The organism is Shewanella gelidii (genome assembly GCF_014647855.1).
GTDB classification, from domain to species: domain Bacteria; phylum Pseudomonadota; class Gammaproteobacteria; order Enterobacterales; family Shewanellaceae; genus Shewanella; species Shewanella gelidii.
In genome coordinates this window covers 1-57671 of sequence record NZ_BMPZ01000002.1, presented here as the reverse complement: position 1 = coordinate 57671, position 57671 = coordinate 1, and the positions used below count along the sequence as shown (strand labels likewise).

General features: G+C 44.7%; 58 protein-coding genes and 9 tRNA genes (1 of these 67 running past the window's edge). 35 read left to right on the top strand and 32 right to left on the bottom strand.

All coding sequences use genetic code 11. The features are described 5' to 3' along the window. The 5 genes from IEY18_RS03855 to IEY18_RS03835 form a co-directional block, all read right to left on the bottom strand. Positions 1-725 carry the start of a TonB-dependent receptor domain-containing protein gene (locus tag IEY18_RS03855; protein ID WP_188918021.1) on the bottom strand. 1318 nt of this gene lie to the left of the window's left edge, so only the first 725 of its 2043 coding nucleotides appear in the window; it begins with the start codon at positions 723-725; the stop codon falls past the left edge of the window. 190 nt (positions 726-915) lie between these two features. Beyond that, positions 916-1425 (bottom strand): S-ribosylhomocysteine lyase, encoded by a 510-nt coding sequence (gene luxS / locus IEY18_RS03850; RefSeq protein ID WP_188918019.1) that lies wholly within the window; start codon positions 1423-1425, stop codon positions 916-918. 69 nt (positions 1426-1494) lie between these two features. Then, positions 1495-1794, bottom strand: a complete 300-nt coding sequence (locus tag IEY18_RS03845) for a BolA family protein (RefSeq protein ID WP_188918018.1) — start codon at positions 1792-1794, stop codon at positions 1495-1497. Positions 1795-2059: 265 nt separating this feature from the next. After that, on the bottom strand, positions 2060-2563 hold the full coding sequence (locus IEY18_RS03840) for a glycine cleavage system transcriptional repressor (RefSeq protein WP_188918016.1): 504 nt from the start codon (positions 2561-2563) through the stop codon (positions 2060-2062). Positions 2564-2842: 279 nt separating this feature from the next. Further along, the gene (locus IEY18_RS03835) at positions 2843-3430 is read right to left on the bottom strand and encodes an alpha-ketoglutarate-dependent dioxygenase AlkB family protein (protein ID WP_229779725.1); all 588 of its coding nucleotides are present in this window, start codon (positions 3428-3430) and stop codon (positions 2843-2845) included. Between the two features lie 134 nt (positions 3431-3564). Between IEY18_RS03835 and IEY18_RS03830 the strand changes: the two genes are divergently transcribed. Further along, complete coding sequence (locus IEY18_RS03830; RefSeq protein ID WP_188918014.1) at positions 3565-4719, top strand: methyltransferase; 1155 nt, start codon at positions 3565-3567, stop codon at positions 4717-4719. Between the two features lie 37 nt (positions 4720-4756). On the opposite strand, the gene IEY18_RS03825 is transcribed toward IEY18_RS03830, so the two are convergent. After that, positions 4757-5833, bottom strand: a complete 1077-nt coding sequence (locus IEY18_RS03825; protein ID WP_188918012.1) for a DUF2804 domain-containing protein — start codon at positions 5831-5833, stop codon at positions 4757-4759. 248 nt (positions 5834-6081) lie between these two features. Between IEY18_RS03825 and IEY18_RS03820 the strand changes: the two genes are divergently transcribed. The 4 genes from IEY18_RS03820 (at position 6082) to IEY18_RS03805 (ending at position 9294) form a co-directional block, all read left to right on the top strand. Beyond that, positions 6082-6699, top strand: coding sequence for a YajG family lipoprotein (locus IEY18_RS03820; protein ID WP_188918011.1), 618 nt, complete (start codon positions 6082-6084; stop codon positions 6697-6699). 17 nt (positions 6700-6716) lie between these two features. After that, positions 6717-7304, top strand: coding sequence for a peptidylprolyl isomerase (locus tag IEY18_RS03815; RefSeq protein WP_188918008.1), 588 nt, complete (start codon positions 6717-6719; stop codon positions 7302-7304). A 77-nt stretch (positions 7305-7381) separates the two neighbouring features. Next, a complete protein-coding gene (locus IEY18_RS03810; protein WP_188919133.1) occupies positions 7382-7702 on the top strand; it encodes a hypothetical protein in 321 nt (106 codons plus the stop codon). 182 nt (positions 7703-7884) lie between these two features. Next, complete coding sequence (locus tag IEY18_RS03805; protein ID WP_373290710.1) at positions 7885-9294, top strand: AmpG family muropeptide MFS transporter; 1410 nt, start codon at positions 7885-7887, stop codon at positions 9292-9294. A gap of 74 nt (positions 9295-9368) precedes the next feature. Here the strand turns inward: IEY18_RS03805 and IEY18_RS03800 are convergent, their stop codons facing one another. Further along, positions 9369-9854 carry a YajQ family cyclic di-GMP-binding protein gene (locus tag IEY18_RS03800; protein ID WP_188918006.1) on the bottom strand — a complete coding sequence of 162 codons (486 nt, stop codon included), beginning with the start codon at positions 9852-9854 and terminating at the stop codon, positions 9369-9371. 166 nt (positions 9855-10020) lie between these two features. Between IEY18_RS03800 and IEY18_RS03795 the strand changes: the two genes are divergently transcribed. From IEY18_RS03795 to IEY18_RS03780, 4 genes are all read left to right on the top strand, one after another. Beyond that, positions 10021-10386, top strand: a complete 366-nt coding sequence (locus tag IEY18_RS03795) for a VanZ family protein (RefSeq protein ID WP_229779763.1) — start codon at positions 10021-10023, stop codon at positions 10384-10386. After that, positions 10383-11312, top strand: coding sequence for a ketopantoate reductase family protein (locus IEY18_RS03790; protein WP_188918004.1), 930 nt, complete (start codon positions 10383-10385; stop codon positions 11310-11312). Before IEY18_RS03795 ends, IEY18_RS03790 begins: the two co-directional genes overlap by 4 nt. Positions 11313-11776: 464 nt before the next feature. Then, positions 11777-13264 (top strand): sodium-dependent transporter, encoded by a 1488-nt coding sequence (locus IEY18_RS03785; protein ID WP_188918002.1) that lies wholly within the window; start codon positions 11777-11779, stop codon positions 13262-13264. Beyond that, on the top strand, positions 13261-13371 hold the full coding sequence (locus IEY18_RS03780) for a methionine/alanine import family NSS transporter small subunit (protein WP_188918000.1): 111 nt from the start codon (positions 13261-13263) through the stop codon (positions 13369-13371). The genes IEY18_RS03785 and IEY18_RS03780 overlap by 4 nt, the downstream gene beginning before the upstream one ends. Before the next feature lie 74 nt (positions 13372-13445). Here the strand turns inward: IEY18_RS03780 and IEY18_RS03775 are convergent, their stop codons facing one another. Next, complete coding sequence (locus IEY18_RS03775; protein ID WP_188917998.1) at positions 13446-13799, bottom strand: DUF3622 domain-containing protein; 354 nt, start codon at positions 13797-13799, stop codon at positions 13446-13448. A gap of 292 nt (positions 13800-14091) precedes the next feature. Between IEY18_RS03775 and IEY18_RS03770 the strand changes: the two genes are divergently transcribed. Continuing rightward, positions 14092-14535 carry a YHS domain-containing (seleno)protein gene (locus IEY18_RS03770; protein ID WP_188917996.1) on the top strand — a complete coding sequence of 148 codons (444 nt, stop codon included), beginning with the start codon at positions 14092-14094 and terminating at the stop codon, positions 14533-14535. A gap of 358 nt (positions 14536-14893) precedes the next feature. On the opposite strand, the gene IEY18_RS03765 is transcribed toward IEY18_RS03770, so the two are convergent. The 8 genes from IEY18_RS03765 to hemA all read right to left on the bottom strand — a co-directional run bounded on the left by IEY18_RS03765 (position 14894) and on the right by hemA (position 22934). Next, positions 14894-15733, bottom strand: a complete 840-nt coding sequence (locus tag IEY18_RS03765; RefSeq protein WP_229779762.1) for an EamA family transporter — start codon at positions 15731-15733, stop codon at positions 14894-14896. A gap of 139 nt (positions 15734-15872) precedes the next feature. Further along, the gene (gene kdsA / locus IEY18_RS03760) at positions 15873-16721 is read right to left on the bottom strand and encodes a 3-deoxy-8-phosphooctulonate synthase (protein ID WP_188917992.1); all 849 of its coding nucleotides are present in this window, start codon (positions 16719-16721) and stop codon (positions 15873-15875) included. A gap of 65 nt (positions 16722-16786) precedes the next feature. Further along, complete coding sequence (locus IEY18_RS03755) at positions 16787-18031, bottom strand: DUF819 family protein (protein WP_188917990.1); 1245 nt, start codon at positions 18029-18031, stop codon at positions 16787-16789. 137 nt (positions 18032-18168) lie between these two features. Next, on the bottom strand, positions 18169-18957 hold the full coding sequence (locus tag IEY18_RS03750) for a transglutaminase family protein (RefSeq protein WP_188917988.1): 789 nt from the start codon (positions 18955-18957) through the stop codon (positions 18169-18171). Continuing rightward, positions 18957-19352: a SirB2 family protein gene (locus tag IEY18_RS03745; protein ID WP_188917986.1), complete on the bottom strand. Its 396-nt coding sequence runs from the start codon at positions 19350-19352 to the stop codon at positions 18957-18959. The genes IEY18_RS03750 and IEY18_RS03745 overlap by 1 nt, the downstream gene beginning before the upstream one ends. 363 nt (positions 19353-19715) lie before the next feature. Then, positions 19716-20576 carry a peptide chain release factor N(5)-glutamine methyltransferase gene (gene prmC, locus IEY18_RS03740; protein WP_188919127.1) on the bottom strand — a complete coding sequence of 287 codons (861 nt, stop codon included), beginning with the start codon at positions 20574-20576 and terminating at the stop codon, positions 19716-19718. Between the two features lie 4 nt (positions 20577-20580). Beyond that, positions 20581-21669, bottom strand: a complete 1089-nt coding sequence (gene prfA, locus IEY18_RS03735) for a peptide chain release factor 1 (RefSeq protein WP_188917984.1) — start codon at positions 21667-21669, stop codon at positions 20581-20583. A gap of 14 nt (positions 21670-21683) precedes the next feature. Beyond that, positions 21684-22934, bottom strand: coding sequence for a glutamyl-tRNA reductase (hemA, locus tag IEY18_RS03730; protein WP_188917982.1), 1251 nt, complete (start codon positions 22932-22934; stop codon positions 21684-21686). A 347-nt stretch (positions 22935-23281) separates the two neighbouring features. Between hemA and lolB the strand changes: the two genes are divergently transcribed. The 4 genes from lolB to IEY18_RS03710 all read left to right on the top strand — a co-directional run bounded on the left by lolB (position 23282) and on the right by IEY18_RS03710 (position 27699). Further along, positions 23282-23779 carry a lipoprotein insertase outer membrane protein LolB gene (gene lolB, locus IEY18_RS03725; protein ID WP_229779724.1) on the top strand — a complete coding sequence of 166 codons (498 nt, stop codon included), beginning with the start codon at positions 23282-23284 and terminating at the stop codon, positions 23777-23779. Between the two features lie 52 nt (positions 23780-23831). Next, positions 23832-24713 carry a 4-(cytidine 5'-diphospho)-2-C-methyl-D-erythritol kinase gene (ispE, locus tag IEY18_RS03720; RefSeq protein ID WP_188917980.1) on the top strand — a complete coding sequence of 294 codons (882 nt, stop codon included), beginning with the start codon at positions 23832-23834 and terminating at the stop codon, positions 24711-24713. Between the two features lie 67 nt (positions 24714-24780). Then, positions 24781-25728 (top strand): ribose-phosphate pyrophosphokinase, encoded by a 948-nt coding sequence (locus tag IEY18_RS03715; protein ID WP_188917978.1) that lies wholly within the window; start codon positions 24781-24783, stop codon positions 25726-25728. A 174-nt stretch (positions 25729-25902) separates the two neighbouring features. Then, positions 25903-27699: a Na/Pi cotransporter family protein gene (locus tag IEY18_RS03710; protein ID WP_229779723.1), complete on the top strand. Its 1797-nt coding sequence runs from the start codon at positions 25903-25905 to the stop codon at positions 27697-27699. Positions 27700-27786: 87 nt separating this feature from the next. Here the strand turns inward: IEY18_RS03710 and IEY18_RS03705 are convergent. The 11 genes from IEY18_RS03705 to IEY18_RS03655 form a co-directional block, all read right to left on the bottom strand. Continuing rightward, a tRNA-Leu gene (locus IEY18_RS03705) sits at positions 27787-27871 on the bottom strand. Between the two features lie 83 nt (positions 27872-27954). Further along, positions 27955-28029 (bottom strand) — tRNA-Gln (locus IEY18_RS03700). A gap of 45 nt (positions 28030-28074) precedes the next feature. Next, positions 28075-28159: transfer RNA gene (locus IEY18_RS03695), tRNA-Leu, on the bottom strand. A 32-nt stretch (positions 28160-28191) separates the two neighbouring features. Then, positions 28192-28268: transfer RNA gene (locus tag IEY18_RS03690), tRNA-Met, on the bottom strand. Positions 28269-28273: 5 nt separating this feature from the next. Further along, positions 28274-28348 (bottom strand) — tRNA-Gln (locus tag IEY18_RS03685). A gap of 20 nt (positions 28349-28368) precedes the next feature. Continuing rightward, positions 28369-28443 (bottom strand) — tRNA-Gln (locus IEY18_RS03680). A 44-nt stretch (positions 28444-28487) separates the two neighbouring features. Next, positions 28488-28572, bottom strand: a tRNA-Leu gene (locus IEY18_RS03675). Between the two features lie 32 nt (positions 28573-28604). Further along, a tRNA-Met gene (locus IEY18_RS03670) sits at positions 28605-28681 on the bottom strand. A 172-nt stretch (positions 28682-28853) separates the two neighbouring features. After that, positions 28854-29945, bottom strand: a complete 1092-nt coding sequence (gene ychF / locus IEY18_RS03665) for a redox-regulated ATPase YchF (RefSeq protein ID WP_188917976.1) — start codon at positions 29943-29945, stop codon at positions 28854-28856. A gap of 104 nt (positions 29946-30049) precedes the next feature. Next, the gene (pth, locus tag IEY18_RS03660; protein ID WP_188917974.1) at positions 30050-30637 is read right to left on the bottom strand and encodes an aminoacyl-tRNA hydrolase; all 588 of its coding nucleotides are present in this window, start codon (positions 30635-30637) and stop codon (positions 30050-30052) included. Between the two features lie 134 nt (positions 30638-30771). Continuing rightward, entirely contained in the window at positions 30772-31959 is a 1188-nt protein-coding gene (locus tag IEY18_RS03655) for an FAD-dependent oxidoreductase (RefSeq protein ID WP_188917972.1), read from the bottom strand. A 250-nt stretch (positions 31960-32209) separates the two neighbouring features. Between IEY18_RS03655 and IEY18_RS03650 the strand changes: the two genes are divergently transcribed. The 6 genes from IEY18_RS03650 to lnt all read left to right on the top strand — a co-directional run bounded on the left by IEY18_RS03650 (position 32210) and on the right by lnt (position 38205). Then, the gene (locus tag IEY18_RS03650; protein WP_188917970.1) at positions 32210-32524 is read left to right on the top strand and encodes a hypothetical protein; all 315 of its coding nucleotides are present in this window, start codon (positions 32210-32212) and stop codon (positions 32522-32524) included. Between the two features lie 94 nt (positions 32525-32618). Further along, positions 32619-34043, top strand: coding sequence for a tRNA (N6-isopentenyl adenosine(37)-C2)-methylthiotransferase MiaB (miaB, locus tag IEY18_RS03645; protein WP_188917968.1), 1425 nt, complete (start codon positions 32619-32621; stop codon positions 34041-34043). Between the two features lie 164 nt (positions 34044-34207). Further along, positions 34208-35239, top strand: a complete 1032-nt coding sequence (locus tag IEY18_RS03640) for a PhoH family protein (protein ID WP_188917966.1) — start codon at positions 34208-34210, stop codon at positions 35237-35239. Beyond that, entirely contained in the window at positions 35226-35702 is a 477-nt protein-coding gene (gene ybeY / locus IEY18_RS03635; protein ID WP_188919121.1) for an rRNA maturation RNase YbeY, read from the top strand. Before IEY18_RS03640 ends, ybeY begins: the two co-directional genes overlap by 14 nt. A gap of 36 nt (positions 35703-35738) precedes the next feature. Next, positions 35739-36617, top strand: a complete 879-nt coding sequence (gene corC / locus IEY18_RS03630) for a CNNM family magnesium/cobalt transport protein CorC (RefSeq protein ID WP_188917964.1) — start codon at positions 35739-35741, stop codon at positions 36615-36617. A gap of 7 nt (positions 36618-36624) precedes the next feature. Continuing rightward, a complete protein-coding gene (gene lnt / locus IEY18_RS03625; RefSeq protein ID WP_188917962.1) occupies positions 36625-38205 on the top strand; it encodes an apolipoprotein N-acyltransferase in 1581 nt (526 codons plus the stop codon). Between the two features lie 137 nt (positions 38206-38342). Here lnt and IEY18_RS03620 read toward each other — a convergent pair whose 3' ends face one another. Beyond that, positions 38343-38843, bottom strand: a complete 501-nt coding sequence (locus IEY18_RS03620) for a zinc ribbon-containing protein (RefSeq protein WP_188917960.1) — start codon at positions 38841-38843, stop codon at positions 38343-38345. 123 nt (positions 38844-38966) lie between these two features. Between IEY18_RS03620 and leuS the strand changes: the two genes are divergently transcribed. The 14 genes from leuS to lipA all read left to right on the top strand — a co-directional run bounded on the left by leuS (position 38967) and on the right by lipA (position 52823). Further along, positions 38967-41546, top strand: coding sequence for a leucine--tRNA ligase (gene leuS, locus IEY18_RS03615; RefSeq protein ID WP_188917958.1), 2580 nt, complete (start codon positions 38967-38969; stop codon positions 41544-41546). Positions 41547-41579: 33 nt separating this feature from the next. Beyond that, a complete protein-coding gene (locus IEY18_RS03610) occupies positions 41580-42074 on the top strand; it encodes an LPS-assembly lipoprotein LptE (protein ID WP_188917957.1) in 495 nt (164 codons plus the stop codon). Next, on the top strand, positions 42074-43105 hold the full coding sequence (gene holA / locus IEY18_RS03605; protein ID WP_188917955.1) for a DNA polymerase III subunit delta: 1032 nt from the start codon (positions 42074-42076) through the stop codon (positions 43103-43105). Before IEY18_RS03610 ends, holA begins: the two co-directional genes overlap by 1 nt. A gap of 2 nt (positions 43106-43107) precedes the next feature. Next, entirely contained in the window at positions 43108-43731 is a 624-nt protein-coding gene (gene nadD, locus IEY18_RS03600) for a nicotinate-nucleotide adenylyltransferase (protein WP_188917953.1), read from the top strand. 106 nt (positions 43732-43837) lie between these two features. Then, entirely contained in the window at positions 43838-44161 is a 324-nt protein-coding gene (gene rsfS, locus IEY18_RS03595) for a ribosome silencing factor (RefSeq protein WP_188917951.1), read from the top strand. 4 nt (positions 44162-44165) lie between these two features. After that, the gene (gene rlmH, locus IEY18_RS03590; RefSeq protein WP_188917949.1) at positions 44166-44636 is read left to right on the top strand and encodes a 23S rRNA (pseudouridine(1915)-N(3))-methyltransferase RlmH; all 471 of its coding nucleotides are present in this window, start codon (positions 44166-44168) and stop codon (positions 44634-44636) included. A gap of 51 nt (positions 44637-44687) precedes the next feature. Continuing rightward, positions 44688-46541 (top strand): penicillin-binding protein 2, encoded by a 1854-nt coding sequence (gene mrdA / locus IEY18_RS03585; protein ID WP_188917947.1) that lies wholly within the window; start codon positions 44688-44690, stop codon positions 46539-46541. Further along, the gene (gene rodA, locus IEY18_RS03580; protein WP_188917945.1) at positions 46541-47647 is read left to right on the top strand and encodes a rod shape-determining protein RodA; all 1107 of its coding nucleotides are present in this window, start codon (positions 46541-46543) and stop codon (positions 47645-47647) included. Before mrdA ends, rodA begins: the two co-directional genes overlap by 1 nt. A 10-nt stretch (positions 47648-47657) precedes the next feature. Next, a complete protein-coding gene (mltB, locus tag IEY18_RS03575) occupies positions 47658-48659 on the top strand; it encodes a lytic murein transglycosylase B (protein WP_188917943.1) in 1002 nt (333 codons plus the stop codon). After that, positions 48649-49461, top strand: coding sequence for a septal ring lytic transglycosylase RlpA family protein (locus tag IEY18_RS03570; RefSeq protein ID WP_188917941.1), 813 nt, complete (start codon positions 48649-48651; stop codon positions 49459-49461). The genes mltB and IEY18_RS03570 overlap by 11 nt, the downstream gene beginning before the upstream one ends. A 96-nt stretch (positions 49462-49557) precedes the next feature. Further along, a complete protein-coding gene (locus tag IEY18_RS03565) occupies positions 49558-50730 on the top strand; it encodes a serine hydrolase (protein WP_188917939.1) in 1173 nt (390 codons plus the stop codon). A 121-nt stretch (positions 50731-50851) separates the two neighbouring features. Next, positions 50852-51118: a DUF493 family protein YbeD gene (ybeD, locus tag IEY18_RS03560; RefSeq protein WP_188917936.1), complete on the top strand. Its 267-nt coding sequence runs from the start codon at positions 50852-50854 to the stop codon at positions 51116-51118. An 87-nt stretch (positions 51119-51205) separates the two neighbouring features. After that, on the top strand, positions 51206-51865 hold the full coding sequence (gene lipB / locus IEY18_RS03555) for a lipoyl(octanoyl) transferase LipB (protein ID WP_188917933.1): 660 nt from the start codon (positions 51206-51208) through the stop codon (positions 51863-51865). After that, the gene (gene lipA / locus IEY18_RS03550; RefSeq protein ID WP_188917930.1) at positions 51858-52823 is read left to right on the top strand and encodes a lipoyl synthase; all 966 of its coding nucleotides are present in this window, start codon (positions 51858-51860) and stop codon (positions 52821-52823) included. Before lipB ends, lipA begins: the two co-directional genes overlap by 8 nt. Positions 52824-52865: 42 nt before the next feature. Here lipA and rimI read toward each other — a convergent pair whose 3' ends face one another. From rimI to IEY18_RS03535, 3 genes are all read right to left on the bottom strand, one after another. Beyond that, complete coding sequence (gene rimI, locus IEY18_RS03545; RefSeq protein WP_188917928.1) at positions 52866-53330, bottom strand: ribosomal protein S18-alanine N-acetyltransferase; 465 nt, start codon at positions 53328-53330, stop codon at positions 52866-52868. Then, complete coding sequence (locus tag IEY18_RS03540) at positions 53327-53779, bottom strand: DNA polymerase III subunit psi (protein WP_188917926.1); 453 nt, start codon at positions 53777-53779, stop codon at positions 53327-53329. Before IEY18_RS03540 ends, rimI begins: the two co-directional genes overlap by 4 nt. 137 nt (positions 53780-53916) lie before the next feature. Beyond that, entirely contained in the window at positions 53917-54852 is a 936-nt protein-coding gene (locus tag IEY18_RS03535; RefSeq protein ID WP_188917924.1) for a DUF4382 domain-containing protein, read from the bottom strand. A 394-nt stretch (positions 54853-55246) separates the two neighbouring features. On the opposite strand from IEY18_RS03535, the gene IEY18_RS03530 reads away from it, so the two are divergent. After that, entirely contained in the window at positions 55247-56722 is a 1476-nt protein-coding gene (locus IEY18_RS03530; protein ID WP_188917922.1) for a tetratricopeptide repeat protein, read from the top strand. A gap of 89 nt (positions 56723-56811) precedes the next feature. Here the strand turns inward: IEY18_RS03530 and IEY18_RS03525 are convergent. Further along, positions 56812-56888, bottom strand: a tRNA-Trp gene (locus tag IEY18_RS03525). Positions 56889-57671 lie beyond the last annotated feature (783 nt).

Below are 57671 nucleotides of genomic sequence, written 5' to 3'. Positions count from 1 at the left end.
CTGTAATTCAGTGTTGGTTCGAGTTCCCAATCTACAAAGGTAGTCCCGACAATGCTGTCAGACTGCTCCGTATTTTCATATTGGTATTTAAACTCTGTTTTTTGATAGTTTCGAGCACCAGGCAGACTTTCGGCATCCATTTTGAACATAATCTGGGTAGACTTCATGTCAAGTTCTGCATCATTACGGAACTCTTGGGTCAAATCTCGTTGTGCATGATCAACGGTAAATAGCATACCGTAATCTCGATTTTTTACGTTCACGGCTAAATCTAAATCACCGCCCGCTTGAGAGTTTCCTTCTAATGCCGCCGTGGTTTTAAGCTTGTCTTGACCAATCGATTGCGTTTTATATGCCAAAGCACCAGCTGCCCCTTGCCCGCCTAGGCGTACATCTGTCGTTGCTGAATAAGCAATGCTCTGCTGGCGCTTTACGGGTTGTGACCAAGTCCCAGGCGATGAATAAGGTGCTGGAGAGTAATAAATACGGTCTTGCAGCACGGCGATACCCGACGCCGCACCATGGCTAATAAAGGGAGTGACCGAACTTGCACCAGAAAAAACTGTCACTCCGGGAAGAAAAGCGATAGCCTCGCGGTTACTTTGATAATGAAATGCGTCTGCTACAGATGCTGCTAGTTCAGACTCTTCCGCCGCCATTGCTGGCTGGCAAACCATCAGTACTGCAGCCGCACTTGCCGATAGACGAAAACCACGTTTTAACATAAACCGCTCCCTGTCGTTCCATGGTTTAACCGCTGTTAATAAGGCATGGAAGTTTGTCAATTTTATAAACAGGCTTAACGAACCTTTTTACACGGCTCGCGAACCCCAAAGTAATCAGTTACCGCTTTGTAAAATAACTGTTTTTAAGCAAAAAAAAAAGCGGCTGATGCCGCTTTCTTAACAATTTGCTTTAGAGCTGATTCAGAATACTATCACTCAGGGTTAAATCTTCGTTTTGATTCACTTTAATCCCTGAATCTAAAATCGCTTGTGCAATCGATTTTGCATCATTAAGCGAGTGCATTTCATAGGTGCCACACTGGTACTCATTTAACTCTGGGATCTGAGACTGTGAACCGACGTTCAGTACATCTTTCATCGACGCTTCCCAAGCGGCAACAACACGCTCAGCAACAGGCTGCCCAATCAAACTCATATAAAAGCCCGTACGACACCCCATAGGCGACAAGTCAATAATTTCAACATCGTCGCTATTGAGATGATCACGCATGAAGCCCGCAAACAAATGCTCTAATGTGTGGATCCCTTCTTCACTCAATATGGCTTTGTTAGGTATACAAAAGCGTAAGTCGAAAACAGTGATCGTGTCGCCCTTTGGTGTCCCCATTGTTTTGGCGACCCGTACTGCAGGTGCTTCCATACGGGTATGATCAACGGTAAAACTATCTAGCAACGGCATTTAAAGCCTCCAATATACAAAATGGTCCTGACTTGGCATTTGAGGTGCAAAGTAGGTAATAACTATGTCTCAACTCGTGCACTTAGGTGAGTCAGGTACTTCGGCTAACTCAGCCCACTCTTCTGGCGTATAAGTATACATGGATAACGAGTGCAATCCGGCAGCAAATTCGTCACTCAAGGCTTCATTAATGGCACGATGACGGCCAATGAGGCGCTTGCCAACAAATGCCTCACTCACCACGACAACCTTAAAGTGAGTTTCAGCATCTTTTGGAACACGATGTTTATGGCTCTCATTAATGATTTCAAGGTGAGTCGGGCTAAGAGCGGCCCCTAGTTTATCTTTAATACTTTGGGCAATTAACATGGAAGTTCTCAATCAATGACGACCACGATTGAATATACAATGGCGTGGTGGAGTTAAATTGTGGAAGAAGGTTAATACCTGCGAAGACAAAGATCAAATTGCGGATAGACTTTGGCTAAAGTGAAATCACAAACCCAAGGATCAAAAAAGCCAGATTCCTCGAATACAGAATCTGGCCTTTTATTTAGTATGAACATGATGTGCCTTTTAATTCAACACCATCAAGCTCATTCAACCACAGCTAAACCGTGTCATGACATCAGGTTTAAGCGACATGCACTCGGACGTCGGACCCAATACCTTCAAGTAGTTCAACCACACTTTCGCTGCTAATATTTTCAGGCAGCGCGACTGAGAATTTCGATGAAAATACCGTTGAGCCGATACTGGCGACTTGATATCGATTCACTTCCATATTATCGACAACCAGTTCAAGGTTGGCAAAGACATCATCGATGTCGCGCGTCAAACCTGGGCGATCGTTGCAATCAAAAGTAAGCTCAATGGTTTTTACAGGCTCGGCATTGACTTCAGTCGCGTCATCATACCTGAAATCTAACTGGTCAAACTCAGCTTCAAGTGCTGCTTTGAGTTTTACTTCGTTTTCAGCATCGACAGAAACTTTCATCAACGCAGCAAAACGGTCATCTAGTTTAATTACGCGGTTTGAGACCCACTCACCACCTTCTGCTCGAGTTGTTTTTGCCAACGCTTTCAGTAAGCCGGGAGTGACATTTCCTAGGATGGTAGTAATAAAGATTTTTTTCATATGTTGTTCCTCTTTACAGCAGAAAAGATGAATCGGGCTGTGAAAACTAAAAGTTCGTATACATGATCTTAGCAGAATAACTGCGTTGCACTTTTTTCGAGCTTTAAATTAAAAAATCTATCGTTACGGTTTCATCATATCCCTAAAGATAAGTTAATTAAAGCCCTGATCGTGAAACTTATTCAATAAAATCAACTGCTTTAACATGAATTACTAAACTAAGATGGCACGAATTTTTATCTCAGTCGTAAGTTTGCTTTATTTTTCACCACCCTTGACTCAATCATGATGGTGAAAGTATGGAGTAAGCAACCGAAAAGTAAGGTTTATTCTCAAGTCATTCATGCGTGCACGCTTAGGCACACTATGCTGCCAGTCTTGCTGCATTGGCGCATGCATCATCAAAAGGTCCCCATGATTGAGGGTCAACTTATGCACTTGTTTAGCCACTTTATGCCGCATCAAAAAATCTCGACTTCCGCCAAGGCTAACCGAAGCAATCTGACTACCCTGAACAATCTCACGCTCGTTATCGCTATGCCAACCCATTGTGTCACACCCACCTTGATAGCAGTTGACTAAAACACCATTAAATTGAGTCGTAAATTGTTGCTGCAACAATACTCGCAGCTGTTTCAATAAAGGAGGCCAAGGCTGCGCTTTAATCATGAGAGATGAATACCGATAATCACAGCCGGGGTCCGCAAACCAAACCTGCTGTCGGGGAACCAGATGCCATCGGCCAAACACCTTTATTTTAGGGCGAACGAAAGGGTAGCCTTTGGTTTCTTCAAGCAACAACTGCCCTTGTGCCTCACTGATAAAATTTGGACGATAGGTTATTGGTGGCATCAATTCAATAGTCACACCCGCTCCTTCTGATGATTCGCGCCCAGCGAGATTGCTTGCTCAGCAACCACTGAAAACGTTGCGGTTCAGGTCGCGATTATTGTGTAAGTCTGTCATAATCCGCCCTCCAAAAGCCCCTTGCAGTGTGACATATGACGACTCATTTTTCAGTAGCTAACGCGCCAACCAATACGGTACTGACATTACAACGCTATCCCAGCAACCAAGAATCAAACCTACAAGCTTGGGATGCTGCCGATGAGCACCTATTGAAGCAACTCTCTGAGGAATCTCCCCCCCCTGTTCGCACAGCAATTTTAAATGACAGTTTTGGAACATTGACCTGTGGCCTTAAAAGCTTTGCTGCAAACTGGCCACTCTGGGTTGAGACCGATGCAAAAACCAGTCTGTTAGGTACGCAAAGTAATTTGCAAACGAACCAATTACCAAGCGAGCAGATCTCTTTTTTAAACAGTCAAGACCCCCTCCCAGATGGATTAGAGTTGGTTCTTTTAAAGCTTCCTAAAAATTTGAGCTACTTTAAATACCAATTGAATCGTTTATCTCAGATCCTTCCCCAAGGCACCCGCGTATTAATTGGGGCCAAAGCCAAGAGCATAAATAAGTCATTGTTGGCACTGATTGAAAAGAATTTGGGACCCGCAAACGCAAGCTTAACCTACAAAAAAACTCGGGTTATCACTTGTATTTTTGATGGAAAGAGACGAGAGCTTGACCCTGCGCTCACATGGTCGGTGCCAGAATACCAACTCACAATGCACAACCTTAGCAATGTGTTTGCAAGCAATAAGCTCGATATTGGAGCCCGAATCATGTTGCAACATATTCCTCAGGGCGACTACAACACCATTATCGATCTCGGTTGTGGCAATGGCATTTTAGGACTAAGAGCTGCTCAGCTAAACCCAGCAGCTCACATTCACTTTGTAGATGATTCAGAAATGGCGGTGCAATCAGCACAAACAAACTGGATTGAAAACTTCAATGCCGAAGCAAATGTCCGAGGTCACTTCCACTGGGACGATTGCTTAACCCATTTAGATCCTGATCTCAAAGCAGATCTTGTCCTCTGTAACCCGCCTTTTCATCAAGGCGAGGCCATCACCGACCATATTGCTTGGCAAATGTTCTTAGATGCTAAACGCCGATTGGCATCAGGCGGCGCTCTACAAGTTGTCGGCAATCGACACCTTGCCTATCACGTCAAGCTAAAACGGATTTTTCGCAATTGTGAGACCATTGCTTCAAACGGCAAATTTGTCATTTTACAAGCCATAAAAGACTAACGCAGCCTGGTAGCCGCGATAAGGCATATATCGGTGACTACCAACGGGAATAGTGATCTTCTGTTAAACCGAGCACTTGGCTAAGTGAGTAGTGACGATTTTGATTGTCAATGATATGCCCAGAGAAGTGCCCGAGGTATTGGCGGAAGTTATTCTGTAAGAACCACAAGTTCAGTTTATCGCACCGTCGATTCACAGGCCTAAAGTGGAGATCTATTTTTCCATCTGCGCTATGAAGGTGCCAAGGTCGCTCAATCTGACGCATTCCACCACAATTCCCATACCGCGAAAAGTCAAACTGCACCGGTCCGAGTAAATGGCGCTCACCGTTAATCCAGAATACATTCTCGGTTGCACCGGTTTCATTAACGCCGGCAGCCAAGTTTAACCCCATAATGCCTTCATCAATATGTGCGCTTATACTCGCCCATCGCCAACTTGTTTCTCTGCGTAAATAACCTGCGGTAAAGTCATAAGCAGCCAATGCCTGATTCAGCGGCTGGGGCTCAAACTGCACATCTAGCTGACCTACAACTTTCAAACCATTGTGCTTTTGGGTATAGCTCCAGCCGCTATAACCACAAGGTGTACATACAGCAATCGGTAAACTCAGTGCCGCAGGCACCAGCTTCACATCCGCTTTCACCTGCATGGTTTCTAAGTTGACATGCCATAGACCATCAATAATCTCGATCTTTAAAAATTCTCCTCGATTCCCCACAAAAGATACACCTTGCATGGGAGATGAGGTCATTTTCAAACCTTTGCTTAATGGCCGCAACCAAGTGCTTTGTGTCATTTCATCACGTCTGATGTCATAGAGATAACAAAAAGCACTGCCAACATAACGAATGTCTGCGAGCGCGAGGGCAATAACATAACGGGGCGTATGAATGACAACAAATTGAAACTGTTTAAAATCGAAATGTTTTGCAAACTTGGAGGCAGGTTTATCCATGGGGGTGCGATAGTCATAAAGCTCTTGACTCAATGACTCGACAATACCATCGAACAATCCATACTCTGGCATTCCTGACACACTTGAAACAAGCTGCTCTGGCGCGGGCTGGCTTCCATAAATAATCGACTCTTGAGGCTTTAATTGTTCTTGCATAACCTTCAAACACCCTGTCGTTTGGCATCAAGGCCACTCTAACTCGAAGTCTCACAAGTTTAAAGAACAATATGACAAACAGTCACATAACGCTTTTTATTGTCACAAACATCACATTCTGCCCTCCCGCTATACAAGCAAAGGGTTCCGCCAACGCTCCACATAAAAAAGTCATGCTGCCACTGCCACTAGAAAACAGTGTAAGTTCTGGTATTCTGTAGACCAGAATTCATCGACCAATCTTAACTATGAGACTTTTTCAGAAGCAATACCATAATCATTCCCAAGGTTTTTTCCAGAAACTTCGCGCGCTTCTTATTTGCTTCAGCCTAGGGTTGGTAATCGCAGGATGTAGTACCCACAAACCAAGTCAGATTGCGCTCAACCCGATGGTTCCTCAGGTCGAAGCTCAAACCCATCAATATACTGCGCTAGCCATCCAAACATTAGATACCCGTTCGGCAAACTATATTGTGCGCTTTAATAACAAAGACGATGCCGCTAAACTTGTCAGTCCAAGTGAACCGCCGAGAAAGCAATTGCATGCCGTTTTTGAAAGTGGCTTTACCAGGGCTGGCTATAAAATCACGCCAAATGCCAACCGCCACATCAAATTTGAATTGCAGCAATTATTGACCGATGTCGATGAGTCTCTCTTTTCCTTTGTCGCAAAGCACCAGATCGTTATTCGTGCCGTTGCTGATAACGATAACAAACAACTGATTAAAACTTTTAGCGCCAAGGGCAAGCTAGAAGGACCGCTAAAAGCAGATTTTGCTACGCTAGAGCTTGATATGAACAAATTGTTGCTGCAAATCACCAGTGACATTATTAACGACGATGAAATAAATCAGTTTTTTAAATAAACTCAAACGGAATTCATATGAAGCGGATCTTTACAGCCCTCATACTGCTCTTTACGCCACTCTTTGCCAATGCAGTGGATATACAAGCCGACACCCTTTATCCGAAGGTTGAGATGACCACCAGCATGGGCACCATTGTCATCGAACTTGATAGAACTCGTGCACCGATTACGGTTGACAACTTTCTAACCTACGTCGTCAAAGGGGATTACGACAATACAATTTTCCACCGCATCATCCCTGAGTTTGTCGTTCAAGGTGGCGGCCTCAGCCCAAACATCGAAGAACTCCCTGAACTCGCTCCAATTGTGAATGAATCGGGCAATGGCTTATCCAACAGTCTGGGCACAATTGCGATGGCAAGAGATACTGAACCGCATACTGCGACGCGTCAATTCTACTTCAATGTCGGAGAAAACAATCGCCTTGACCCGTCTTCTCGTCGTTGGGGTTACGCGGTATTTGGTGAAGTTATATCGGGTATGGAAGTTCTCGAAGCAATGGCTCTGGTAACGACAGGGGAAAACGCAAAGCTGGGCTGGCCAGACTTCCCTATCAAGCCGATTATTTTAAATCGTGCGCGCTTGCTCCCTCGAGAAAGATAAACCCAACCAATACAAAACTGGAACAATAGCTGAGCAATGCAGTAAGGACGACCGCAATGAACAATGGAGCCCAAGGATTGACAGCCGACGACTTTATTGAGGACAAAGCGCCGCAATTGGCGTTTTATTGTCGAGCGATGCTGTCTGGGCAGATAGATTTTCAAGAGATCCAGCACTACCTTTGGGATACGCTCGAAGAGTGGCAACAGCTCCACACGCCAGGCGAAGCTGATACAGATTTAGAACGCGTGTTTTGGTACACCCTCCATACATTAGATGAATGGCCAGCTTGGATGTTTAAAGCCAACCAACAACTTCGTGAACTTGTCAGCGATTGTAGTACTTACCTTTGTATCGGTGGTCAATTGCCTAAAAATTGTATCGGCATCCGCCCATAGGTCAGTTATCCACTGAAAAGCTTGAATCGCCTCTTTAAGCTGCGTACCCTGAAGCAGCATAGACAAAAGAAGTTTTAAACGGATTTTTTCTTAATTGTCATAAAGAAAAGCACAGCTTGCGCTGCAAACCTGTTTTCATCATTGACCTCTAAGCAAAGACAATTGCGACCTAGGATCTGAACTTGCTAGCAAAGACTATCGACGCCTTTTCTGTATACTGCCAAAAACGAGTCCTCATTTTATTGTTACTCGGTTTTTCCGCGGGCTTGCCACTCATGCTCGTTTTTTCAACACTGTCTTTTTGGCTACGAGAAGCAGGGATCGACCGCACTGCGATCGGCTATTTTAGCTGGATTGCACTGGCTTACGCATTCAAATGGGCTTGGTCCCCTTTAGTCGACCGATTATCCCTCCCAATTCTAAGTCAACTGTTCGGGCGGCGACGGGCCTGGATGTTATTTGCACAATCCCTCCTCGTTATCGCCATTTGCGGCATGGCCACCAGCGACCCACTGCAAGATCTCGATAAGCTTGCCCTGTTCGCGCTGATGGTCGCTTTTGCGTCGGCCACTCAAGATATCGTCATTGACGCATTTCGAATAGAATCGGCGCCACAACGTATGCAGGCGGCTTTGGCGGCGGCCTACCAAGTGGGTTATCGCAGTGCCATGATTGTCGCGACCGCAGGTGCACTCACCATCGCAGCCTGGGTTGAGCCGAGCAGCGAGCAGTATTCGCTAGCCTCATGGCAAACCGCCTATTGGGCCATGGCGGCACTGATGTTTATCGGTATTTTGACCACGTTAATGAGTCAAGAGCCAGAGGTCGACACCCAACAAGCCGCTGAAATAGAATCCAATTTGAAACAACAACTCGCCGCGCGTTATCCCAAGGCAATTGCTGCTACTTTGTCTTGGTTATATACCGCTGGCGCGCTTCCCTTCATCGATTTTTTCAAACGCTACGGGCGTAGCGCGATTGTCATTTTGCTGCTGATTTCCTGCTATCGAATTTCAGACATTGTGATGGGGATTATGGCGAATGTGTTCTACGTTGATATGGGGTTTAGTAAGGCAGAAATTGCATACATCAGCAAGATCTACGGTCTAATTATGACTCTAATTGGCGCAGCATTTGGTGGGGTTTTGTTAGCTCGATTTGGCACCATGAAAATCCTATTTCTCGGCGCCCTACTTGTTGCAGTGACCAACTTGCTATTTGCATGGCAAGCCGTAATTGGCTACGACGTTAGCTTACTCACAATAGTCATTTCCATTGATAATTTCAGTGCTGGTATCGCAACGGCCGCCTTCATTGCTTATCTGTCTAGCTTGACGAGTACTGGCTATAGCGCAACGCAATATGCGCTGTTGTCATCGATTATGTTGCTGTTCCCTAAATTTGTAGCCGGGTTCTCAGGAGCCTATGTCGACAGTTTCGGTTACGTTAATTTCTTTGTCGCTGCCAGTCTCATTGGGCTGCCCGTATTGCTTTTAGTCATTATCGTTGCCCGTTTGTCTCCGCCTGAAGCTGAAAATGACAACAACGTTGAAACCGAACCCCAAGTTACTTTCGAGTCACAACAAAAATAAGCATCAATGATTCTCAGAGCTTTCACTGCACACAAAAAAGAGCGCCATAGCGCTCTTTTTTTCGAATCCTAAAATCAATCTCTAAAGTTATTAAATTGAAATGGTTGCCCAAGTTCAGCTTCACGGGCAATTGCCATGACCGACTGTAAGTCGTCTCGCTTTTTCCCTGTGACCCTTACAGAATCCCCTTGAATAGCCGACTGCACTTTCAACTTACTGTCTTTGATTTTCTTAACCAGTTTTTTCGCCGTGAGTGAATCAATACCTTGCTTAAAGTTCACCTTCTTTGAGAAGGTCTTGCCACTATGAACCGCTTTCTCATCTACTTCCATCGCGGCAGGATCAACACTACGCTTACTCAATTGCATGCGCAAAACATCAACCATCTGATTCACTTGAAAGTCATCTTCAGCACTCAGTGTGACCTGATGATCTTTATATTCAACACCGAATTCTTTGCCTCGAAAATCGAAACGGCTATCAAGTTCGCGTTTGGTATTATCAACGGCATTGCGTAACTCAACTTCATCTACTTCTGAAACAATATCAAATGACGGCATGACGGATTCCTACATTAATTTATACTGAGCGCTAGTGTACTCATTTGAAATCAGGTTTTGCAATTAGGTCACAGATTTTTGTATTCAAACGCCGCTAAACTCAATATTGATGACATTGGTTAGCCATTTAATTATGATGGAGAAAACCACAAATTCACTTAAACGCGTGTTTACAAAACAAAACCTATTTAAACTAACGCTACTGATAGCACTGCTAATCATCAGTTATCTGGTATTTTCTCGTCCGAATTACTCCCAGAGCATCGCCCATATTGACAAAGTAGGTCACTTTGGCAGCTTTTTTGTTTTGTCATTTCTTAGCTATTTCGCCTTTAAACCCAAGTGGTATATCGTCGCTACAGCGTTAGGATGTTACGCCATTGCGATTGAACTCATTCAAGCTAAATTACCTTATCGTAGTGCGTCTACAGCTGATTTCATCGCCGATATGGCGGGCGTTGCGAGCTTTTATCTCTTACTTTGGTTGGCCAATAAATGGCGTAAACCAACGACAACATCAGTTTCCAAATGAGCCACATCGCGATGTATCATATTGGCATTTTAGGGGCAGGGGCAATTGGTCAGCTTTTACATCACCAACTGCAAAAGCATGCCTCGAACCATCAGTTGTATTTGATTGGGCGAACAAAAGGCCCCACACAGAACCTCACATTTGAATCACTTGCAGGCGAGCAACAATCAGAACCGGTAAACTGGGTCAACTGTCAGCAACTTGATGTAACGTCGCACAAGCAACTACAACAGCTAGATTTATTGATTGTCACCGTCAAGGCTTATCAAGTCACCGAGGCTCTGACCCCACTGCTCCAATATTTAAACCAAAGCTGTCATATCTTGCTACTACACAATGGGATGGGGCCTCACTTGCAGGTCGCCCCGATTATTGGAAGTCGAGGCCTCAGCTTAGGCACCACATCACAAGCGGCACTTAAACATAACCGCTTTGCCACAAAGCAAACTGGCGAAGGGCTCACACAAATTGGCCATTATCAAGGCTCAGAGCTTACTGCAGAACTCTGGCAACTCCTGTTAAATGCAATCCCAAATAGTCAAAAAGTAGACTCTGTATTGCTCGCTTTATGGCAAAAGTTAGCAATAAATGCCGCAATTAACCCTTTAACCGCGCTGAACAAATGCGCCAATGGCGAACTTGCACAACCACAATACAAAGCTCAAATTGAGCGGATTGTGGCTGAATTAGTTGAAGTGGCTGCAGCAGACGGTATTGTACTTGAGCAAACGGCATTGCTTGAGCGAGTTTATCGTGTAATCAAGCTGACCAAAGCCAACTTTTCTTCCATGCATCAAGATGTACACCATCAGCGTCAAACAGAAATAGCAGCCATTAACGGCTATATAGTGCTACGAGCACAGACGCATCAAATCGACACGCCCGTGAATACCAAATTGCTTGGCGAAATTCAGCAATTATCGTAAATGTTGCCGTGGTTTTTGCGTCATTTATTCTGACGCAAACGTTGGCTTGCACCCGACTCCATCCAAAGGGTTCAGCGAACAACAACACGGTATCGTTTCAACAACCCAAAGACATTGCTCGCAACAAAGTCACAACATTTGCCATCGCACGATGCACTACCTGGTGTCATAGGTGTCAACTTGGGTGAACAAATAGCGCAAGTCTGCTTGCCATTTCAAAATTAAGTTTCACCAAATTGCTTGGGAATACAGGCGTTTTGTGACTAATATAGTCAGAAGAGAATATATTGGTGCGCGCTTGCGATTTTTGAAAACCTCTTGCTTCATTACGTGCCGCGACACCAAAAATAAAATAACAAACTAGAAACAAAATAGCGCGATCATTAGCGCCGGTTAGACATTGCTGCGTAAGACGGCAGGCGAGACCTTCAATTTATAATAATAAAAATTTGGTGGAGAGTAGTATGCAACGAGAACAGTGGAATTCTCGCGTGGGCTTCATTTTGGCTGCCGTAGGCTCAGCGATTGGCTTAGGTAATATTTGGCGATTTCCATATATGGCGTATGAAAATGGCGGCGGTGCGTTTTTCATCCCCTATCTATTCGCCATGCTCTCAGCCGGTATCCCTTTCATGATCATGGAATTTAGTCTGGGTCACAAGCTTCGAGGCGCCGCACCAAAAGTGTTTGCCAAATTGGGCGGAAAGCTCGAATGGCTAGGGTGGTTTCAAGTCTTTATTGCTGCAGTGATCGGCGTTTACTACGTCGCGGTCATTGCTTGGGCCATGTCCTATCTATGCTTCTCCTTTGATCAAAGCTGGGGGGATGATCCCAATGCCTTCTTCTTCAATGAATATTTACAACTGGGCCAGAATTCTCCCACTCACCTCGGTAATTTTCAATCGCATATTATTTTCCCCATGGTTATCGCATGGACCATCACTTCCCTTGCGGTATTTACCGGCGTCAAAGCAGGAATTGAGCGCGCGAGCAAAGTGATGATGCCGCTATTGGCGCTGATGGTATTGGTGATCATCGGCCGTGTTATATTTTTACCCGGCGCAATGGAAGGCCTCAACTACATGTTTGAGCCAGATTTCAGCAAACTCCTCGATGCTAAAGTGTGGTCGGCAGCCTATGGGCAAATATTCTTTAGCCTCAGTGTCGGCTTTGCGATCATGCTCGCCTACTCCAGCTATTTACCTGATAAATCAGACATCAGCAATAACGCCTTTATGACCGTTTTAATCAATTGTGGCTTTTCAATTACCGCTGGCATACTCATATTTGGCATCCTAGGTTATATGGCGCAAGAACAAGCAAAGCCCATTACTGAAGTCGTCTCTTCCGGCGTTGGGTTGGCATTCGTGACGTTGCCCGCTGCCATCAACTTATTGCCCCTGCCATATATTATGGGGCCTTTGCTGTTCTTAGCACTCGTGGTCGCAGGCTTAAGCTCGCACATCTCTATTGTCGAAGCCGTCATCTCAGCCATTATTGATAAGCTGAATTGGCCTCGGAAAAAAGCTGCAAGCATCGTTTGTGGCGGTGGTTTCTTAATTTCAATGGCCTTTGCCACAAACGGCGGATTACTGTTACTCGATTTAGTGGATTACTTCATCAACAATATTGCTCTGCTGACAAGCTGCCTTATCGAGTTGCTCATCATCACCTGGTTGTTCAAAGTTGCAGATGTTCGCGAGCACGTGAATCAGTTTTCAGAAGTAAAAGTCGGCATGTGGTTTGAAATCTGCCTACGGTTTATTAGCCCGATCATGCTCGCGATTATTTTAGGAAACAACTTACTCACGACATTGAACGAAGGCTATGGCGGATACCCAGCATTCGACCAACTCGTGTTGGGCTGGTGCCTCGTTGCCACCATGTTAGGCGTCGCTTTTATTATCAACCTCGTGACTCTGGGTAAAGGCAAACAGGAGCCAAGACTATGACAACAAGTGCAATAATAATGATGTTATTTGGTTTAGGAATTACTTGGGGTGGCGCCGCAGTTTGCATCTCGATTGCGATGAATCAGCACCATAAAGATAAACAATAACCCACGATTTTCGTAGACAAAAAAACCGAGCCTTCACAGCTCGGTTTTTATTCATGTGCGCCATGCACATGGGGCTATTCGTCGTTTAGATCATCATCTAAATCCCAAGCATTTGCTGAATCATCTAGCTCTTCTTCATCTTCAGCATCTTCGCGAGCTTCTAATGCAAGGGCAGCAGCAAGCGCTTTGGCTTGCTCGGCTTCTAATCGAACTTCACGCTTCGCAGCTTTGCGTTGATTACGCTCTGCCAAACTATCAACAAAAGCTTTTAATTCTGCTTCGCCCCAAGCCGCGGCTTCTGCTTCGGTCTTAAAGCCAGCTTGTGATTTTGAAACCATAGATTTACGCGCTGACACTCTGCGCACAATATTTGCAGTCCAGACATCACCCTCTTGGGCAACAGCATAGGCATACTTTGGATTAGTCATTAACTCATTATCCTCAATTAAAAATTCTCAACATCACTTAAGGACAACTCGGTCAACTCCGAATACGCCAATTCACGCCTAGCACTTGCTTGGGCAGTGAGTGATTACTTGCTCTACAGTATTGATGGCATCGGTCCTAGTCAGCGATGCCAAAAATTAGGAGCGCAAGATTACCACTAGAACCCAATAAACTAAACCAATACTTTAAATGCCGTTTAAATTATGGCAATAAAACTTGTTAGGTGACGGTCTCTCTTGTTAACAGTTGGTCGAACAATTCAAGGAAACCATTATGCGCTCCCTATTCATTTCAATCTCACTTTTAATTCTACTGGCAGGTTGTACGAGCCTAGGTAATCAACCGATTTACAATGACAATGGCGTGGCAGTGAACGGTTACGATGTGGTTGCTTACTTCACTGAATCGAAAGCTGTCCAAGGGAACCCTGCCTTTACAGTGCGATACAACAATATCAATTGGCTCTTTAGTAATGAAAAGCATCAACAACTGTTTTCGAGCAACCCACAGCAATATGTACCTCAGTATGGCGGTTACTGTGCCTATGCAATGTCAGATGGTTTTGTTGTCGATACCGACCCCAATGCTTTTACTGTGTATCAGGATAAGCTGTACTTAAACTATTCCCTAAGCGTCCGTGACAACTGGCTAGACAATAGAAATAGATTTATTGCTGAAGCCGATATCCATTGGCAGAAAAAAATCCGTCAACCATAGCGAATCCACACCGATTAACGTCGTCGATAAGAAACTCAAGGGGCTGTCTACAAGTCGTCTAGTGAAGCAGAGGCTATTCACTCAGTGCTCAGTGCTCAGTGCTCAGTGCTACATATTGCCTGTAACAGACTATGGGGCAAGAAATGTGTAACACCATCGATTCGAAGAGGCGAGTCACTCCATATCAGTCCGCTTGCAATCTTGCTCTGCGCGGGAACTGGCGGAGACTCCAAAAAGATAGTGCGTAAGAAGTGTCGCAGAAGTGTTTACACTTCAGATAGGCACAAGTGATAGGTTGCATTACCATTGCTGTCTTCACCCATTTCATCGCGCTGATCATTACGGCCTTACTGAATACTTAGCCCCACATCACCATAATGGCGGCCACAGCAATTAATATTAGCCCTGCAATGTCTTTTCGAGTGAGCTTATCTCTAAGCCAAAAGTGAGCAATCAGTAGCGTAAACAGTACTTCTATTTGACCAAGGGTTTTCACATACGGCACAGTCTGCATCGACATTGCACTAAACCAACCAATAGAACCGATACAGGAAAACAAGCTTGTTGCGCCAACTAATTTTGGCCTTTGCCATAGCTGCACTAGGGTTTGCCGCTGCCGCCAACCCAAATAAACGAGCAGCAACAGGGTTTGCATGGTGATGACGATAAATAGCACCCATGCCGCACGGTGGGTATAAGGCAAATCTAAGCTGAGACTCGCTTCTCTAACCCATAGCGAAGTTAAAGCAAATGAGGCGCCACTCGCCAATCCGATCACTAGGGTTTTAAGTGATAGCTGGCGCCAACCTGCTTTACTACTCAATAGAAAGATAGCAACACCCCCCACCAAAACGCCACTCCAGCCGAGCAAAGACAGTTGCGTGCCAAAAAAGACCGTCCCGAGCATTGCAGCAATCAATGCTTCACTTTTGGCCAGCCCAGCGCCAATAGCAAAGTTACGTTGTTGAAATAACAAAACCATAAGGCCAGTGGCCAAAATCTGCATTAAAGCCGCGCCTCCGGCGTAGCTCACTACCACAATATTCCATGTTGGTAGCGGTGCATCCTGCCAATGATAGAGCCCGACTAAATAAAGCAGTGCAATCGGGCCAGCCCATAGGAACCGTGCGAGGGTGACACCGGCAGCATTCACATCTCTTGATAGCTTTCCTTGAAAAGCGTTGCGCCAAGACTGCATAAATGCGGCTAAAAAAGTAAATGCTATCCAGCTCAACTCTACCCCCAAAATCTAAGTTTAATAACGTTCATATGCGTCATAAAAAAAGCCCCGTAATCTGTTACGGGGCTTTCATCATAAGACCGATAAGCAACGAAAACTACTGACTTGTATCAATTGCTGGGAATGATTTGACTAAATCATCCACGGCTTTCATCTGTATTAAGTAGTTCTCTAGCTGTGCAAGTGGTAACGCGCAAGGACCATCGCACTTCGCTTCGTCTGGGTTCGGATGCGCTTCAATAAAGAGGCCGGCAATTCCTAATGCCATACCACTTCGAGCAAGTTCAGTGGCTTGCGCACGACGGCCGCCAGCTGAATCCGCACGGCCACCAGGGCGTTGCAGTGCGTGCGTGGCATCAAAGATCACTGGGTAACCGGTTTGCTTCATTTCATCCATGCCGAGCATGTCTACAACCAAGTTATTGTAACCAAAGCTACTTCCTCGCTCACACAACATGATTTCATCATTACCCGCTTCATTGAACTTGGTAATAATATGGCGCATCTCGTGGGGCGCTAAAAACTGTGGTTTTTTCACATTGATCACCGCACCAGTTTTTGCCATAGAAACGACCAAGTCAGTTTGACGTGCCAAAAATGCAGGTAATTGAATCACATCTACAACTTCTGCCACTGGGGCACACTGGTAAGGCTCATGTACATCAGTAATTAACGGTACATTGAATGTCGATTTAATTTCCTCAAAAATTTTTAAACCAGCTTCCATTCCAGGCCCACGGTAAGAGTTAACCGAGGAGCGATTCGCCTTGTCGAAAGACGCCTTAAAGACGTAGGGAACCCCTAGTTTTGTGGTGGTCTCAACGTAGGTTTCCGCAATTCGCATTGCCAAGTCACGAGACTCAAGTACATTCATACCACCAAATAGGACAAACGGCTTATCGTTTGCTACTGAAATATCGCCTAATTCAATCGTTTTGATACTCATGGTACCTTCTCTCTTTTCGGGCTAGAGCCGAGCCCTAGCAAAAATAAAATCTGTTTGTGGTGGATTTAAGCGACCACTTGCAAGATCTGACCGCACAACCAAGCCATATAAGTTCCTACAGCATAGCCAAATACTGCCAATAGCACACCAACGGGCGCGAGTGCTGGATGGAAAGCAGCGGCAACGACAGGTGCAGATGCGGCGCCGCCGACATTGGCTTGGCTACCGACCGCCATATAGAAAAGCGGTGCTCGGATCAGCTTTGCAACCAATAGCATTAAGCTTGCATGGACGATCATCCATACAATACCCACGATAAAGTAAACTGGTGTTTCTACGATTTTGGTGACATCCATATGCAAACCAATGGTGGCCACTAAGATATATAAAAATGCAGATGCGACCTTCGAAGCGCCTGCGGCTTCAAGGTGTTTAATCGGACTAAATGACAAAACCAGACCAATCGTCGTCACAGTAACCACAAGCCAAAAGAATTTGGAAGTCAGGCTATAATCCCGAGTTTCCGGGTAGTTTTCTGCGAAAAATGGGCCAAGGAAATCTGCGGCAAAATGGGCAAAGCCGGTAATACCAAATCCAACGGCTACAATTAACATAATGTCACGCAAGCTCGGAATACGAGCATGATCCGCATGGTATTGCTCAACGCGTTTCTTTAAGCGTTCAATCGCACTGGTATCGGCACCGGTTTTCGCATCAATTTGCTTCGCTTTAGATGCCATAAACAATAAAACGGCCATCCAAATATTGGCAACAATAACATCGACGGTGATCATCACCGAAAAGATATCACCACCCACTTCATAAATCTCTTTCATTGCCGCTTGGTTGGCGCCTCCACCAATCCAGCTGCCCGCAAGGGTTGTCATGCCGCGCCACACGGCATTAGGGCCATCGACACCAATAGATTCCGGCGCAATAAATGACAAGACAAACAGTGCAATCGGACCACCAATCACAATACCAAACGTTCCCGTTAGAAACATAATGATTGCTTTGGGACCCAAGCCGAGAATCGCTTTCAAATCAACACTGATAATCAACAGTACTAAACATGCAGGAAGCAAGTAACGCGATGCCACATAATAGAGCTTAGAGAGATCGCCATCGACAATGCCAAAAGAATTCAATAACGACGGTAAGAAATAACACAGCAGAAGTGCTGGAACGAAACGGTAAAACTTCTGCCAAAAAGGATGCGGACTACTATTGGTATAGAATACAAAGCCTAAAATAACCGCGAGCAAACCCAGTGCGGTGGCATCGTTTGTAACCAAGGCGGTATTTTCCATCTTGTCTTTCTCCTACCCTATTTTTTATTATTATTTTGATTGTCGTGATTAGAAACGAATAAAGACTTACGAATAATGACTGATTAGGGGGTTTAAGGCACCCCACTATAAATCAGCTGAATACCCGCATTTATTCGCTAGTGATAAGTCTCGCTATTTTCATCCAATTCACGCAATTGGATTTTCACAAGTTCCGTGACCGGATCGTGAGGACTATTATCGACAAAGTGTTTTAAATCATCCGCTGCAACTTTAATGCAACCGAGCTGCTGGGCAATGAAAGCGCGCTCGCGGTTTAAGTGTACGTCGTCTTCGTGCCACTGCAGCAGTAGATTACAACACTCCATCGCTTGTTCAAACTTATGACCAATAATGCATCCTGCTTTCATCTCGTGCAGCATTCGAGATTGGATCTGCTTAATCGAAGCCGGCTTGAAGTATTTCACTTTTAAGCGCGCCGCATTACCAAGCTCTCCTCGAATAAACACATGGATTTGGTGGCGCGTTAAAGGGTTACCATTTAACGGATCAATGTACTTCGCGACGCCTGAAATCCGGCTGCAAATCACGGTATGACCAGGGATCAGTAACACTTCCAATGGCAAATCCAATTGCTTGGCAAGCAACAACAGTAAAGTGGCGAGCGTTGTGCTATTGCCCTGACGGCTCACTAGACAGGTTGATAAATCTGCCGCTTCAACACTGAAGTAATCTTGTTTGGCACAAAAGCCAAGATCACGATAAAACCATGTCAGCAATGCCTGTAAGCGTTGTTCTTGATCAACCACGTAATGGCTTAAAACACTGCCAGCAAGTTCAAGCCACGACCAATTGGCCGTTTCTTTATTAGAAAAGCCCAAATGTTCTGATACCTCGAGCGCTAACTCGGGTAAAACGAGATCTGTTTTTGACGTAAAGTTATGCATTAACCAATCAATACCGCAGTTTTAAATACTGCGATTTTCGCAATATATACAATCCAACCCATTGCCCCAAAGAAAGCAAATACCTTGTAAAGCTTATTTTTATTAGGGTGCATCGCCATCACTCCAAGAAGGATATACGCCGCAACACCAATAATTTTCTCAGTTAACCAAGCATCTACAAACGGGTACTGTAAAATTAAAAAGCACAGTGTGAGCCCTGAGAGCAGCATAAAGGTATCGATAACATGAGGTGCTATCTTCATCACCTTACGTTCCATGACGGCTGCCTGGCGCATATGCAATACAAAACGCACAATGAAAAATAACACGCTGATCGCAACAAGCGTCAAATGCAGGTGCTTTACATAAGGATATAAGCTGTAAAAGAATTCCATGATAACCAATACACTAAAGAAATAGGGGCGCTAGTTTACCCTATCCAAATTCGCTTCACCACGCCCACTGAAAACAATGAAACAATTTACTTTGCATTTCATTCGCTACTTCAGAGTTCCCTCATCTATACGAACATCCGCAAAACAAAAATAATTCTATTCTATCAATAGGATATAGATAGGTAACACATCGAAATTTACGCAGTCGAGCCTGATTCGGTAAAATCGATTGCTAGTAATTCAGTTTGTCTATCGTCTCTCAACCCGCCCAAGCACATACCAAACCTGTCGTACAAAACCGTACGCCACGGCATCCTAAGGTTTGTTTGCTTTACTGTAATTAGTCAGTACAAAACGCAAAAGCTATTCGGATGTCTGACCGGGCCAACGACCAAGTGTGCATCGATCGTTACTCCCAAAATCTCGCACCGTTGCCACATCGACATAACCGAGCTCTATCAGCTTTTCTCGAACAGCGAGTGCTTGTTGGTAACCATGCTCAAGGAGTAATCGACCACCGACCGCTAAATGGGCCTTCGCTGATTCCGCAATATGGAATAAATCAGCGTATCCTTGCGCGCCAGCAGTGAGCGCAGTTTGCGGTTCAAAGCGCACATCACCCTGGCGGAGATGTACATCTTGCTCATCAATATAGGGGGGGTTAGAAACAATCAAGTTAAAATCTGTATGTTCGACCGCATCAAACCAATCACTTTGCAATACACGAACCTGGGTAAAGCCAAGGCGATCTCGATTCGCGGCCGCCAGAGCAACGGCATCATCAACTTTGTCTAAAGCGGTGATGCGCCAATGAGGGCGTTCAGAAGCGAGCGCCAAGGCGATAGCTCCTGTACCAGTGCCCAAATCTAACACCTTAGCGTTTTCGGGTAGCGGCAAGTTCAATGCGGTTTCGACCAATATTTCGGTATCTGGGCGCGGAATGAGCGTCGTATCATTGACGAGAAATGACAACGACCAAAATTCACGTTCACCGACAATATGGGCGACAGGCATTCCTTGATGCCGCTTTTCAACCATTTGCTGAAATTGCTGCCATTGCTCAACATTGAGTGTCTTTTCAGGCCAAGTATAGAGATAGGCGCGGTTTTTATTCAGACATTGTTGCAGCATCACTTCAGCATCCACATTCGCAGATTCTGAAGTATCTTTTAAGACAGAAAAAGCCCATTGCAGGGCTTCTGATATCGTCGACTGAGACAGCAACGTCTTAACCTTCGTCGGAAAGTGCTGCAAGCAGATCCGCCTGATGCTCTTGCATCAAAGGATCGAGAATTGCATCTAAATCGCCTTCCATCACTTCAGCTAGGCGGTATAGGGTTAAGTTTATGCGATGCTCACTCACTCGCCCTTGTGGGTAGTTGTAGGTTCGTATGCGATCGGAGCGATCGCCCGTTCCAACAAGGCTACGACGAGTCGTTTCTTCTTCACTGCGTAGCTTTTCATCTTCAACCGCTTGGATACGAGCAGCCAAAACACTCATCGCTTGAGCGCGATTTTTGTGCTGTGAACGTTGATCCTGACATTCTACGACTATGCCACTTGGGATGTGGGTAATACGAATCGCTGAGTCCGTTTTGTTGACGTGCTGACCACCCGCACCTGATGCTCTAAAGGTATCAACTTTTAAATCTGCAGGATTAATTTGAATGGCTTCGGCTTCCGGTACTTCGTGCAAGACCGCAACAGTACATGCAGAGGTATGAACACGCCCCTGAGATTCAGTTTCTGGGACGCGCTGCACTCGGTGCCCGCCAGACTCAAACTTCATCTTGCCATAAACACCATCACCATTAATCTTAATGATAATTTCTTTATAGCCACCATGCTCGCCTTCATTGGCATTCATTACTTCAAGCTGCCACTTATTAGTTTCTGCATATTTGCTGTACATGCGGAATAAGTCACCTGCAAAAATTGCAGCTTCGTCACCACCGGCACCTGCACGGATCTCTACAAAGGCATTCGAGTCATCATTGGGATCTTTTGGCAGCAGGAGGATCTGCAGCTCATCAGAGAGTGTCTCGATTTGTTCTTTTGCTTGTTTTGTCTCTTCCAGCGCCATCTCTTTTAGCTCTGGATCGTCCTCTTCAAGCATTTCCTTCGCAGCTTCAATATCACTTTCAGCTTGTTGGTATGCTTTAAACGTACGAACCACATCTTCAAGCTGTGCGTACTCTTTGGATAACGCACGAAAACGCTCTTGATCGGCAATGACACTTGCATCACTTAGCAGTGCCAATACTTCTTCATTGCGCTCTAGCAGGCCTTCTAATTTCTGAATAACCGATTGCTTCATTTAACTTGGTAACCTTAATTTTTATCTAATCCGAGTGCACTGCGTAATTGCGCTAACGCATTGAAATCGCCTTGTCGGCTTGCTGCGGTCAAGGCCTGCGTTGGGGCGTGAATAAGCTTATTGGTCAACTTATTTGCCAGCTCTAACAAAACTTGCTCACTGTCACCGCCCTGAGCTAATTTATTCAATGCCTTTTCAACCAAATCATCTTTGGCTGCAATACTCTGGGTGCGATATTCACGAATGCTATCTACAGACTCAAGAGAACGTATCCACTCCATAAACTGGTGTGACTCTTGTTCTGCAATAACTTCGGCTTGCTCGGCAGCCTCTCTTCTCGAGGCCATATTCTGTTCAATAATGCTATGCAAATCGTCTACGGTGTAAAGAAATGCATCATCTAATTCAGCGACTTCCGCTTCAATATCTCGCGGGACCGCAATGTCAACGAGCAACATCGGTTGATGTCGGCGCTGTTTGAGTGCGTTTTCAACCATCCCCTTGCCAAGGATAGGAAGCGGACTAGCGGTAGAGGATATCACGATATCTGCTTGAGGGAGAAAGTCTGGGATTTGCTCAAGGGTAATTGCTTTGGCATTAAACTCTTCACACATAGACTCAGCTCTAGCCACGGTGCGGTTTGCAACGACCATACTGGTCACGCCATTGTCTTTGAGATGCTTGGCAACTAACTCTATGGTTTCTCCTGCACCAACCAGTAGAACCTGGGTTGATGCTAGCGATGAGAAAATATGTTTCGCCATGCCAACGGCTGCAAATGCGACGGATACTGCTGCCGTACCAATTTCGGTCTCGGTACGCACTTTCTTAGCTACTGAGAATGTCGTTTGAAAGAGTTTATCTATTGTCATCGCCACGGTGCCAGCTTCTTTTGCTTTCACAAAAGCCTGTTTTACCTGACCAAGAATTTGTGGTTCACCGAGTACTAGAGAATCTAAACCGGACGAAACACGCATCAAGTGCTTGGCAACATCTCTATCTTTGTAAACATATAAGCAAGGTTCGACATCTTCATGGCTTAACTCATGATATTGCTCAAACCAACGAATCACTTCCTCTTCTTTGCCATTATTGCAATAAAGTTCGGTACGGTTACAAGTTGACACGATCACCGCTTCACCAGACTGGGTGTGACTGGCTAAGCTCTTCATCGCATCATGAATTTTATCGGGAGCAAACGCGACTTTCTCTCGTAAATCTACCGTCGCCGTTTTATGGTTTATACCGATTGCTACAAGGCTCATCTGACTCTTTCTAGATTCTTGGCATTTCTTATAATTGGGTCATTCTACTGAATTGCAGCATCTAAAAACAGAAGATGCTTAACAAAACCGAAGAAAGGCGAATAACCAAAGGCAATGTGAATAAAATCAAGCCGATTTGCCAAAATATTGGCCATAAAATGCAGCATTAATTCACTTTGTCAGTGGTATTATTTTTAAGCCCTCGTATCATAGGGGCTTCTACAAACTAGTCATAGACAATTAATTTGAAACAGCTCACAAAACTTACTTTATGCTGGATTCTGCTTTGCTTCGGCTTTTTATCGGGGTGCGCATTATCACCACAAACAGACCGACAAGCAATTCAAGTGACCAGTGCATCACAAGCCGTGGCTTGGGAATTAAAAGGTAAGCTAGCCGTGAAAACCCAAACTGATAAAGCCAATACAAATCTCTATTGGCTACATACACCTGAAGCCGACGAATTAAGGCTAACCAGTGTACTGGGCACCACGTTACTACTCTTAAAATCGACAAACACCAGCGCGATGCTGATGGTCGATGGCAAAGAATATCACGGCAATAATGCTCATCAATTATTGTACAGTTTGACAGGTTGGTCCCTGCCCTTGTCACAAATGCCTTTATGGGTCACTGGCCAAACGTCAGCTCAAGATCAAGTCATCAGCCGAGATGCACACCGCCGCCCAGTGCAACTTCACACCTTGGGTAGCCCACAATGGCAAATAAAATATACTAGCTGGCAAACCTTAAGTGGCGCTGAAATTCCTCGTTTGCTGACAATGAAAAATGATAAAACCAGATTAAAAATCCAAGTGAATCAGTGGCAAGCGTTAAGCAATTAACCCTGGCACCCACAAATTCAATTTGAAGCATCTTTAATTGAGCAACACGACTATGAACACATTCAAGCCAAACGCCAAGCATGACACTCCGATTTCCAAGGGTTGGCCAGCGCCTGCAAAACTGAATTTATTTTTGCATGTGAATAATCAACGAGTAGACGGTTATCACGAACTACAAACTCTTTTTCAATTTTTATCGGAATCAGACACGCTTGATTTTAAAGTCACGCACGACGGTACTTTAAAACTCCACTCTGAGCTCAACCAAGTTGTCGCAGATAACGATAACTTAATTCTTAAAGCCGCAAAATCATTGCAAGCCTATAGCCAATGTTCATTGGGCGCTGAAATTTGGCTCGATAAAATCCTTCCTATGGGCGGCGGTTTAGGCGGCGGTTCGTCAGACGCAGCAACGACTCTTGTAGCACTGAATGCACTATGGGAGACCCAATTAAGCAAACAAGAACTCTCAAAAATCGGCCTAGCGCTTGGGGCCGATGTGCCTGTTTTTATTAATGGTTATTGTGCCTTTGCAGAAGGCGTGGGAGAAAAATTACAGACAGTTGACGCAAAAGAGCCTTGGTATCTGGTGATCGTTCCAGAAGTCCATGTTTCCACCCAAGCGGTGTTTCAACATCCTGATTTACCAAGAAACACAGCCAAACTTGAGTTATCAACATTACTGAGTGCACCTTGGCAAAATGACTGTCAAGCTCTGGTTTGCAAGCTCTATCCTCAAGTTGCCAATGCACTGACGTGGCTGGTAGAATATGCGCCGTCAAGAATGACCGGAACAGGCGCCTGCGTGTTTGGGGAATTTGAGCATCAAAATGAAGCCTTAAATGCCTTGGGTAAACTCCCTGATGGTATGAAGGGATTCGTTGCGAAAGGTATCAACAGATCGCCACTAGAGCGCCGTTTGAGCCAGCTCTAGACAAACTATTCTGGATTCGTTCATTCGAACCAGCCACTTTTATAAAGCAAACGCCTGAGGTTATACCGTGCCCGACATCAAGCTCTTTGCTGGGAATGCTACCCCCAGCCTCGCTAAAAAGATTGCCGACCGTTTATTTTGCAAACTTGGAAACGCCGATGTAGGTGTTTTTAGCGATGGTGAAATCAGTGTCCAAATTAATGAAAATGTACGTGGTGCGGATGTATTCATCATCCAATCGACATGTGCGCCAACAAATGACAACTTAATGGAACTGATTGTAATGGTTGATGCATTACGCCGTGCGTCTGCAGGCCGTATCACAGCTGTTATTCCATATTTTGGTTACGCTCGTCAGGACCGTCGTGTTCGTAGTGCCCGTGTACCCATTACTGCAAAAGTAGTTGCAGATTTCCTTTCAAGCGTTGGTGTTGACCGCGTTCTGACTTGTGATCTTCACGCTGAGCAAATTCAAGGCTTCTTCGACGTTCCAGTAGATAACGTCTTTGGTAGCCCTGTACTGCTTGAAGATATGCTAGCGAAGAAACTGGACAACCCTGTTGTTGTCTCTCCTGATATTGGTGGTGTAGTTCGTGCTCGCGCTGTCGCAAAGTTATTAGATGACTCGGATCTAGCGATTATCGATAAGCGTCGCCCACAAGCAAACGTTGCACAAGTTATGCATATTATTGGTGATGTTCAAGGCCGTGACTGCATCATTGTTGATGACATGATCGACACGGGCGGGACATTAAGCAAAGCTGCTGAAGCTTTGAAAGAGCATGGTGCAAATCGTGTCTTTGCCTACGCTACACACCCAGTATTCTCAGGGAATGCAGCGCAAAACATTAAAGATTCTGTTATCGATGAAGTCATCGTCACAGATACAACACCGCTAAGCCCAGAAATGCAAAAAGTAGAGAAAGTCACTCAGTTGACTATGTCTGCTGTGCTTGCTGAGGCAATTCGCCGTGTGAGCAACGAAGAGTCTATTTCGGCAATGTTTCAACACTAGTATTTGCTAAGACGTTCGTGAAGATCAAACGCACTCAAAAGAGTGCGTTTTTTTATACCCAATCAACTTTAGTATGAGAAACTAAAAAAACCGCAAATTTACACATCATTTCCCCACAAGATAGCTCGAGTTAATCTACTATTAATTTAGAGAAATTAATCAGGGGCTTATTGTATGTTTGTTAAGTTCAACCCACAGCAATTGCAAAAATTCATCGCAATTTGCTTCCTCTTCATGCTGTCCTTTTGGTCCACTTCAAGTTACGCCGCAGATTCAGGAAAAGACTTTGACACCTTACCCATGCTCGTCGGTTTGTTTGGTGGGCTTGCTCTTTTTTTATATGGCATGGAGAAGATGTCGCAAGCGTTAAAACTGGCCGCTGGGGAGCGAATGCGCACCCTTCTCTCTAAACTAACCAGTAATCGCTTTGTGGGTATGCTCACAGGAACCGGTCTTACGGCAGTCATCCAATCATCATCTGTCACAACGGTTTTGCTTGTTGGGTTTATCTCTGCAGGCTTAATGTCAATGCCGCAGGCTGTGGGTGTCATTATGGGTGCCAATATTGGTACCACGGTGACGGCACAAATCATTGCTTTTAAAGTCACTAAGGCTGCTCTGGCAATGGTTGCTGTTGGTTTTGCTGTGCAGTTTATTTCCAGCAAAGAAAAAATTAAACAATATGGCGATATGTTAATGGGGCTGGGTCTCATTTTCCTTGGCATGAACATTATGGGCGAAGCCATGTCGCCCTTGCGTGAATATCAACCATTTATTGATGCCATGACCCACATGGATAATGCCTTATTGGCCATTTTGATCTCTGCAGGCTTTACAGCGTTAGTGCAGTCCTCTTCAGCAACAACAGGCATCGTAATTGTTTTAGCAGCCCAAGGTTTTATTTCTTTGGAAACCGGTATTGCCTTAGCGATGGGAGCCAATATTGGTACGTGCATTACGGCAATGCTCTCAGCATTAGGTAAACCTCGAGAGGCGGTTCAGGCAGCGGTGGTGCACGTATGTTTTAATGTCCTTGGCGTGGTGATTTGGCTGCCGTTTATCGCATATCTTGGGGAGTTCAGTACCCAGATTTCGCCCGTCCACACCGAACTGACCGGAGTTGCCAAGCAATCCGCGGAAATTCCACGGCAAATTGCGAATGCCAATACCTTATTTAATGTACTCAACACACTGATCATGCTGCCATTTGCTGGCGTATTTGTTTGGTTTGTTGAGCGCGTAGTCCCCGTCAGAGCCAAACCTTCGAAGGCAAAACAGCAAGTAATAAAACCCAAATACTTGTCAGAAGAGTTATTGAGCACACCTGAATTGGCTCTTGATCAAGCGCAACTGGAGTTATCTCGAGTGGGACGGCGAGTGTGCAATATGATGAACCTGTTACCCCCAATTGCAAGCCATGACGCCGCCGACAAGGTACGTAAACAACTGAAACAAATTGAGACTATTGAAGAAGAAGTGGACACGCTACATGCAAACATTTTGTCTTACTTAGGACGATTGCGGCTTGAACCACTTTCCGACAGTCAAAGCCAACGGCAAATTAAACTGGTGAGTATTACTGATCAGCTCGAAAGTATCGCCGATTTAGTTGTCGATAGCCTACTGCCTTTGGCCTATCGCGCACTCAATACAAACCTAACCATCAGCCCCAAAATGCGTAATACATTGGATACTGCTCAGGAGCGGGTCAACCAAGCGCTGCTAGACTGCGTAAATGCAGTTCGTCGTGAGGATGCGGCACTTGCGGAACAAGTACTCCATGCGAAACGGGAATTGAACTCTTTACTTGAAACCGTACTGACACACCAAGCGGAGCGCTTAAGTGAGGGAGATGAACTTAGACTGAAACTCTTTCGAGTTGAGATGGAATGGGTCGATTCACTCAAGCGAATTTACACCCTAAGTAAACGTATTGCGAAGTTGCAGCTAAGAAAACGTGAGCCGAAGTAATGGCCATGATCCACAAACAAAAAAGCCTGTCGTAAGACAGGCTTTAACGTTATAAAATCAATGTAATTACAAAGATTCAAAATTTAATGGTACGGGAGGAGAGACTTGAACTCTCACACCTTGCGGCACCAGAACCTAAATCTGGCGTGTCTACCAATTTCACCACTCCCGCACTGCATCTCTGTTTTACATCTGGAGAAAGATGTTTTTATTGAAACAAGGTTAAACACAATTTGTTCAACCGAATTTCATATATGGCTGGGATACCAGGATTTGAACCTGGGAATGCCGAGATCAAAACCCGGTGCCTTACCGCTTGGCGATATCCCAATCTAACTTTTTCGACCACCAGCAATCGCTAGCTGCCTGAATTAATGGTACGGGAGGAGAGACTTGAACTCTCACACCTTGCGGCACCAGAACCTAAATCTGGCGTGTCTACCAATTTCACCACTCCCGCAAAACATCTCTAGTTTAACATCTTGAGAAAGATGGTAGCAATGGCGGGACTTGAACCTGCGACCCCAGCATTATGAGTGCTGTGCTCTAACCAGCTGAGCTACATTGCCAAAGATGGCTGGGATACCAGGATTCGAACCTGGGAATGCCGAGATCAAAACCCGGTGCCTTACCGCTTGGCGATATCCCAATATCTTGTTTTAAGTTAGATGGCTGGGATACCAGGATTCGAACCTGGGAATGCCGAGATCAAAACCCGGTGCCTTACCGCTTGGCGATATCCCAATCTAACTTTTTCGACCACCAGCTACGCTAGTTGTCTGAATTAATGGTACGGGAGGAGAGACTTGAACTCTCACACCTTGCGGCACCAGAACCTAAATCTGGCGTGTCTACCAATTTCACCACTCCCGCACAACATCTCTAGTTTAACATCTTGAGAAAGATGGTAGCAATGGCGGGACTTGAACCTGCGACCCCAGCATTATGAGTGCTGTGCTCTAACCAGCTGAGCTACATTGCCACTATGTTTTACATGCCCCTCTTGGCGAGGAACGGGGCGTATTATGCTTATTCAGTGTAGTCAGGTCAACAGCTTTTTTCCGCTAATTTGCTCTACCTACACTGTTAGGCTATTCCTTCACCAAACTGGGCGATTGCTGGGCAACTCTTCCCTACACCGCCACAAACAATAATTAAACGTTGAATAAGAAATGCATCACGTCGCCATCTTTCACGACATAGGTTTTACCCTCGACACGCAGCTTGCCGGCTTCTTTTGCACCAGCTTCACCGTTATATTCAATAAAATCATCATACGACATTACTTGAGCACGAATAAATCCACGTTCAAAATCAGTATGAATAACACCGGCAGCTTGCGGCGCGTTGGCACCAACGCGAACCGTCCATGCGCGAACTTCTTTTACGCCGGCAGTGAAATACGTATGCAAGTCAAGTAACTGATATCCACCGCGGATCACTCGATCAAGCCCTGGCTCTTCAAGTCCTAAGTCAGCCATAAACTCATCACGGTCTTCGGCGTCCATTTCTGCAAGTTCTGACTCAATGGCGGCACACACCGCAACAACAACTGCATTTTCTTGATCAGCAATCGCTCGCACAGCATCTAGATGTGGGTTATCTTCGAAGCCGTCTTCTGAAACGTTCGCAATATACATCGTCGGCTTTAAAGTTAAGAAGTTTAGATAACCAACAGCGGCCTTCTCTTCCTTGCTCAGCTCCATTGAACGCAACATTTTTCCTGAGTCCAAAACCGGGCGCATTTTTTCAAGAACTTCGACTTCAAACTTCGCGTCTTTGTCACCACCTTTCGCACGCTTTTGCTGGCGTGTAATTGCACGCTCACAGCTATCTAAATCTGCTAATGCAAGCTCGGTATTAATGACTTCAATATCAGCTGCAGGTGAAACCTTATTCGCAACGTGAACAATGTTATCATCTTCGAAACAACGTACCACATGACCAATCGCATCAGTTTCACGAATATTCGCGAGGAATTTATTTCCTAACCCTTCGCCTTTAGAAGCGCCAGCAACCAAACCTGCAATATCCACAAATTCCATTGTTGTAGGCATCACGCGCTCTGGGTTTACAATTGCAGCCAATGCCTCTAAACGTGTGTCAGGCACGGGCACGACACCGGTGTTTGGCTCAATGGTACAAAACGGAAAGTTAGAAGCTTCGATACCCGCCTTTGTTAACGCATTAAATAGTGTTGATTTACCTACGTTTGGCAGTCCAACGATGCCGCATTTAAAACCCATAGTATTACCTTTAATCTGTTTATTGCGGTCATTTGTGTCAATGTTAAACAAATGACCATTCACAAGAACCTTACGGCCTGAAGTTTATTCGTTATCTATTCAATCTATTCCGCTTTAAACGAGTGCAACCGATGCATCGCCTTGCTCATATCCTGCTTAAATAGTATCTCTGTTGAGCGCACAGCCTCATCGACTGCCGCTTCGATTCTTTCTTGCTCTGCCTGAGGTGCTTTCCCTAACACATAACCACTCACACGGTTTTTATCCCCAGGATGGCCGATACCAATTCGCAATCGGTAAAAGCCTTTGTTATTGGCCATTTTTGCAATAATGTCTTTAAGGCCATTGTGACCACCATGACCACCACCCAGCTTGAACTTCGCAACGCCAGGCTCCATGTCCAACTCATCATGCGCGACTAAAATCTCTTCAGGTAGAATTCTAAAAAAATTTGCCAAGGCCGCTACTGACTTACCACTCAAATTCATAAATGTTGTAGGAATGAGTAATCGAACGTCTTTGCCATGCAAGGTGGCTCTTGCGGTGAGTCCGAAGTATTTACTTTCAGGCGCTAAACTCACATTACATATTCTCGCCAACTCTTGAACATACCACTCACCAGCATTGTGGCGGGTTCTGGCATAATCACTACCTGGGTTAGCCAAGCCAACAATTAACTTTATATCTGCCATGGTTATCTTTTTTGACGACTCTAATTACACATTCGGTACCGCAGAGATTCCGCTCGCAGCAATTTAAGCGCGGCATTTTAGCACCCAAAATGATTGGCGGCAAAATAAGCTTGAAAGATAAATCTATTTTCGGACTACTTTAAGCCCATCGCATACTTCAACACTTGCTGCTTTAGGGGCGAATCCACATTAGCCAGTTTAAGTGCACCGTTACGAAGTAATTTGAGGGGGAGCAGATCATTGCTAAAACTTGCATAAAACAGATCCATGGTCGACATCATCAATTGATTGTCGCGGTATCGCTTGGTTTGATAGCGCTTTAATATGGATTCTTGCCACCAAGCTTCTTCTTGCTCTATCGCTTGTTTGATCGTGTCAACGAGTGCAGCGACATCTTTAAACCCTAGATTAACCCCTTGGCCTGCCAGCGGGTTGATGGTGTGTGCTGCATCTCCAAGAATAACGACATTGTTTTCACAATAACGCAATGCATGTCGACGCGTGAGCGGGAAACTCCCCTTCGCGAGCACTTTAAATTTGGGGTTTAAACGGCTTGGAAAATTAGCGCGCACCTGTTCCGCCAATGCTTTATGGCTCAAGCCCTGCAATTGCGCAATTCGCGCAGCATCATCGTACCAAACTAAGGATGCATGCCTTCCAGGCAAAGGTAATAACGAACGAGGCCCTTTCGGCGTGAACTGCTGCCAGGTGACATCCTGCTGCTCATCTTCAGTTTCGATATTTATGAGCATGGCTGATTGCGCGTAGTCCCACCCGGTTAAACCGATACCAGCCCACTGCCTGACCTGCGAATTCGCACCATCAGCACCGACCAACAGTTTTGTTTGCAGCTGCAGCCCTTGACCGAGCTCAAGCACAATCCCTTTGTCGAATCTTTGAATTTTATGAATTGTTTCGGGGCAATATAGTGTAATATTTTCTGTGCATTCAATTTGTTCCCACAAAGCCAGCTGTACCAACCGATTCTCAACAATATGCCCTAAGTGAGAAGCGTTAATTTGTTTGGCATGGAACTGTGTAATAAATCCTTCAAGCTCCCAGGTTTCTAATCCCTGATAAGCGACACAGCGTTTTGCTAGCAGCGAATCTAGCGCACCAACAGACTCAAGCAACTGCTCAGATGCAACACTGATTGCAGATACCCGAATATCAATCGGTTGACTGTCGTCATATGGCTTTGGCGCAAACGCTTCAATCATCGCAACCGAAAGCCCTTGTTGAGCAAGTCCTAGTGCAGCTGCAGCACCCACCATGCCACCACCAACGACAACGATGTCATGCTGAAGAAAATTCGCTTCCATACCACCCTTCTTAATTCGTAAAAAATGACTGTTTCAAAACCGCCAAAATTATGTTCTTTGATGTCAATGTTGAGTAAACGGTGAGCAAATGTGACTAGATCAGCCCTCATTCATACCTAGTTACATCCAGCAAAACACTGCAAAACTAAAAATCAAACTAAACGATACACTGAAAGTGTCCAATGTATGTACGAGATAACTTTTAGCTCGTTTACATCAATCAACGCGATAGTCGCTAAGAGAGGATCGGATGAAAACCTTTAGCCCACGTAACATTGTTGTCGCTGCTAGTTTACTGATTGTCAGCCAAGTTGCTTACGCTGAACAAGATATCGAGGTCATCAAAGTCACCCACCGAGATCCTGTGGATTATGCCTTATATGTCCACACCACGGAAACCATTGCTTTACTGAGGTTAGAGCTAACCCAACAAATCTATGATCAAGCGCGAGATAACTCACTGGAAATGGCAAAAGATTTTGGTGTAGTTGTTGAACCCAACATCATGGCGCAACAGCAAAATAAACACTTAGCCCAAGTGTGGTTATCACAGGTTTCAGAGTGATTCAACGTAAATATGGTAAATAGACTGGTCAGCAGCACCTTCAGAGGGTAAAATGTCGCGCTATTTTTTGAGGTGTTAAGAGTGACGCAAGCTGATGAGTAAGAAACTCCATATCAAAACCTGGGGCTGCCAAATGAATGAGTATGACTCATCAAAAATGGCAGACCTGCTAGATGACTATCAAGGCTATACCTTGACAGAAGAAGCGGAAGAAGCGGATGTATTACTGCTTAACACCTGCTCGATTCGTGAAAAAGCCCAGGAAAAAGTGTTTCATCAGCTCGGCCGCTGGAAAACTCTCAAAGACAAAAAGCCATCACTGATTATCGGTGTTGGCGGCTGTGTAGCGTCACAAGAAGGCAAAGCGATCAAAGATCGCGCGCAATGTGTAGACATTATTTTTGGCCCTCAGACTCTGCACCGCTTACCAGAAATGCTTCAGCAGGTTGAACGTGGCGAAAAAGCAGTTATTGATGTGACGTTTCCTGAAATCGAGAAGTTTGATCGACTCCCTGAGCCAAAGGCAGAAGGACCATCAGCATTTGTTTCAATCATGGAAGGCTGTAGTAAGTACTGTTCGTTCTGCGTTGTTCCCTACACCCGTGGTGAAGAAGTCAGCCGTCCTCTAGATGACGTCATCCTTGAAGTTGCTCAGCTTGCAGAACAGGGCGTTCGAGAAGTCAACTTACTTGGCCAAAACGTTAACGCTTATCGTGGCGCAACCCATGATGATGATATTTGCACCTTTGCAGAATTACTTCGATACATTGCCGCAATCGACGGTATCGATCGCTTGCGATTTACCACCAGCCACCCTATCGAATTCAGTCAAGATATCATTGATGTTTATGAAGATACGCCTGAGTTAGTGAGTTTCTTACACTTGCCTGTTCAAACCGGCTCTGATCGTATTCTCACACAAATGAAGCGTGGCCATATGGCTATCGAATATAAATCAATTATTCGCAGACTTCGCAAAGCGCGTCCAGATATATTGATTAGCTCTGACTTCATTGTCGGCTTCCCTGGCGAATCCCAACAAGATTTTGCGGACACGATGAAGCTCATTGAAGATGTCGCGTTTGACCATAGCTTTAGTTTTATCTACAGCGCTCGCCCAGGAACGCCAGCAGCCGATCTTCCAGATGATGTCGACATGGAAGAAAAAAAGCAGCGACTCGCCATTTTGCAAGACCGCATTACACAACAAGCATTGCGCTATAGCCGCCAAATGATGGGCACAGTACAGCGAATTTTAGTCGAAGGGCCTTCTGTTAAAAATCCCATGGAATTGCGTGGCCGCACTGAAAACAACCGAGTTGTAAATTTTGAAGCTGACCGCAAACATATTGGTGGATTCGTTGATGTCGAAATCGTTGATGTGTACACCAACTCATTAAGAGGTGTATTTGTTCGCGGTGAAGACGAAATGGATTTGCGCCGAAGCTTGCGACCAGAAGATATTGTGGCCAAGCACCGAACTGAAGATGACCTTGGCGTCACCACTTATACGCCATAAACAATCATTGAAGCGTAAAACATAAAATGAGGCGGCAAATGTCGCCTTTTTATATGAGCCATTTTTTATACGATTCAGCCAAAAAGTCAGTGGCAATCAAACCCATCGATACGTACACTGAACATAGCGAACCAATTTTTTAGATGACACCAACGGAGCACTCTTTGTCCAACAAGCTTACTACGCTCAATCTTTACCTTGAACCTGCCGACAATCGACGCCTCGCTTCCCTATGTGGGCCATTTGATGACAACATCAAGCAATTAGAACGCAGAATCGGTGTCGAAATTAGCTATAAAAACAATCATTTCAAAATTGTTGGTCTACCTCGTAACAGTCTCAATGCAAACAATTTACTGAAGAGTCTGTACGTAGAAACACAACCCGTTAAAGGCAGTACGCCCGATTTGGAGCCTGATCAGGTTCATGTAGCAATTCAAGAGGCCATTGCGCTTGAAAGTGAAGATATGGGTGAAAACAAAGAACTCTATATCAAAACCAAGCGCGGTGTTATCAAACCCCGCAATCCAAATCAAAGTCAATATGTTGCAAACATTGTGCGTCATGACATCACGTTTGGCGTTGGACCTGCGGGTACAGGGAAAACATATCTTGCAGTTGCCGCTGCGGTTGACGCACTTGAACGCCAAGAAGTCCGCCGTATTCTGTTAACCCGCCCTGCGGTCGAAGCAGGAGAAAAACTTGGCTTTTTACCAGGAGATCTAAGCCAGAAGGTAGATCCTTATTTACGGCCGCTCTATGACGCATTGTTCGAAATGATGGGGTTCGAAAAAGTTGAGCGTCTTATTGAGCGCAATGTCATTGAGGTTGCACCGCTCGCATATATGCGAGGTCGTACATTAAATGAAGCATTTATTATTCTCGATGAAAGCCAAAATACAACGGTTGAACAAATGAAAATGTTCTTAACCCGGATTGGCTTTAATTCACGCGCAGTGATCACCGGCGATATTACCCAAAGCGATTTACCTAGAGGGCAACGCTCAGGCTTACGGCATGCGATTGAAGTGCTGAAAAATGTAGAAGAAGTCAGCTTTAATTTCTTCCAAGCGCAGGATGTTGTTCGACACCCAGTTGTGGCTCGTATTGTTGAGGCTTACGATCACCACGATCAAAAAGTACAACGCGCAAAAGCTGAAGCACAAAAAGAGAAACTCAATGATGAGCAGCAATAGCCAATCACTTGAGCTATTCCTCGATGTTCAAGTGGCAAGCCAAGAGTCAAATCTCCCGACCCAACAACAGCTGGAACACTGGGTGACCATCGCCATTGGTCAAGCGATGCCCAAGGTAGAGCTGACGATTCGTATCGTCGATGAAGCAGAAAGCCAACAGCTCAATGGGAGTTATCGCGGCAAAGATAAACCAACAAATGTGCTGTCATTTCCCTTTGAAGCACCGCAGGGAATTGAACTGCCATTAATTGGAGATTTGATTATTTGTGCTGCTGTGGTAAAACGAGAAGCAATGCAGCAGAATAAACCCCTAGAAGCGCACTGGGCACACATGGTTGTACATGGTTGTCTGCATCTGCTAGGGTATGACCATATTGATGATATTGAAGCCGAAGAGATGGAAGCGATAGAAACCCAACTCATTGAAGGCTTAGGATTTTTTGACCCATACAAGGAGCAATAAGTAGTAAAGAGAATACCTTTTTACTATGAGTAAATTATGAGTGACGACCTCCCCCCGAGTAGCAGCGCCCAAAAGAGAGGCTGGCTTGAAAAAGTAACCCAGTTATTTCAGGGCGAACCACAAAATCGCGAAGATCTAGTTGAAGTGATCCAAGACGCAGAAGAGCGTGATGTTATCACCGAAGATACTCGTGAAATGATTAAAGGTGTTCTTGAAGTCTCAGATCTAAGAGTCCGAGATATTATGATCCCAAGAGCGCAAATCGTTGCTATTCAAGTTACGAACACTGTAGAAGAAGTTATTTCTACCGTCATTGGCTCCGCGCACTCCCGCTTTCCTGTCGTTAATGAAGACAAAGACCACATTGAAGGCATATTACTCGCGAAAGATTTGATCCAGTATGGATTTAATAATAGTGAAACTCCATTTTCACTTCCTGAAATTATTCGCCCTGCAGTCGTTGTCCCCGAAAGTAAGCGTGTTGATGTATTGCTCAAAGAGTTTCGTAGCCAACGTTACCATATGGCCATTGTTGTCGATGAATACGGTGGAGTCTCGGGCCTGATTACAATTGAAGACATCCTTGAAGAAATCGTCGGCGAGATTGAAGATGAGTTCGATCATGACAGTAGTGATGATTTAGAAATTCGTAAGGTCGGAAATAAGGTCTATATGATTAAGGCTCTGACTGAGATTGACGATTTCAATGAAGAGTTTGGCACTAAATTTAGCGATGAAGAGTTCGACACAATAGGCGGTATGGTCTCACACGCTTTTGGCCATTTACCCGAACGAAATGAACAAATCATTATTAACGGCATTGAATTCAAAGTCATCAGTGCAGATACAAGGCGGCTTATCCAACTCAGAGTTAAGCTACCAGACGACTGCCAAGAAGACGAACTAGAAGACTAACTCCCCTTTGTCGAAAATCAATCTCACATCATGGTGGCGACTTGCGGCGGCTTTCACAGCTGGCGCAAGTACGGCCCTTGCTTTTGCACCTTATCAGATTTGGCCTATCTATCTGCTGGCAGTTGCTGTCACACTTCACCTTAGCCATGGCCTTTCTCCAAAACAAGCTTTCCTGCATTGGCTCAGTTTTGGCTTTGGCTGTTTTGCCGTCGGTATTAGCTGGGTGCATGTGGTCATGGATCGCTTTGGTGGAATGCCAATCGTCGTCTCGGTATTGTTGATGGCTTTACTGGCAATGTATCTTGCAATTTACCCCGCACTTGCAGGGTATTTATTTGCAAGGTTAGCTCCACGAAAGTGTGCGCCTTCGAGCTATCAAGTTCTCTTTTTATTTCCATCGATATGGGTTGTAACCGAGTGGTTACGAGGCTGGGTGCTAACCGGGTTCCCATGGCTGTGGGCTGGATATAGCTTTACGAATTCTCCGCTACAACCACTAGCAAGTTTAGTTGGCGCTCTTGGCCTTAGCTTTATTGGAATAACGCTGGCAGGCGCAGTAAGTCTCATTTTTCAAAAGCGCCTACTTCCGGCTTTGGGGGTTAGTATTGCACTGATCGGTGCTGTTTATATACACCCCTTCATCGGCCAAATTCAGACAACAGGCAAAACCATCTCTGCAGCTTTGGTGCAAGGGAATGTTGCACAGAATATGAAGTGGGAGCCTGAGGCATTATGGCCAACAATGCTCAAGTATATGGATCTATCTCGAGAGCATCTAGACGCGGATCTACTGCTATGGCCAGAAGCCGCGATACCGGCGCCAGAACACTTTGTTGGTGAGTTTCTAGACAATGCGAGTCAAGTCGCAAATTTAAACGACAACGCCATCATTACCGGTATTATTCGCCAAGAAAACGATGAATTTTACAATGCCCTCGTTGTACTTGGTAATTATAATCATAAACGACAAGCGCAAGCCGATTATCGTGCGCCCTTTGACCGAACCGATATCGAAAATCGAGATAACCTGTACGACAAAAATCACCTTTTAGTGGTCGGTGAATTTGTGCCTTTTGAGGATCTTCTCCGCCCGCTCGCTCCATTTTTTAATCTGCCAATGTCTTCTTTTAATCGCGGAAACTATCAACAGCCGAATCTTCGCGCTGCGGGTCTCAAAGTTGCACCTGCCATTTGCTATGAAATAGCCTTCCCCGAGCAGCTGCGTGCAAATGTTCATCACGATACCGATTTATTAGTCACTGTGTCGAACGATGCTTGGTTTGGCGCCTCGAATGGGCCTTTGCAGCACATGGAGATAGCGCAAATGCGGGCAGTTGAGTTGGGGCGTCCGTTACTTCGGGCGACAAATACTGGGGTCACGGCCGTTGTCGACCATCAGGGAAAAATTCTAAGCAGTCTGCCTCAATTTGAAGCGGGCGTTTTACGACAAGAAGTAGAACTTGTCTCCGGTAAGACTTGGTTTACAAAATTCGGCCAATGGCCTGTTCTTTTGTTAAGCATGCTTCTCATGATGATTGCGATCATCGCTCAATTGATCAGCACAAAATCAACAATACGCGCTCAATAAATTTGTGGGTTCAGCCTGAAGCACACCTTTACTTATATAAAGTCAGCACTCAACCCTACAATAATAATAGCGTCTGCGACTTTGGGATTTCGAATTTCTAAAATCACAAAGTCACACACGACGCTGTCTAGCCTCAATTACGGTTGTAGTTGCTCGCGAGTGAACTCCTTGCCTTCACACTCGGTGCAGTCCAAAATTACAGAAGGAAATTCAATATTGGTTTCATGGCCGCATCCGGTACACACCATGGTTCCCTGATTTACGATCTCGCCACTCTCATAATACCCATGATGCTTAAAGTCTTGGGCAAGCTCATGCCATTCAACCTGACTTTTATCGGTAATTTCACCCAACCAATGCCATAAAGTATTTTCTACAGCCATCAACATCGGGCTATGGCTTAACACATACTCATTTTGCTGCTGTAAAAAGCTCGCAATATCACGCTTTAAAAATTGTTCGACCAAAGCTAACTCATCGGCTTGCGAGTCGGCTTTCACTAATAAATAGTCCTTCCCAGAGGTAACCGAATCAAACAAATCCTTCTGGGTCAGTGACTTGTCATTCTTATACAGTAACTTTACTTGATCTAATAACACATCATACAAGGCTAATAACTTAGAACTTCTTTCGCTCATGGCCAATACTCCGTCATAGGAACCTTTTTAAAGAGTCACTTCTAGTTTATTCTATGCAGATCTAAATTGCGCGACTTTCAGCGCAAGATCAAACAATAGGCGGCATTGCCGGAAAATAGATCAATGCAAGAACAATATAATCCCTCAGAGATTGAAGCCTCAGTACAAGCATACTGGGAGAAATCAAAAACTTTTGAAGTCACCGAAGATCCGAATAAAGAGAAGTACTATTGCCTGTCCATGTTCCCGTACCCTTCTGGTCGTTTACACATGGGACACGTTCGTAACTATACAATCGGTGACGTGGTTGCACGCTTCCAGCGCCTGCAAGGGAAAAACGTTCTGCAGCCGATCGGCTGGGATTCTTTTGGCTTGCCAGCTGAAAATGCAGCGATTAATAACAAAACAGCACCAGCACCATGGACCTACGAAAATATCGACTACATGAAAAACCAGCTCAAACTCTTGGGTTTTGGTTATGACTGGAGTCGTGAAGTTGCAACCTGCACACCTGAATATTATCGCTGGGAGCAATGGTTCTTCACGAAACTTTACGAAAAAGGTTTAGTGTACAAAAAAACGGCCTCGGTGAACTGGTGCCCGAATGACCAAACGGTATTGGCAAATGAACAGGTTCAAGACGGATGTTGCTGGCGCTGCGATACCGAAGTGGTGCAAAAAGAGATCCCGCAATGGTTCATTAAGATTACTGCATATGCGGAAGAGCTTCTAAATGATATCGACAACCTAGACGGTTGGCCTGAACAAGTCAAAGCGATGCAGCGCAACTGGATAGGCAGAAGTGAAGGTATTGAAATGACTTTCGACGTCGCAGATAGCGATGAAAGCTTCGATATCTATACGACACGCCCGGATACAGTCATGGGTGTCACCTATGTTGCCGTCGCAGGCACGCACCCTCTGGCACTGAAGGCCGCAGAAAATAACCCTGAGCTTGCTGCATTTGTCGAAGAGTGTAAAAACGCTGATACCACGGAAGCGGCCATGGCTGCAATGGAGAAAAAAGGTGTCGCCACTGGACTCTACGCTGTACATCCATTAACGGGTAAACAAGTGCCAATTTGGGCTGCAAACTTTGTACTGATGAATTATGGCACTGGTGCTGTGATGTCGGTTCCAGGTCATGATCAACGTGATTATGAATTTGCGACCAAGTATCAGCTTCCTATTGAAGCCGTGATTAAGCCAGAAACAGAAGCCGTCGATATTAGCGAAGAAGCATATACCGAAAAAGGCATTTTATTTAACTCTGGTGAGTTTGATGGCCTAGATTTCCAAGGCGCATTTGATGCGATTGATGCCAAGCTCTCGAGCTTAGGCAAAGGCAAGCGCCAAGTGAACTTCCGCTTACGTGACTGGGGTGTCTCCCGTCAGCGTTATTGGGGTGCTCCAATCCCAATGGTTACTTTGGAAGATGGTACAGTAATGCCAACGCCCGAAGAGCAATTGCCGGTCGTACTTCCTGAAAATGTCGTCATGGATGGCATTCAAAGCCCAATCAAAGCCGATAAGGAGTGGGCGAAAACCCAAGTCAATGGTCAAGATGCGCTCCGTGAAACGGACACCTTCGATACCTTTATGGAGTCGTCGTGGTATTACGCCCGTTACTGTAGCCCACACGCTGACCAAATGCTCGATCCTGCCAAAGCAAACTATTGGCTGCCTGTAGATCAGTATATTGGCGGTATTGAACACGCTTGTATGCATCTACTCTATTTCCGCTTCTTCCATAAACTGCTTCGCGATATGGATTTGGTAAACTCTGACGAGCCAGCCAAAAAACTCCTGACTCAGGGTATGGTTCTGGCAGATGCTTATTACTACACCAACGAAAAAGGTGGCCGTGAGTGGGTTTCTCCAGCTGACGTAGAAACGATTGAGCGTGACGAAAAAGGCAAGCTCATAAAAGCTATCGATAAAGATGGTAACGAGCTTGTTTATACCGGCATGAGCAAAATGTCGAAGTCCAAAAACAATGGTATCGACCCCCAAGAAATGGTGGATAAATATGGCGCAGATACCGTACGTCTATTTATGATGTTTGCTGCCCCACCAGAATTGACACTGGAATGGCAAGAATCAAGTGTAGAAGGTGCTCACCGTTTCCTTAAGCGCGTGTGGAAGCTGGCAAACGATCATATCGCACTCGGCACAACAGAAGCATTGGATGTAAAAGCTCTCAATGCAAACCAAAAAGCCCTTCGCCGAGAGCTCCACAAAACCATTGCAAAAGTCACCGATGATATTGAACGTCGCCAAATGTTCAATACTGCCATTGCGGCCATTATGGAGCTGATGAACCATTTGCAAAAAGCACCGCAAGAGAGCACACAGGATCGCGCGATTATTCAAGAAGCGCTGATGGCTATTGTTCGTTTGCTCTACCCAATCACACCACATGCAAGCTTTACACTATGGCAAGCGCTCGGTAATGACACTGCGATTGAAGAAAGCCTTTGGCCAACAGTCGATGAATCTGCATTAGTTGAAGACAGCAAGCTCATTATTGTTCAGGTAAACGGGAAATTACGCGCTAAAATTACCGTCGCTGCAGATGCAACGAAAGATCAAGTTGAAGCACTCGGGCTTGCGGATGAGCACGTCATCAAACATACCGAAGGCAAGACCGTTCGTAAGGTCATTTACGTACCTGGTAAACTACTCAATATAGTTGCCAACTAACTTGTAAAAAAAACAAGGAAAAGCGATTAGCTTATGCAAATAAGAAGCATTGGTTTCGCAATGATAGCACTGGTCTTAATGACCAGTGCTGGCTGCGGTTTCTCACTTCAGGGGACATACTCTATCCCGCAGTCGTTAGAAACTTTGCACCTAACCAGCCAAGATCAATATAGCGAACTCACACGTCTTGTTCGTGAACGCCTCAGACTAAACAGTGTTACGTTGACCGCTCACGATCAACAGACACCAACGTTGCGTTTAGTTCGGGACTCTCTTGAACGTTCAACACTCTCTTTGTACCCCACAGGTAATGTCGCGGAATATGAACTGATCTATCAAGTGCAGTTTACCGTTACCCTTCCCGGCAAAGAACCGCAGGAGTTTGAGGTTGATATTCGCAGAGACTACCTTGATGATCCACGCACGGCACTTGCCAAAAGCCGAGAAATGGAGCTCTTACTCAAAGAAATGCGTATACAAGCTGCTGATCAAATTATTCAAAACCTCTCAGCAATCAAGGAAGATTAATGCGGGTCTATCCGGATCAGCTCATTCGGCACTTAGACAAACCTAAACAGTGTTACCTTGTGTTTGGCAATGACCCCTATCTTGTCGATACAGCGAAGCAACAAATATTGGGCTTTGCTAAACAGCAGGGATTTGAAGAACGGGTACAGCTCGAACAAGAAACAGGCTTTAGCTGGGATGAATTAATCCAAGAGTGGCAATCAATGAGCCTGTTTGCTAGCCGCCGTATTATTGAACTCTCCCTGCCACAAGCAAAACCTGGAGCGGAAGGTTCAAAAGTGCTTCAAGCGTTGATGCAGTCACCAAATCCAGATCTAATTTTAATTGTTCATGGCCCTAAATTGGCGCAAGAGCAAACCAAAAGCAAATGGTTCAAATGTCTCGATAGCCAAGGAATTTACTTACCTTGTGCCACTCCTGAAGGGCAACAATTTCAGCGCTGGCTCGACGCTAGAATTCAGCACTTTAAACTCACTATAGATACCGATGCGAAAGCGTTACTCAATTCTTTATATGAAGGGAATTTACTCGCTGCCGATCAAGCCTTGCAGCTTCTTTGCTTACTGAACCCAAGTTCAAGCATCAATAGCCAGCAACTTAGCCAGTATTTTGAAGATCAATCTCGATTTAGTGTCTTCCAGCTTACAGATGCCCTATTACTCAATCAGCAAGACAAAGCAATGCATATCCTAAGGCAGTTGCAAGCAGAAGGTACCGCTGTTGCAATTTTGTTTTGGTCTCTCCTCAAAGAAATCAGTTTGTTATTTGAACTCAAAGTAGCGACTGCTCAAGGGGATGCACAATCTAACCTTTGGCAAAAGCATCGTATTTGGGATAAAAGAAAATCACTTTACCAGGCCGCCTTACTCAGGCTCGAGCACAATCATATTGAAACTATGCTGGCCTTTGCTTCTACACTTGAGTTGAAGTTAAAACAACAAGGGATTGAAGATTGGATAGGCATCAGCCATTTATGCCTTCTCTTCGACCCAAATGCGCACTCACACCTTGCCCATATAGAGGCTGACTAAGCATGCGAATTGGGATCTTAGGCGGTACATTCGACCCAATCCATTTTGGCCACATTCGTCCCGCTCAAGAAGTTATGCAGCAACTTTCTTTGGACGAAGTTTGGTTAATGCCTAACCATATTCCTCCGCATAAAACCACAACACGAGTGTCGACCAAACACCGCCTTGCCATGGTTCAGCAACTATGCAATACCATCTCAGGATTTACTCTTTGCGATATCGAAGCCAATCGAGATAAACCTTCTTATACTAGTATTACATTGGCGCAACTTTCGGCTCTGTACCCAGAACACCAATTTTTCTTCATAATGGGCATGGACTCTTTTGTCTCACTCCCCCATTGGCACCAATGGCAACAGATCGTTGAGCTTTCCAATATTGTTGTCTGTCAACGCGAAGGATGGGAGCTTCAAACAAGCGCTCAAATCTATCCGACATTAAAAGCAAGACAAGTCAAATTAGGCCGCCAAATTCCGCAGGTGGGTGCAATTATCCCAGTAGAAATTACACCACAACCTTTCAGCTCCACCGATGTCAGACAAAGCCTATCTCAGGGTCACATCCCGGAGAACGCCGTTCCAAGTTGTGTACTCGAGTACATCCTGAAACACCAACTGTATCGTTAAAAACACCAGTCACCACAACGAGTGCCACACCAGCAATATCAAACTACCATCCACAGTAGGTTAACTGGTATACTACGGCGCTTTATTAAAATTTAATGAGATGAATGTGAACAACCTAGAACTGAAACAGTTTGTCGTAGACAAAATCGAAGACCTAAAAGCCCGTGATGTCGTCGTTCTTGACGTATCTGAACAAAGCAATATTTGTGATTTTATGGTGATTTGCTCTGGCACATCAAAAACTCACGTCAAAGCAATTGCAGAGAATCTTGTCGTTGAAGCTAAAAATGCAGACATGCAGCCGCTGGGCGTAGAAGGCCGTGAAAGTAGTGAATGGGTTTTAGTCGACCTAGGTGATGTCGTATTGCACGTGATGCAAGATCAAACGCGCGACTTCTACCAGCTAGAAAAGCTTTGGTCAGAGCAATAATCAAATGAAAATGCAATTGGTTGCTGTGGGCACCAAGATGCCAGCTTGGGTAGAAACAGGGTTTCGCGAATATCAACGCCGCTTTCCTCGGGATATGAGCCTTGAGCTTATTGAAATTCCAGCAGGGAAACGCGGAAAAAACGCAGATATCGCTAGAATTTTGCAAAAAGAAGGCGAGCTTATGCTCGCAGCTATCCCCAAAGGGAACCATATTGTTAGCCTTGATCTGCCAGGGAAGAATTGGACAACGCCTGAACTTGCGAAAGTGATGAGCCAATGGCAGCTTGATGGTAGAGATGTCAGTTTGCTCATTGGCGGCCCAGAAGGCTTAGCGCCTGCTTGTAAACAAGCGGCTAGCCAAAGCTGGTGCTTGTCAGCACTCACGCTGCCACACCCATTGGTTCGAGTGCTCGTTGCAGAAAGTCTTTATCGTGGCTGGAGCATCAATAATAATCACCCTTACCATAGGGAATAAAACCCAAGTACTCGTTCAATGAGTTGACGTACTGAAAATGGAGAGCCATTAGTGTCGCCAAAAAAGCGAGTTGCCATGCACAACCATGCTGCCGAAGCATCTTTGTTCAAGCGGCGTGCACTATTTACGTTTTGCTGTGTGGTGATCATGCTCGGCATTTTGTTTGGCAACCTATACCACTTACAAGTCACTTCGCATCAAGATTATCAAACGCGCTCGAATGACAACCGTATCCGCGTCGTTCCCGTTGCGCCAAGCCGTGGACTTATTTACGACCGACACGGTCAGCTTTTGGCGGAAAACCAGCCGTTTTATTCCATTGAAATGGTTCCTGAGAAAGTAAAAGACATTGATCAAAGCCTTATCGAGCTGGGCACTCTGATCCCGATTTCAGAAGAAGATATTGAAAGTTTAAAACGCTCTCTAAAGTACCATCGCCGATTTAAACCGATGACCATAAAAAGCCGGCTGACCGAAGATCAAGTCGCACTATTTAGCGTGAATCAACATAAATTCCCAGGATTTAAAGTCAATGCAGGCCTAAAGCGCCACTACCCTTATGATGGCTTGATGACCCATGTTCTGGGGTACGTCGGCAAAATCAACACCAAAGACCGAGCACGCTTAGAACGAAACAATCTCTGGCAAAACTATGCAGCAACCAAAGATATTGGTAAGCAAGGCGTCGAGAAATTTTATGAGACACTGCTTCACGGTAAACCAGGGCATCTTGAAGAAGAGGTCAATAATCGTGGTCGAACCATTCGCACGCTAAAAGTAGTTCAGCCTGAGCCAGGACAAGATATCCACCTAACCTTAGACCTCAAACTACAACAAAAAGCGGTCGAATTATTAGATGGACGACGCGGCTCAGTCGTCGCCATTGACCCCAATGACGGTGGCATTTTAGCCATGGTCTCGAGCCCTAGCTACGACCCAAACCAATTTGTCCATGGCATTAGTCGTAAGTCATACCACCAGCTACTGAACGATGCATCTCGACCTCTGATTAATCGTGCAACACAGGGGCAGTACGCACCTGCATCCACGGTAAAACCTCATTTAGGCCTGCTTGCATTGGAAGAAAAAGTCGTCTCAGAAAATACCCGTATCCATGATCCTGGTTACTGGCAAATTCCAGGTGTCGAGCGTAAGTATCGCGACTGGCGCAAATGGGGACACGGCTGGGTAAATATTCACGATTCGATCGTCAACTCCTGTGATACATATTTTTATGACTCTGCTTATAAGCTGGGTATCGATAAGATATCGAGCTTTATGGATCCTTTTGGTTTTGGTCAGAATACTGGGATCGATCTGTATGAAGAGTCCGCTGGCATTATGCCATCAAGGGATTGGAAGCGAATGCGTTACAACCAACCATGGTACATTGGTGACACAATTTCGGTCGGAATTGGCCAAGGCTACTGGACCACAACGCCGTTGCAGCTTGCCAATGCAACAGCTATTTTGGCAAATGACGGCAAACGATTTACACCGCACTTGCTGAAGTCAATTGAAGACAAAACCGCTCGTATTGAAACACCGCTAGATGAACAAGCACCCATTGCGCTTAAAAACCCAAACAATTGGGAAATCATCAATCGCTCGATGAGAAAGACTGCGGAAAAGTCTCGATTTGCAGATGCAACATATACTGCCGCGATGAAAACGGGTACCGCACAAATCTTTAGTGTCGCAGAAGATGCAAAATACGATGCCGATAGTGTTGACGAATTCCTACGTGATAATGCTTTGATTATCGCTTATGCGCCTTTTGAAAAACCGCAAATCGTACTCGCCGTTGTTCTAGAAAATGCTGGCTGGGGTGGCGTCAATGCAGGTCCAGTTGCTCGCGCATTGTTAGACGAATATATGCTTCGAGATCAGTGGAGTAAAAAATAATGAGCGCGCATCCAAGCAGGCCTAGTTTTTGGCACCGCATTCATATCGACCTGCCTTTACTTTCGGGCCTACTCGCCTTAATGGGCTTTGGTTTATTTGTTATCTATTCCGCCGGAGGCGAGAATCTCGCCTTAATGGAACGACAGTTAGTTCGCATGGGGCTCGGCATTGCCATCATGTTTTGTGTTGCGCAAATCAATCCTGAAATACTTAAACGTTGGGCCTTACCCATTTATATCGCGGGCATCATTTTGCTCCTTGGTGTTCATTTTTTTGGTGAAGTAAACAAGGGCGCACAGCGCTGGTTGAACCTGGGCTTTATGGAGTTTCAACCTTCCGAGCTAATTAAACTCGCCTTTCCCATTACCATGGCCTGGTATATCAGTAAGCACCCACTTCCCCCTAAAAAGCGTCACCTTGCGGTCGCTGGAGTCATCCTATTAATTCCCACGTTGCTCATTGCTAAGCAGCCTGATTTAGGCACCTCGATTTTGGTGGCGGCTTCCGGCATATTTGTGCTGTTCCTTTCGGGAATGAGCTGGGCCATTGTGCTTGGTTTTATCGCCGTGATATTAGCCATGCTCCCGGTGTTGTGGTTCTTTTTGATGCATGATTATCAAAGAACACGAGTGCTAACGCTACTCGATCCTGAGAAAGATCCGTTAGGTGCGGGCTATCATATTATCCAGTCCAAAATTGCAATTGGTTCCGGTGGAGTTTGGGGCAAAGGTTGGCTCCAAGGCACACAGTCGCAACTAGAGTTTTTACCTGAGCGACATACCGACTTTATCTTTGCTGTGGTAGGAGAAGAGTTTGGCTTAATGGGAAGCATACTGCTCCTAGCGCTATATCTTTATATCATTGGCCGTGGTCTGGTTATCGCATCGAGAGCCCAAACCAGTTTTGCGCGCTTATTAGCGGGTAGCATCACCTTAACTTTTTTTGTCTATATCTTTGTCAATATGGGGATGGTTTCGGGCATCCTACCAGTTGTAGGTGTGCCTTTGCCGTTAATTAGTTATGGTGGAACATCAATGCTGACTTTAATGACAGGGTTTGGCATTCTAATGAGCATTCAAACACATCGACGCTTTATTGATAGATAGGAAGGAATTCATGAGCAAGTTTTTAATACTCAGCAGTGCTTTACTTGGCACAGTTTTATGGTTAGCAGCTCCAGCTCACGCGGAATCACAAAGCATTGAAGTATTAAAAAAACAATTTGTGCGCACAACCTCAACGACAGTTGATCCTGAAAAGATCAAAGATGCGCTCGAAAAAGCCCAATACAGCCAAGCAATTATTGACTCAATCAGTAAACCCTGGGAAGCCAAGCCTTGGCACCAATATCATCCAATATTCCTCACCGATAAACGTTTAGCTGCAGGCCTCGAATTTTGGGACACCCATCACCAAGCAATTACGAATGCTTCCAAACAATACAATGTTGATCCTGAAATTATCGTCGCAATCATTGGTATTGAAACCTTTTACGGTCAATACAAGGGCAAACATAAAGTGCTAGATGCACTGTACACCCTCGGGTTTTATTATCCGCCGAGAGCCAAGTTTTTTCGTTCTGAGCTCGCTGAGTTTCTAAAGCTAGTAGATGAAGAACAGCTCAATATGGAAGAACTGAAAGGTTCCTATGCGGGTGCCATGGGATACGGACAGTTTATTTCTTCGAGTTATAGACATTATGCGGTCGATTTTGACGGTGACGGCAAACGCGATATTTTGAATAGCCCGGTAGATGCGATCGGTAGTGTCGCTAATTATTTTCATCGCCACGGCTGGAAAATGGGTGAAGCTGTCGCGCTTCCTCTTGAGCAAATCGGAAGCACTCCAGAAAAACCAAAAACGAAAGTCTGGTCAGGAGAGCGATTACATTATCGAGTATCAGATATTTTGTCCCCCCAACTTTCCTTAGCAAAAGCGAAGGATATTGATATCAATCAAAAGGGGATGTTAATTGCACTTGAACAGAAGCATAAGACCGACTACTGGCTTGGTTTAAAGAATTTTTACGTGATAACACGTTACAACCATAGCCCACTCTACGCCATGGCGGCTCTGCAATTTAGCCAACAACTCAAGCGAGCTTATCATGCGCAGTAATCTTCTCACTCTCGCGGTTTTGATACTCATCGTCATGCAAACTGCTTGCTCAACTCCAAGCCGTTATAAAATGAGTAATGATAAAGCGCCGACAAATGCCCCAGACGTTTCCCTAGTTGAGAATGCGCACCCGAAATATGAGCCATATAGTCGCGGAGGTAATAAAAATTACACCGTACGGGGTAAATCGTATCAAGTGATGAAGTCGGGTGAAAACTTCAAAGCAACAGGGACGGCTTCATGGTATGGAGCAAAATTTCACGGGCATTTAACTTCCAACGGTGAAGTATATGATATGTATTCTATGTCGGCGGCTCATAAGACCTTGCCCCTCCCTAGCTATGCAAAAGTCACCAATTTAGCGAATAATAAACAAGTGATTGTTCGAGTTAATGACCGCGGCCCATTTCATGGAAACCGTATTCTCGATGTTTCTTATGCTGCAGCCCATCACCTTGGTATGCTCAAAACGGGCACAGCAAACATTCGTATGGAAGTGATTTACTTTCCAAGCCCGGTCGAGCAAGCATTGCAGCAACCTGAAAAGCTTAAATTTGTTCAGGTATTCGTTTCAGCAGATAAAGCCAAAGTGACCCGTTTATCAAGTAAAATGAAGCAAGAGCAACAGCTTGAGTCTCGAGTTCAATCCAACGGTCAACTACATAAACTACAGCTGGGTCCCTTTTCTAGCGATACGCTCGCCGCAAGCGTCATGGATGAAATGAAGCAACTAGGGTACCCACAAAGCTTCATTGTTCATGATACCAAAGCAAGTCAATCAGAAGACTTAATCAATAACTAAGCCTTTTCACGGAACCTTATTCCAATTAAAGTGTCGACTAATGTTATACTTCGCGTGTTTCCGACACCTAAAATATTAAAAAGACGTATTAATTAAATGATGAACAAACTTAAACGCAATATTGCCGCAATCTTTGTGTTAGCTAGTGCTTCGGCCTCTTCTGTTGCGACTCCTGTCGTAATTCCCGATGCTCCTAACGTTGCCGCAAAAGCTTACATTTTGATGGATTATAATTCAGGGCGAGTTATTGCGGAAAGCAATGCCTATGAAAGTCTCAACCCGGCCAGCTTAACCAAGATGATGACCAGCTATGTCATTGGCCATGAGATTAAAGTCGGCAATATCACGCCCAGTGATGAAGTGACCATTTCGAAGAAAGCATGGTCGAAAAACTTTCCAGATTCTTCAAAAATGTTTATTGAAGTCGGTAAGAAGGTGACGGTCGAAAAACTCAACCGAGGCATTATTATTCAATCAGGTAACGACGCCTGTGTGGCCATGGCTGAACATATTGCAGGAACAGAAGATGCGTTTGTTGATTTGATGAACTCATGGGCTGGTCAGCTAAATATGAAAGACAGCTTCTTTGAAAACTCCCATGGTCTTGACTCTGATAATCACAAGTCTACCGCCTATGATATGGCATTGTTAGGTGCTGCGCTAATTCGCGATGTACCTGAAGAGTACCGAATTTATAGCGAGAAAAAGTTTACCTTTAATGGCATCAAGCAATATAACCGCAATGGATTACTATGGGACAATAGTCTCAACGTCGACGGTATCAAAACCGGCCACACGTCTGGTGCAGGCTACAACCTAGTGGCCTCGGCGACTAAAGATGATATGCGCCTAATTTCCGTTGTGTTGGGCACAAAAAGTGAATCCGCTCGTAAAGCTGAGAGCAAAAAGCTTCTAAACTATGGCTTCCGCTTTTTCGAAACGTTCACGCCATACAAAGCGGGTGACAGTTTCGTTAGCCAGAAGATCTGGTACGGTGACAAAGAAACCATCGATTTGGGTGTCATAACAGATACTCCGATCACGATTAGCCGTGGCGAGGCAAAAAACTTGCAAGCGAACTATGAATTAACGACCGAACTCAATGCACCGATTGCGAAAGGTGAAACGGTTGGCCGCATCTACTTCCAATTAAATGGAAAAGATATCGCACAATTCCCATTAGTCACGCTTCAAGAGGTGAACGAAGGCAGCTGGTTTAGTCAATTACTCGATTACTTCAAGCAGCTTTTTGATGGCCTCTTTAGCTAAGCAGACAGGCGCAACCAAAAAGCTGCCTTTTGGCGGCTTTTTTTGTTTCAAGCCTTCCCCTTGAATTCGGTATACTCTATCACCATATCCTAGCCATCAAGCTGATTAAGAAGACAAGACCATGCTAAACACAAAATTTGATGAACTCATGGAGTTCCCTTGCTCATTTCCATTTAAGGTTGTTGGCGACGCGCGTGACTCATTAGCTGATGACGTTGTATCTGTCGTACAAACCCACGTCGCTGGCGATTATGCCCCGACAACCAAAGCCTCCAGCAAAGGCAGTTATCACTCTGTTACCATTCGCGTTAAAGTGGTCAGTAAGGAGCAGGTAGAGAAGCTCTACATTGAGCTTGCTGCTATTGAAGGTGTGAAACGCGTACTTTAATTCAAGTCCTAAAAGTGTGATCTATCTTACACTTTGGTCGCGTTAGACGTATAATGGCCGTTCACCAATTTGAGGGAGAAGTAGCCCTTGCTTCAAGACACTCTACATGTCCGCAATTTGCAACACCAAGACTATGAGTCAGTGTGGCGAGCCATGCAGGAATATACTGATACGCGTGACAGTGAAAGCTTCGATCAGCTCTGGATTGTAGAACACCCACCCGTTTTTACTCAAGGCCAAGCAGGAAAAGAAGAACACCTCTTAAATCCTGGCGATATTCCAGTCATTCAGGTGGATCGTGGCGGGCAAGTCACCTATCACGGTCCCGGCCAACTTGTTATGTATCCATTAATCAATATCAAGCGCCGGCAAATCGGTGTGCGTCAGTTTGTCACCAATATTGAGCAAGCCATTGTACAAATGCTAGCCCAATATAAAGTACATGCTTACCCCAAGCCTGATGCACCAGGAGTCTACGTCGATGATAAAAAAGTCGCTTCTCTTGGTTTAAGAATTCGTAAAGGCTGCTCTTTCCATGGTTTGGCGCTGAATGTTGATATGGATATGAGCCCATTTCAGCGGATCAACCCATGCGGCTACGCCGGGTTAGAAATGGTGCAAACCAAAGCTCTGTTAGGCCCTGCTACGGTAGCTGAAGCTGCAGACAAATTGACTCAAACTTTTAGCGATATTATGGGCTATCAGGCCCTTGTTCATCATCAAGGACTCGCGAACTTATATGAATAGACCAGAGAAATTACAGCCCGGCGTAAAACTACGTGATGCCGAAAAAGTCGCACGTATCCCTGTCAAAGTGGTTCCATCTCAAAGAGAGACGATGCTTCGCAAACCTGACTGGTTGAGAGTTAAACTCCCAGCGTCAAACCAAAGAATTACAGATATTAAGCAAGCATTGAGAAAAAATGGTCTGCACTCAGTTTGTGAAGAAGCTTCTTGCCCAAACCTAGCTGAATGCTTCAACCATGGCACAGCTACATTTATGATCCTTGGTGCAATATGTACGCGCCGCTGCCCATTTTGCGATGTCGCCCATGGCCGACCTTTAAAGCCAGATGCAGAAGAGCCTAAAAAACTCGCACGAACCATTCGCGATATGAAATTGAAATATGTGGTGATCACATCTGTCGACCGTGATGATCTTCGAGATGGTGGCGCACAACATTTTGCTGATTGCATCCGAGAAATTCGAGCTTTGAATCCACAAATTCAAATAGAAACTTTAGTCCCTGATTTCCGAGGACGAATTGATGCAGCCCTAGACATATTGGCAACTGAGCCGCCAGATGTCTTTAATCACAACTTAGAAACAGCGCCTACACATTATCGTAAGGCTCGTCCAGGTGCTAAATATGAATGGTCACTAGACTTACTTAAAAAGTTTAAAGAACGTCACCCTAACGTTCCCACAAAGTCAGGCTTAATGCTTGGACTGGGTGAAACCAATGAAGAAATTATGCAAGTCCTAAGGGACTTGAGAGCACACAACGTAGAGATGTTAACCCTAGGGCAATATTTGCAGCCCTCAAAATTTCACTTACCCGTTGAGCGATATGTTCCGCCAGCAGAGTTTGATGAATTTAAAGTTTATGCTGAAAGCATTGGATTTACTCATGCTGCTTGCGGTCCAATGGTACGATCTAGCTATCATGCAGATTTACAAGCACAAGGCAAAGAAATTAAATAAACCTTTTGCTCTGTCGGATATCAATCAAATAAAAATAGCACCTTAAGGTGCTATTTTTTTTATCTCTAAATTCATCAGAACAGCATCTTCTTTACCTTCATGGGTTCGATAATAATTTTGCCGAACACCAATCTGTTCAAAGCCTAATCCACGATATAAATTGATCGCCTGTTGATTCGACGCCCGAACTTCGAGCATCAAGACTTCACACTGCTTATTCTGAAGATGCTCAATCGCATCTTGTAGCAAGCGTTTGCCAATCCCACTACCTTGAGCATTTTTAGAAACACAAATATCCATCAATGTCGCTTCTTCAAACACTTGATGCACAATAGTAAACCCGAGCAACTCGTTATTACGATAAGCGCCTGTGACTTGATACAAAGCACCAAAACAACTTTGTATGGCTGTTAAGCTCAGTGGGAACGCTGTCGCCTCGGTTTCAATTTGATGCATCACAGCCGCATGAGTCAAGTGAAGCGGTTCAAAGTCAATGGGGCGAGTCATTTACGGCAATCCAACTGCTCTTTCAATAAGGTCACTTGTTGCCATAACTGTCGCTTATGGACGCTGCCTTCCATCAAGCAAGATATCTCTGGCGTCAGTATCAACTTGCTAGGGTTTGCTAAACCAGCTGCTATGGCTTGACTACCTGAGTGCACCCCCTCCGCTTGCAAGCGATTAGGAGGCAGAGTCATATCCCAGAGCATGGTTTTATCATAGAGCAACTCTTTTTGATCCGACGTCATCACAATGCAGTCACTAACCCTAAGTTCCAATTCCATCAATACAGATAAAACTATCGGATGCGCCAGCAAGGCTTTTGCATCGCCTTTTGGCTCAATCAAGATTGTGAGTCGGCTTGCCGGTAAATCAGCTTCATTACTCTGTTCAGTGTTTACTGGTAACCACAGTGGGATCCCCATCGCAGTTAAATATTGATTTTTCTGTGACATATTTCATCGTATCGTTTGGAACTACGACTATCATACCAGTCCAGAATCGATTAAGTGATGGTAAATTGAACTTTTAAATTCGATGATCAAAACGGCCTACTCAACTTAGTAGGCCGTTTAAAAACAACGACGAGTGTTTAACCCTGACAGTCCATTTTATTTAAGTGCCCGCCATGCGTTCCTGCCTCCACGACAACCTCACCAGCATCTTTAAACATGCTAAAGTCCCCGGTGCTAATATCGTCTACCTCTGGGTCATCTAAATGGCCTAAACAAGTATATCCCACTCGATAGTTACCTGCGGGTAAATACCCCATCGTGAAATGCCACATCCCCTGTTGATCCTGAAATACTGGCCCAACAGAAATCGGCAAAGTGTATGCTTCAAGAGCTTCTGGTGCGATATCACTCATTTGGCTGATCTCTGTCACTTCGGCCGGATACAGATAAGCCAAATGGCCAAATTCACCATCGGTTTCCGAGGCTGCATAGTCAGTTTCACAATCGGCTATCCATTGCGCATCAACATCACCACGCAAATGCCCCATTTCCGCATTATCTACAGACCACATACCGCGATGCCTTAACTGAAAACGATCCTGCGTTTGTGTTAACGCTTGGTGCAAGTTCACTTCCATAGTCATTTGAAGATGTTGTCCGCCTTTAACTTGGAAATCACGCAAAGGTAACTGCCCAGCTTCGACTTCTAAGCCGTGACGGCCGAGGCCATTGTCAACATATGCGCCTTGGTTACCATCACCTTGTTTCACGGTAATGTGTGCATCGGTATATTGACCAACTTTTAATTCAACTTGGTTTAGCACTCGATTACTTTCCATTCCCCGGTACTGCAATAAGTTGAACTCTTTATTTTGCAAATCAAACTTTAATTGTTCACCCTTTTTATTTCGAACAACAAGCTGATCCAGAACCATCCCCACCTCATTGACTCCGGACATCGGAGCATCGGAAATCGCAATAGAAACTTGGCCGGTCTGCGGCTTATCACTACTGTCACAAGCACACAAAACAAAAGCGGAAACCGCCGTAATAACAAAAATACCTTTATTCATCTTCGCCTCCTGCATGTTGGGATCTTTATCAGCATACCCAAGCAGCAGTTGCAAAATGTGACCTCCGTCACCATTAAGATGAAGGTTCATACACCTAAATATTATTTAAGCATCTGATAGTTTTGATTAAAAATTCTTTAACTCGATATTTGGTTCTGAGGGATTCTTTGGTATTCGCGATGGTTAATGCGTGTTTTTATAGTTTCATTAGAGGAAAACGAAAAAGTCGTTAAACATACATTTAATCCGATTAATGCAAATAACAGAAAGCATTTCTACCACAAAGGTAGCCACACTAAGTCCATGATTATCTGACGATATGACATTGCATATGAGAATTCTTTGACATATGTTAGCTGAAGCCAAGCCAAACTCTTATCAGGGACAATACAGCATGAGTATTCAAAGCAATTTAGCCAACGCAGAAGCCTTATATCGACAAGCTAAATATTCTGAATCCCTCGAACTATGCAATAAGGTTTTAGCAAAGAAACCTAAACTTGCCCATGCTATCCATATTGTTGCTCTCAACAACTATGCACAAGGAGAGTTTGAAACTGCCATTATTGCGTTTAAAAAAGCGATAGCGATTAATGATCAGCAGTCTTCATTTCATAGCAACCTCGGCAACATCTACCTCGATCAAGAAGATTTCTCACTCGCGAGCCGCTGTTTTGAAAAAGCACTTGCACTTGAGCCCCTATTACCCGAAGCAAATTACAACCTGTCAATTTGTTTGCACAACCAAGGCAAACTAAAAGAAGCCGAGAACTATTGTAAAAAAGCGATTTTACAAGACGCAACCAATTCTGATTTTCAGCTACATTTAGGTGTTATTTACTATGACCGAGGGCAGTTCGAAAATGCGGCAATTGCATTTCTTAAATCCTTAGAGGTCCAACAAAAACATCAAAAAGGACGAACCAAAGTCGATGCATATTGGCAACTATTTAGCTTACACCTTAGTCAGCATCGCTACCAAGATGCAATACAAACTGCTGATTTAGGCATTCAAAGCCAGCAATTATCGGACGAACAGCTGTGTTCGTTACTCATTGGTAAAACCATCATTTTTTTCTTATTTAACCACTTAGAAGAAGCAAAGCAGGCGTTGCAGTTAAGTGAAATTATTCACCACTTCCCAGCCCCCTCTAAGCACATTAAGAATATTGGAGTATTCCATACATATATTAAAAACCTCATAGCACTCGAAGATTCTGGTGTATATAGAGATTGCTATACAGCTAATGATGAAATGAAAGATATTTATTTTGTCTCAGAGAGTCATGGCTTTGCACCAAATCGGACAACTATAAATTATAAGAACGAAAACTACAGAGTGAAATCACTGTTTATTATGGGCGCTAAGGTTATTCACTTTGTGAAAGAGGAAGAAAACAAGTATCAAGTGAGCTTAGTGTCTCTATTAAGAGACCTTCCCCGAGGAAGTAAGGTGGTCATTGGGTTCGGAGAGATCGATTGTCGACCAGATGAAGGTATTTACCCTTACAGCTTAAAGTCTCAGAGGGACTATAAAACTGTAATTAATGACATGCTTACCAAGTATATTGAAGCGCTAAGAAGTATCGCCGACTCATTTGAAATTGAAATCATTCTATATGGCGTTCCTGCTCCGCACCCGCAGAGCATTGAAACCCTAGATGAACCCAAGCAACAAGGTTTTATTGATATTATCGATTATTATAATCAAGTGCTTAGGGAAATATGTCGTGGCCAAAAAATGACACTACTTGATGTCTATTCGCTAACGAATGCGGCAGGAAAAAGTAACCTTCAATACCATATTGATGATCACCATTTGTCCCCAAAAACTGTGCCCATCTTGTTTAGTAATTTGAATAACTCATAGCCGAAGTTACAGGTAATAAGCCGTTCTATAACTTAGCCAGCTTCGAGCAAATAGCAAAAAGCCGAGCAAATGCTCGGCTTTCTAGAATTTGGCAGGGGTGGCAGGACTCGAACCCGCAACCATCGGTTTTGGAGACCGCTGTTCTACCAATTGGAACTACACCCCTGTTGACGTGGGGCATTATGCTAAAAGCTTGGATAAAGGTAAAGCATTATTTTAGCAAAACCCTTTAACTGCGGCTTTTTCAGACACTTTGCTTTTTAATAAGGCATATGAACTTCATTAGCAATGCGCATTGAAAACACTTTCTTATGACAAACAACTTTGATTTTAAATCGTCGAAAAAAGTGGTCTTAATTTATAACTGCCACATAAAACTGTTGCACACTTCTCAATAAAACCGGCCGAACCACTCTTGCGTCTACATTCCACGCATTAAGCACTAGTATCCATCATCTAAGGATCCCGCTAAAAGAGTAAAAGCTGCAGGACCCTTTAATCGTCATAGGCCATTAAAATCAACGCTCTTAGCCCACAAAAGACTCTCATTATCCTTTCATCTCGTCACTGTTACGCACAAGAGCAGCACATATAAAGCTTTCAAAGCATCTGTGACCCAGAGTTCTTCAAAAGCTAGTCATTTATTACATGCAGAATAAAAGCTTTATTTTAATTAAGGTGATGCTCGAGAAATGCTAGGCAAGATTGCTTGTATTGCCCTACCTGCTTAATTGCACACTTTAAAACAACGAACTCAGCTGCTTTTCATCGATTATTCACTTTTTTACCCAAAACGACAGCAGCCGCTTTCTAATCACTATGCTCACATCGCTTACAAATGCACTAAATCGATGACCCGTTAAAAAACAACACGCACAAAAAAGCCCGCTGCAGTGCAGCGGGCTTTCTCATTTCTCTTACGAGAATAATTAGGCGCCTGGAAATGAAT

What these genes read in the sequence shown, in the direction of transcription:
- IEY18_RS03845 (WP_188918018.1), bottom strand. Translation starts at nt 1,794, where the DNA reads ATGTTAATTGCCCAAAGTATTAAAGATAAACTAGGGGCCGCTCTTAGC.
- luxS (WP_188918019.1), bottom strand. Translation starts at nt 1,425, where the DNA reads ATGCCGTTGCTAGATAGTTTTACCGTTGATCATACCCGTATGGAAGCA.
- IEY18_RS03840 (WP_188918016.1), bottom strand. Translation starts at nt 2,563, where the DNA reads ATGAAAAAAATCTTTATTACTACCATCCTAGGAAATGTCACTCCCGGC.
- corC (WP_188917964.1), top strand. Translation starts at nt 35,739, where the DNA reads ATGAGTGACGACCTCCCCCCGAGTAGCAGCGCCCAAAAGAGAGGCTGG.
- kdsA (WP_188917992.1), bottom strand. Translation starts at nt 16,721, where the DNA reads ATGAGTATCAAAACGATTGAATTAGGCGATATTTCAGTAGCAAACGAT.
- miaB (WP_188917968.1), top strand. Translation starts at nt 32,619, where the DNA reads ATGAGTAAGAAACTCCATATCAAAACCTGGGGCTGCCAAATGAATGAG.
- IEY18_RS03815 (WP_188918008.1), top strand. Translation starts at nt 6,717, where the DNA reads ATGAAGCGGATCTTTACAGCCCTCATACTGCTCTTTACGCCACTCTTT.
- rlmH (WP_188917949.1), top strand. Translation starts at nt 44,166, where the DNA reads ATGAAAATGCAATTGGTTGCTGTGGGCACCAAGATGCCAGCTTGGGTA.
- IEY18_RS03830 (WP_188918014.1), top strand. Translation starts at nt 3,565, where the DNA reads ATGACGACTCATTTTTCAGTAGCTAACGCGCCAACCAATACGGTACTG.
- IEY18_RS03620 (WP_188917960.1), bottom strand. Translation starts at nt 38,843, where the DNA reads ATGAGCGAAAGAAGTTCTAAGTTATTAGCCTTGTATGATGTGTTATTA.
- ispE (WP_188917980.1), top strand. Translation starts at nt 23,832, where the DNA reads ATGAACACATTCAAGCCAAACGCCAAGCATGACACTCCGATTTCCAAG.
- IEY18_RS03790 (WP_188918004.1), top strand. Translation starts at nt 10,383, where the DNA reads ATGAGCCACATCGCGATGTATCATATTGGCATTTTAGGGGCAGGGGCA.
- holA (WP_188917955.1), top strand. Translation starts at nt 42,074, where the DNA reads ATGCGGGTCTATCCGGATCAGCTCATTCGGCACTTAGACAAACCTAAA.
- hemA (WP_188917982.1), bottom strand. Translation starts at nt 22,934, where the DNA reads ATGAGCCTTGTAGCAATCGGTATAAACCATAAAACGGCGACGGTAGAT.
- leuS (WP_188917958.1), top strand. Translation starts at nt 38,967, where the DNA reads ATGCAAGAACAATATAATCCCTCAGAGATTGAAGCCTCAGTACAAGCA.
- IEY18_RS03745 (WP_188917986.1), bottom strand. Translation starts at nt 19,352, where the DNA reads ATGGAATTCTTTTACAGCTTATATCCTTATGTAAAGCACCTGCATTTG.
- rodA (WP_188917945.1), top strand. Translation starts at nt 46,541, where the DNA reads ATGAGCGCGCATCCAAGCAGGCCTAGTTTTTGGCACCGCATTCATATC.
- ybeD (WP_188917936.1), top strand. Translation starts at nt 50,852, where the DNA reads ATGCTAAACACAAAATTTGATGAACTCATGGAGTTCCCTTGCTCATTT.
- IEY18_RS03710 (WP_229779723.1), top strand. Translation starts at nt 25,903, where the DNA reads ATGTTTGTTAAGTTCAACCCACAGCAATTGCAAAAATTCATCGCAATT.
- IEY18_RS03765 (WP_229779762.1), bottom strand. Translation starts at nt 15,733, where the DNA reads ATGCAGTCTTGGCGCAACGCTTTTCAAGGAAAGCTATCAAGAGATGTG.
- IEY18_RS03565 (WP_188917939.1), top strand. Translation starts at nt 49,558, where the DNA reads ATGATGAACAAACTTAAACGCAATATTGCCGCAATCTTTGTGTTAGCT.
- prfA (WP_188917984.1), bottom strand. Translation starts at nt 21,669, where the DNA reads ATGAAGCAATCGGTTATTCAGAAATTAGAAGGCCTGCTAGAGCGCAAT.
- IEY18_RS03820 (WP_188918011.1), top strand. Translation starts at nt 6,082, where the DNA reads ATGAGACTTTTTCAGAAGCAATACCATAATCATTCCCAAGGTTTTTTC.
- IEY18_RS03530 (WP_188917922.1), top strand. Translation starts at nt 55,247, where the DNA reads ATGAGTATTCAAAGCAATTTAGCCAACGCAGAAGCCTTATATCGACAA.
- ychF (WP_188917976.1), bottom strand. Translation starts at nt 29,945, where the DNA reads ATGGGTTTTAAATGCGGCATCGTTGGACTGCCAAACGTAGGTAAATCA.
- lipA (WP_188917930.1), top strand. Translation starts at nt 51,858, where the DNA reads ATGAATAGACCAGAGAAATTACAGCCCGGCGTAAAACTACGTGATGCC.
- IEY18_RS03610 (WP_188917957.1), top strand. Translation starts at nt 41,580, where the DNA reads ATGCAAATAAGAAGCATTGGTTTCGCAATGATAGCACTGGTCTTAATG.
- nadD (WP_188917953.1), top strand. Translation starts at nt 43,108, where the DNA reads ATGCGAATTGGGATCTTAGGCGGTACATTCGACCCAATCCATTTTGGC.
- IEY18_RS03780 (WP_188918000.1), top strand. Translation starts at nt 13,261, where the DNA reads ATGACAACAAGTGCAATAATAATGATGTTATTTGGTTTAGGAATTACT.
- rimI (WP_188917928.1), bottom strand. Translation starts at nt 53,330, where the DNA reads ATGACTCGCCCCATTGACTTTGAACCGCTTCACTTGACTCATGCGGCT.
- IEY18_RS03785 (WP_188918002.1), top strand. Translation starts at nt 11,777, where the DNA reads ATGCAACGAGAACAGTGGAATTCTCGCGTGGGCTTCATTTTGGCTGCC.
- IEY18_RS03540 (WP_188917926.1), bottom strand. Translation starts at nt 53,779, where the DNA reads ATGTCACAGAAAAATCAATATTTAACTGCGATGGGGATCCCACTGTGG.
- pth (WP_188917974.1), bottom strand. Translation starts at nt 30,637, where the DNA reads ATGGCAGATATAAAGTTAATTGTTGGCTTGGCTAACCCAGGTAGTGAT.
- IEY18_RS03750 (WP_188917988.1), bottom strand. Translation starts at nt 18,957, where the DNA reads ATGCATAACTTTACGTCAAAAACAGATCTCGTTTTACCCGAGTTAGCG.
- ybeY (WP_188919121.1), top strand. Translation starts at nt 35,226, where the DNA reads ATGAGCAGCAATAGCCAATCACTTGAGCTATTCCTCGATGTTCAAGTG.
- IEY18_RS03535 (WP_188917924.1), bottom strand. Translation starts at nt 54,852, where the DNA reads ATGAATAAAGGTATTTTTGTTATTACGGCGGTTTCCGCTTTTGTTTTG.
- IEY18_RS03655 (WP_188917972.1), bottom strand. Translation starts at nt 31,959, where the DNA reads ATGGAAGCGAATTTTCTTCAGCATGACATCGTTGTCGTTGGTGGTGGC.
- IEY18_RS03755 (WP_188917990.1), bottom strand. Translation starts at nt 18,031, where the DNA reads ATGGAAAATACCGCCTTGGTTACAAACGATGCCACCGCACTGGGTTTG.
- IEY18_RS03825 (WP_188918012.1), bottom strand. Translation starts at nt 5,833, where the DNA reads ATGCAAGAACAATTAAAGCCTCAAGAGTCGATTATTTATGGAAGCCAG.
- IEY18_RS03650 (WP_188917970.1), top strand. Translation starts at nt 32,210, where the DNA reads ATGAAAACCTTTAGCCCACGTAACATTGTTGTCGCTGCTAGTTTACTG.
- IEY18_RS03800 (WP_188918006.1), bottom strand. Translation starts at nt 9,854, where the DNA reads ATGCCGTCATTTGATATTGTTTCAGAAGTAGATGAAGTTGAGTTACGC.
- IEY18_RS03770 (WP_188917996.1), top strand. Translation starts at nt 14,092, where the DNA reads ATGCGCTCCCTATTCATTTCAATCTCACTTTTAATTCTACTGGCAGGT.
- IEY18_RS03570 (WP_188917941.1), top strand. Translation starts at nt 48,649, where the DNA reads ATGCGCAGTAATCTTCTCACTCTCGCGGTTTTGATACTCATCGTCATG.
- IEY18_RS03775 (WP_188917998.1), bottom strand. Translation starts at nt 13,799, where the DNA reads ATGACTAATCCAAAGTATGCCTATGCTGTTGCCCAAGAGGGTGATGTC.
- mltB (WP_188917943.1), top strand. Translation starts at nt 47,658, where the DNA reads ATGAGCAAGTTTTTAATACTCAGCAGTGCTTTACTTGGCACAGTTTTA.